Source organism: Brenneria salicis ATCC 15712 = DSM 30166 (genome assembly GCF_003315515.1).
GTDB classification, from domain to species: domain Bacteria; phylum Pseudomonadota; class Gammaproteobacteria; order Enterobacterales; family Enterobacteriaceae; genus Brenneria; species Brenneria salicis.
Window position 1 is genome coordinate 1 of sequence record NZ_QNRY01000033.1, and the last position, 44,940, is coordinate 44,940.

Below are 44,940 nucleotides of genomic sequence, written 5' to 3' on the forward strand. Positions count from 1 at the left end.
TTTTATGGATGGTTTTCTGCATCCGACGTCGTTCGGTACGGGGTATTGGTGCTATGATCGGCATCGCTCAGTCCGGTTGGTGATTTGTGATTTTTAGCGATTGATCAGATCGCTCAACTCGGACTGAGTTCCCTCAAAGTGATCTACTATTTGGAACAGCTATTTAGAGTGATTTAATGGTATTGATCCGATCAAGCAACGGCGGCTGCGCATCTTTATCAATCAGAACATCAATAACAGCAGGAGTGCCTTTCATGATGGCTGCACGTAATGAGGTTTCCAACTCGTCCGCCTGTGTGACCCTGACGCCATCTGCGCCCAACGCCGTGGCAAACAACGAAAAATCAACTTGGGGAATAACGCAGTCCAGCGGCGGGCGGTCTAACAGTCTCAATCCTTGCCGACACATATTGTATTCGCCATCGTTCATTATCAGCCAAATAGCCGGTAACTGATAACGAACAGCAGTGCTGATTTCATTATTCATCAGCATGGAACCATCGCCTATGATACCAAGAGTTGTTTTTCCTGACGCGCTCAGGCCCACGATCCCGCAAGCATAATGGGCCATAGTGCCTAGCGCGGTACCAACCCGGTAGCGGTTTGGTTTTTGAAAGTGTAAATATCTGTTGGTCCAAACAAAGGTATTTCCTGCGTCTGCGGCGATCAAACAGTCATGTTCTTCAATTGCTATCTTTTGAATAATCGCCATTATCTGCTGCGGGTGAACGACGCCCTCCTTAGACGATATCGGATCGTATTTTTCGGGTTCCTTTCCATTGCGGAGAATTGGCGTGTTATGATGAATAGCGATTTTTTTTACTTTATCATATACGCCTTGCAGGAAATGAGAAATTTCCGCATCAATAATAACGGCGTTGGGGGGAAGGTTTTTTTTGATATCCTCATTTCCCAGACCAATATAATAAACATCAACATTGGTCATCTGATTTTGAATATATGAAGAGCTTAATTCTCCCAGTTTTGAACCCAATATAATAATCGTCTTCAATGATGGATTGCTGAGCATATTTCCGATTTTTGAGCCATCGGAGCCTAATCCAGTGCTGCCGATATAAAGCGCATGATTTTCAGGGAAAATCCCTTTTCCCCTCGGTGTAGACATTACCGGTGTATTTGTTTCAACAGCAAGGCGGGTTAATATCTCCGCGGCATGAAGACAACCAAATCCATTCCAGAGAATAGCACCTCCTCCCGCCAGCGCATCCGCTATTTTCTGTTGTTGATTCTCAGCGTTATTGTTCTTTTCGTAAGATGCCGAAGCAGGTGTAATGCGTGCTATATTTATTCTATTATTTTCTTTTAAAATTTCTTTTTGAATATTGGTTGGTATAAAAATACCCAGCACATGACCATAAGAAGTAGTGACATTATTGATGGCGGCGATTGCTTCAATTAACTTTTCTTGTTTGTCAACAAAGATAACACTATCAAAAAAACCGCTGATGCCATCGCCAGCAAGGTCTTTGATATCTTGACGGGTAGTTTGTTGTAATCCCCATTTACCATTGTGTTCATCAACGGTGGTTGCTGAAATGAAAATCACTTTTCCACCATCTAACTTTGCCGTCCGCAATCCCGTCAAGGCATTGGTAATACCTGGCCCGGAGGTGGAAAAAGCGATTGCCGGGATATTTTTATATAAACTATACTCTGAGGCTGAAAAAACCGCTCCGCTTTCATGTCTGCAATGGATAACCTTGAGTGGTGACTCTGATAGTGCTTCCCACAAAGGAACAATAAACCCTCCTGAGACACCAAAAGCAACTTCAATACCTGCTTTTTTTAAACTATCGACTAATGCTTTTATAACCGTCAGTTGTTCTTCTTTGCTCATATGATTTTCCTCGCTAAAAATTCAATAGAGAGAGTTGTATTACTTTTTAGTTATTTGCGGGATGTAAATATTAATTTCAGATATATATTGTAATGTGTTTTTTTTAAAAAATCTAAAAGTATTGATTCTTTTGTAAAAGTTAATGTTTTTATTGATTTTTTAATTTAATTAAAATAGATTTCGTTAATAACTTATAGTTATTATTTTTGTGATCATAATATTCGTTATCAATTTAATCATCGATTATCGATGCTCTATGTCATAATTCTTTCTGATATTTTACTTTGTTTTTGAAATTCAATTTCAAATTCGCCAGTTCTCAGATGGAGTATTTTAAGGTAATGCATTGTTTCTAATGGCCAATAATATTATTTTTTTGCAGCCTTGTTATTAATTGTTTTATGTAAATATATATGTTGAAGCGAATTTCCATTGCATGCATCGCGTTGCTCATATTTAAATTTCCCCATATATTAAAATAACCTTCATATCTTGTGTATACCATGTCGTTAGGAAAGAGTTTATAACTAAAAAACCGCCCACCGAAAATATTCCACCTTGCCAACTTCCCCAAGCTAAATAACGCTATGGATATAATACAGCCCGTCAACCATGCCGAAGTAGTACATAAAGAAAACGGTGGTCAGAACCCCACTTCAATGTTCAGCGAAAGATAAGCGTCAGGCTCACTTGCCTCGCTGTGCTGGCTATCGTTTTGCCGAAAGCGCGATGAGGGCATAAACCAGCCGAAAATGGACTCCACTTCAATATTGTCGTCAGGTCGACAGCCAAACATTAACTCTACCGCTGAGCCAAGATGTTTGGTGGAAAGGCGATCGTATCGGGGGCTGAGTTCTGTGGAATCCTCGCCCAATGATGCCAGTTGATCTTGCCGGTAATCGTGATAGACCAAATCCAATGACGCTTCCGGCGCGAGGTTGATGCCAATGCCGCCCGTCAGGATATGGATGTTCGTCAGTTCAGGATTAAAGGTGCTGCCATAGATTTTATATTTAATGATCCCCCCGGAACGGGCTTCATTGGAATGCAATCCGGTTTGGCGATAGCCTTTATCAATGTTGTCGGCCTGATTACCATCGCCGCTGCCCCAGGCGTAGCCGAGCGTGATCCGCGGGCGTAGCGGCGTGCTATCAAAAATATAAGTGCCGCCCGCATCAACGGCATAGCCGCGTAAACGTTGGCTGGCTTCTCGCCCCTGCATGACGCCAAATTCAAACCAATGCTGTAACCCTTGTTTGGGGAACGCATGTGAGCGGATACCGGTATTGATTTGGCGATTGTTATCGGTGGTGATGTCGCGTTGTATCACGCTATAAAGGCCAAGACGCCAGTTATCGTCCAGATAATAGCGCGCCAGAATACCGCCGGTGTTTACCGGATCCTGTTTTGTTTTGCCGTCAAAAAGATCTTTCTGCCAATGATTAACGCGACCGGCGACGGCATCCACTTCAATATTTCCTTTGCTGAAGCGTGCATGAACGCCATCGAGATTTTCGTCAAACAGCCATTCGCGTTCATCGCGCATTAACCACCGGCCCAGACGTAACTCGGTATTCGGTATGATCTCATCGCTGATCTTCACATAAGCCTGATTCAGATTCAGGCTGGTGGTTTGCTGCTGCGCCTCGCGGGATTCGCGCTCAATTTTTTTTATCCATTCCAGTTCCGCCAGGCCGGAAAGCGGCGCATCTTTCATCATTTGTAAATGTAGTCGCAAAGCCGGTTCCAGTTCCGTGGCATTATCCTTTTTCTCCCCTTGCCTTAATTTTTTGTTGCGTTGGTGTTTTCCTTCCAGGATCAGACGAGGTTTTATGGTGACCCACTGTTTCCGTTCTTCCCGCTCTGCTTGGGTGGCCGCGCCAGACATAGCGGCCTGCGCGGTCAGTGGCAGCAGTGATAAAAAAGGAAAAATAAGACAATGACGTATCATAAATAATGCGATGATTGGCCTGATGAAGTACGAAGACGCGCTTCGCAGATATGCAACAATGCCTGCGTGGTCGGTGTTCGCTGGCTGAATTGAGTGCTTAGAAAGATGTGGCGGGCGAGAGATAGCGTGGTCAGCGCCTGAATTTCCGGCGCGGAGACGGTCGGCGAGTGGGCCAGAAAAGCCTGAATAAAAGCCGTTTCATGGACGCTCAATACCTGAATGTCGCCGAATTGACGCAATGCGAGTTCCTGAATATGCGCCAGGTAATTTCCCGCATCGATAGCAGGGCAGCCGATGCAGCATAGATCAAAATCGAGCAATACCACGTTATGCGGCGGCTTCGCATAAATCATGACCTGATCGGGATAAAAATCACGATGGATTGCGGTTGATGCCGAAGGGACGAGGGACGTCGCCAGCCGCTCGCACCCGTCCAGCACCTGCTTGATGCGCACCGCCCATTGAGGTCGCAAGATTGCCGCCTGGGTCAGGCATTGTCGCAGTACCGTCGCCTCATCGGATAAGGTCCACTGTTTATCCGATGATAATTCACGCAACGCCTGACTTCGGTGTAATGCCGCCAACGACGCGCCTACTTTCTCTCCCAATACCGGTAAATCATGGCTGGCCGGGCGCAGCAGTTCGGTGAGTAGCTGCGCGCTGACTTTACGCTGTAGCCATAAGTGTTCCGCTGCCATGATCGCCAACGGCTCCGGCACGGACACCGATGATGATGTGTCAAACCCGCTCTGCCATAAGGCGCGCTGTTTTGCAAAAGAGGCGTGATCCGCGCCTTTCGCCCGATATTTCCCCAAGACCGTCATCGGCGCGGTTTGCCCCGGCAACGCCCACTGATAGGCAATTAGCGCCCGCCGGCCGGGTTTGTGCCGGATAACCTCCGCGTTCAGCCATTGCGCGTCTTCAGGCAGCGACAGGGCCTGCCGCATAGGATTCGCGACATAGCTGGGATCCGTTAACGTCAGCAGCCGGTCGGCGGGGCGACGAATAGCCGATGTTTGCGCCTGTGCGATATAATGTGCCGCACGGCTTAACAGGGCTGCAATCTGTTCAGGCCAGCGGGGTGAGCGTTTGCGAAATGGTTCGGTCGCCAGACAGAGCAGCCTGGCTGCGACATACCAGGTTAAATGCGCTAAGGATTGTTGAATTTCAGGCGTTGCTTGCGCGGCGTAGCCCGATAAAAAGCAAGAAACGGCTTTATCCGCCTGAGCTTGTGTCACCGTTTGCTCAATCACCTGTAACTCAAGACGGGCCTGTAAAGTGGCGAGATCGAGCAGCGGCGAACCGCAGGCGGCATGATCCCAGTCTAAAAAGCACAGGCTCCGATCTGCGGCGTGAACGACCTGATCGAGCGAAAAATCGCCATGAATCAATGTCGTCGTGGATTCACATTGCGGCAATGCCTGAGCGATCCGTTGTGCTAACTGACGAAAAGGTGTTGCCTGCGCCGGAGAAATAAATGACAAGGTGTTCAGGACATTCTGCAAGGCCTGTATTTCATCCGTTATCGTGCGCCGGGCCTGCGGCGTTAATGCGGATTGATGTATTTTCGCCAGCGCCTCTCCCGTTGGGCCAAGTGCGTTCGGCTGCCATTGCGGGTGCTGCTCCGGGCAGAGGATGTCGCCCGCCTGCCACTGGGTAAGCAGCAATCGTTTTCCGGCATCATGGCCCAGTATGCGGGTATGCCCCATTGATGCGCTCAGCGTTGCGCCAGCCAGCATGCCGTCAAAAGCGCTGGGGTGACAGCAGCGTAATACCGCATAGTGTCCTTCCGGCGTGTCCAGCGCCGCGATAAAACGTCGCTCAGGTTTGTAGCGTAAAAGCCGCCAGGTGATCGCGGATGTTTGCGCGGGCGGTAACAGGCCGGACAACATATTGGTTGCCGATGATTGATAAAGTGGCCTGAGGTGGCTGATTACGGGATCATTCAGCGGGTGAAACAGTATCAGAGCGAACGCGGCGAGCGCGGTGGGCGCAAAGGGATCTTCCGTCTTCACCAGCTTTTGATAGCGCCGCCGCCGCCAGGTTTGCATAAAACGTTCCGTTGTCAGCGCATTGGCATAATAATGACAACACTCTCCCGCGGCGGAGACAAGCTCCAGCCCGGCCACGCAACTGGTTCGCGGTTTGTAACGTAAATAGGTAACGCTCAGGGCGCGCGTGTCGGCAAAACGTGGCAGACGGCGTAGCGTTCCCAACAGCGTTTCCGTGTCCAACAGCAATCTCAGACCGGGAAGCGCCGTATCGCTCTGCGTTATCGTGATGTCGGCATCCAGTAACATTACGCCATCCTTAATGATGATGTGCGGCCCATGCCTTGCAGATGCCATAATTCCGCATAGCGTCCGCGGCGGGCGAGTAATGCGTCATGGCTGCCTTGTTCAAGAACGCAGCCGTCCTCAACAAAGATGATTTTGTCCGTCAATGCCGCGAACGCGAGGTTATGGGTGATCAACAGGCTGATGCGATCCCGCATCAGTCGCACCAGCGCTTCAATCACCGCCTGTTCATTCTCACTGTCCAACCCGGTGCTGGGTTCGTCCAGAACCAGAATTGGGCTATTGCGGATCGCTGCGCGGGCAATGGAAAGACGTTTCTGCTGCCCCCCCGATAATGATTGGCCGCGTTCGCTTAAAATGGTGTCGTAACCCTGGGGCAGCGCGGTAATAAACTCATGGACGTTCGCCAGTTTCGCCGCGGCGATAATTTGCGCCTCAGTCACTTCGCCTGACGCGGCCAGCGCAATATTTTCACGAATAGAGATGCCGAACAGCAGGCTGTCCTGCGGTACAAAACCAATCTGCCGGCGCAGGCTCTCCAGCGTGTAATCCCGAATATTTCGTCCATTAATCATGATGCGCCCGTCATGAGGGTCATACAGCCGTAATAGCAGACGCGCAATGGTCGATTTCCCTACCCCGGAGACGCCGGTAATGGCGACGGATTCGCCCGCCAGTAATGAGAAAGTAATATGATCCAGTACCTGGTACTGCTGTTCGCCTTGTCCGTAGTGAAATCCCACCTGTTCAAAACGAATCTCATCGATCATGTTTTTCAGCGCAATCGCGTCGGGACGATTGCTGATATCGGGTTGCTGTTGAAAAAGGTCGACAATACGTTCCCCGGCGGCCAGCGCTTTGGATAAGCGGCCCGTATATTTTGCGTATTCCCGTATCGGCCGGAATGAATTCTTTAAATAAGAGAGGAAAATCACCAGTTCACCGACCGACATTTTGGCGTTCAGTACCGCCAGCGCGCCTTGCCACAACACCAGTGCGGCGGCGAACGCGATAATCAGATCCACGCTGCGTTCCAGACCGGCGGTTAAACGTTTGGAACGCACGTTTTGTTGCAGGCTGCTGGCGTCGTCGCGTTGGAGGCGTCGGATCGTTTCCGCTTCCAGAGAGAGCGCCTGTACGGTGCCGATAGCGCCCATGAATTCGGTGACCTTGGCCGCAAGAATACCCTCGCACTGACGTTGTCTGCGGCTGGTGTCATGGATTTTCTGGCCGGTGCGCCGGGTATGCCAGATGAGCCACGGCATCGGCAACATCGCGCACAGCGTCAGTTGCCAGTTGAGGTACAGCATGATGCCCAGCATTCCGCTCAGGATCAGGATATTCACCAGCATGGGCATCAGCGCGGTAATGGTGGTTTCACGCAGCATACTGATATCACTGGTTAAACGCATGGCGAGATCGCCCGTTTTCACCTTGTGATGAAAGGTCAGCGATAGACGCTGTAAATGTGCGAAAAGGTCACTGCGTACCGCGCTAAGTACGCGGCTTCCCGCCAGCGCCAACCCGGTTGTGCTGAGATAACTCATGGCGGCTTGCAGGGCGGCAATCAGGATCACACTGACAACGCTCATCAGTAACAGCGTTGATGTATCCCAGGAATCGAACCAGCGAGAACGGCTTTTGTCGGTGGATAAAATATGATCGATGACGAACGCCAATGGCCACGGCTCCAGCAAACGCATACCGGTTGACAACAGCATGGCCGCTAATGCGCCGCTGATGAGCGGATAATGAACCCGGATATAGGGCCAGAATTGACGCGAGACGGCGCGCCAGGCGCGCTGTTTCATGTTTGTCTCTCCGGTAAGACCAGATCGGCAAGGCGTAAAATTTGTTGTACAACCGCATCCCAACTCTGATTCTGTATGATGGATTGCCGCCCATTGGCACCTAGCTGACAACGCCAGCCGTAGTCGGCGACCAGGGTTTCCAGCGCCTGGCATAGCGCGCGAGGATTATCCGGCGCAACCAACAGACCGGTTTCCCCGGCAATCACAATCTGCTCCAGATGCCCGACCTGCGTGGTGATGACCGGTAATCCCGCCGCCATATATTCATAAATTTTGAGCGGAGAGAAATAGAAATCAGGCAGCGCGGGGTAGGGGGCGACGGCGATATCCATTTCCGCTAACCGGGCCGGAATATCCGCATGGGGCAATGCGCCGGTGAAATGAACCCTGACAGACAGCCCCAGCCGTTCAACCCTGTCGGACAGAGACCCATATTCCAGGCCGTCGCCGACGATCAACAGGCGCACCGGATTTCCCCGATGATGTAACAGTGCAAACGCGTCAATCAGCGTATCGACGCCATGCCAGGGTTTTAACGTCCCTAAAAAACCGATCACGGTGTCACGTTGTGAGTGATGTGTCTGGCGCTCCCGCCGGATGTTCATCGCCTGGCCGAAGCGCTGGGGATCAACGCCATTGGCGATGACATGAACTTTCTGCTGGGTTGACGGAAATTGCATTAAATAGGTTTTTATGCCGGGCGAAACCGCCACGATGCGATCAGCGTTGGTTAATACCGAGTGTAGAATGCGCAACGCCTGCGCCTCCAGCGGTAATGTCCGGTAGCGTTTTTGCTCGTCAATCAACGGCGCGTTGACTTCCAGTATTCCTTTGCATCCCGTCTGTCTGGCATAAGCCATCCCCGCGTCGCTCCACAGTGCGTAACGTTCATACACCGCATCGAAAGGTGGATAACTCGCCAAAGCCTGAAGCAGCGCGTCGTTCGCCGCCAGCGCCGCCTGAGCGCGTAGCTGGGCGGTGTCATCGGGCAACGCGGGCAAGCCGTGAAGAGGGATCGCCGCCAGATCCGCCGGCGGCTCCCCGCCGATGCGTTGTGCGAACAGGGTAATTTCCGCGCCTGCTTTCAGCAGACTGCGTAGTACTTCCTGGATGTGTATGGAGGCGCCTTTACAACCAAAAACAGGGATGCCCGGATCAGTACAGATATACGCGATTCGCATATGGCGATTCCTTTTGAGTCGCTATCAGTGAGCGTGTTTTACGCTGGCATGGAAAATGTCACGTAGCTGGCTGGCATTGCGGTTGATATCGTATTCAGCGCTGATCAGCGCCCGTGCGTTATGCGACAAACTGATGCGCTGCTCGTCATTTGCGAGCAGACTGGCGATCGCATCCGCTAATGCCTGTGGATCATGAGGCGGAATACACAATCCGGTTTTTTGGTTTATCACCACTTCAGGAATACCGGCAACGGTGGTTGAAATCACCGGCGTACCCAGCGCCATCGCTTCCAGTAAAACGGTAGGCAGACCATCGCGGTCGCCATCATCGCTGATCACGCTTGGAACGACCAACATCGCGGCCTGCTGCATCTCGGCAATGACTTCCGGCTGAGGTTTCGCGCCGGCCAGCGTCATATGATCATGCAGCTTTAAGGTGTCGATCTGCTGTTGCAGCGGGGCAAGCAAGTCGCCGTTGCCTATCAGGGTACAGTGAAAGTCCAGGCCGCGTTGTTTCAACAACGCCAACGCTTTAATCAGCACGTCGAACCCTTTTTTCCTGACTAATCGGCCTACCGCCAAAATTCTCCTGGTGTTCGCTACGGGAGGCGAATACGGGAATTGTTGCAGATCCACGCCGTTGTACAAACGCACCAGCCGATCGGCGCTGGCGCCATATTTTTCGCGTAAATAAGCGACGTTATAATCCGATACGGTAATGGCGCAAGCCGCATCGCGCAGCTTGATGTCCAGGTCGGTTGCCTCGTCATAGTGGTAGTAAATATCTTTGGCATGGGCGGTGAATGAATATGTCACGCCGCTGAATATCGCGGCTAAACGCGCAACCGTGGTGGCGAGCGTGCCGAAATGCGCATGCAGGTGTTGGATGCCGCGGGCGCGCACCGCCAACGCAAGTTTGATCGCTTGTGCGAACGAATGAGGAGATCCCCATTGCACCTCAATTAGCCGCTTGTCAAACTCAGGCAGTTGTTCGCGCGCGGTTTGCAGTAATTGCCAAAAGATTTCAGGATCGTACTGTCTGTCCTTATAACGTGTGACGGGGGCTTTTACGCGGGCAATACCGTCCTGAAAGTGGGGTTCACTCACCGGGCCCAAAGCAAAAATATCTACTTTCATCCCGGCGCGCTCATGCGCCAGGATCTCATTTACGACAAACGTTTCTGAAAATCGCGGGTAACGTTTCAATACGTAGCCGACATAGAGGGGTTGATTGGTTGAATGCATGTTACTGGCCATCATATTAAGCTTCCATTTTGGTGCGGAAAACGTCGGCGACCTGCATGGCCACCTGTTCTAATCCCTTAAAATTTAGTATGTCACGCGGGTTGGCGTAGTTCTGAGGTTGGGCCAGCCAGCGCTGAATAACCGCAGGGCTTAATGCTTCAGGCGCAAGACACGTCACCAGGTTGCGTTCAGCCAGTTTGGTTGCCCGTATCCACTGCTCCTGACGGGGGGCGACACGAGGAATGATCAGCGCCGTTTTCTCAAGCGCCAGTATTTCCATGACGGTGTTGTATCCGCCCATTGATACAATGCGTTCCGCCCGGCGCATCAATTCCAGCGGTTCCGGCACAAATGCCGCCATTGTCATGTCATCGCGTTGGTTAACCCATTGACGCAGTTGCTCTCGTTCTTCGGGCGGCATCATGGAGCCGGTAATCAGCATCCCGGTGCGTCCGGCGGGTAACCGGGCGTGGACGAATGCCTCCGCCAGCGCATAGCCGTCTTGCCCCCCTCCCAGCATGCACAACGCGTAGGGCGCGTCGATCGGGCAGGCGGCGGAAGTCGGGGTTATTCCCTGAAGCCGTTTGGCGGCATCCAGATAACCCATAAAGGTGACTTTCCGCGTCAGTTCCGCATCAAACCCATATTGCCGGGTGAGATCGTAAAAATCGGCATCGCCGTAAACCCACACCTGGGTGAAATAGTTGCGAATGGCGTCCATATTTCCCAGCTTTGCCCATTGGCGTTGCACGGCATCGGGATGATCGATGATATCCCGCAGGCCAAGCACCATTTCTGTCCCTTTGGCCGCCAGCACCGGCAAAATGGTATCGAGTTCCGACATCGCGCCGCGCGGCACATTATCCACCACCACCATATCGGGTTCGAATGCGCTCATGGCCGCATGAATTATGTCGGAACGCAGGCAGACCAGACGCTTGATATCTTTACCCAACGCCCTGGGCCGATAGTTTCCGTCAGGGGTTTTCAGGTAAGTCGGCAGCGTCACGATATCCGTTCCTTTTGGCAACGGAAATTGTGCGGCTTCACGTACGCCGGTAATTAACAGGATCTCGGCAGCGGGCAATAGGGTTAATACTGCCTGAGTCAGTAACATGTTTCTTCTTACGTGACCCAATCCCATTGTGTCATGCGAATAAAAAACCACCCTCGGATTACGATGTCGTTTTGCTTTCTGAGGCATAATATAGAATCCATATGGTGTTGAAGGTCATTATTCTTGAAAGCCTGAATACCCTCGTTTTCAAATCGCAGGCATATCAAGGGCTGAATGACAGGTATATTTTTCCGCGCTTCGTTTACGGTTACGTCATTTATTTTATTCAGTGTCAGGGAATTTATTTTTTAATACTTCTCTGGTGCTTAAAAGCTATCGGATGTATCCGATAAGCGCTCTTTTCCACACGCTATGAGTGGTTGTTAAATAGATTAAATAACCGGTTAGAATTTAAATCCATATTTGTCATAAAACAGAGGCGCTGTTCATGTTTTTACTAATTCATTCCATTTAGTAATTAAATTTAATTATAGCTTTGTAATTATTTTTTCAGAATTAATTGATATTAATATTTTCTATTTTCTGATTGGTTCGCCATGTTTATTCAACAGTAATACTTATATTTGGTAAGGGCTATTGGATGCGTCGCTATAATTAGAAGTCTATTTTTGGTAGGGGTCAAAAAATAATATTATTTTCCAATGTATTAGGATGAAATAAAAAGAGCCGATCATATCGGCCCGTTGAGACAGGCGGTTACGCCGTATGTGCCTGACTTAAATAAAGCCGTCGGCCCTGAGGGAGTCCAGCGTGACGCTGAATGCCTCATCCAGAATACCGACAACTTCGTCGATCACCTTTTGCGTCCAGATCAATGGCGGGGAAATAACAATAAGATGACCAATCGGACGGATAATCAAACCGCGTTTCTGGCATGAATCGGCGATGCGATAACCTGCTTTTGCCGCCGCGGGGAACAGGGCTTTGGTTTGGCGATTGGCGACGCTCTCGATTCCGACCATGAAGTGGCTGCCGCGGATATCGCCGACGATAGGATGGCGGGCAAGACGCCGCGTTAACGCTTCAATCAGGTACGGGCCAATTTCACGGACATGCTCACAAATCTTCTCGCGCTCGATAATCCCGATGTTGGCAAGCGCCGCCGCGCAACTGACCGGATGCCCTGAATAGGTATAACCGATACTCAACACCCCGCCTCTGGCTTGCGGCTGACTTATGACGGCATAGATCTTGTCGGAAATCAGAGTTGCCCCCAGAGGCGAGTAGCCTGATGTGAGGCCTTTGGCAATGTTGATGATGTCGGGTTTGACGCCGAACACGGCTTCCGATGCAAAGAAGTGTCCGAGACGGCCAAAAGCGGTGACGACCTCGTCCGAGATATAAAGCATGCCGTTCGCGTGGCAAACGTCCAGCATTCTTTTGTGGTAGCCGTCGGGAGCCACCAGAACGCCGCCGGCGCCCATGATCGGTTCGGCAATAAACGCCGCTATATTCTCCGCGCCAAGACGCTCGATCGTGGTCTGAAATTCCTGAACAAGGTGGTCGCAGTATTGCGCATCGCTCATTCCCTCTGGTTTACGATAGCAATTCGCTTCGCTGATATACACCACCAGGTCTTCCACGGTATCGAATCCCAGATTAATCCCTTCGGTTGCCGTCAGACTGGCGGACAGATACGTCGTGCCATGATAGGCGCTTTTGCGGGAAATGATTTTCTTTTTAGCCGGTTGCCCAAGCTGATTGAAATAGTAATGCACCAGCCGGATAGTGGTGTCATTGGCCGTCGAACCGCCGCAACTATAAAAAACATGATTGAGATCGCCGGGCGCCAGTTCAGCGAGTTTGGCTGCAAGCCGGGTCGCCGGAATATTGGTGAGATTATTGAACGATGAGTAGTACGCCATTTCTGTGGCTTGTTTGCTCATGGCCTCGCCGATTTCGCTGCGGCCATGACCGACATTGACGCACCATAAGCCACCTATGCCGTCGATAAAGCGATTGCCTTTATCGTCCTCGACAAAGGTGCCTTCACTTCTGGTCATTACATCGCTGCCTTTTTCTTTGAACTGACTGAAATCGGTAAACGGATGGATAAAATGCGCTTTGTCCAGCATGTGTAAGTTATTCGGTTCGGTGATGGGTAAGTTCGGTGACGACAGCGACATTGGATTTCTCCTTTAATTAGCCGGATAGCTCTCTGAACCGAGTCTACCGAAAGGCGCGGGAGAGGGCGTCCCTCTATGGTGGTATGGCTTGTCCGGCGTGATAACGGGATGAAAAATGCCGACAAATAACGTGAAAACGCCCCCTTTCAAGGCATTTTTGCCCCATTTAAAGGCATAACCCGATAACTTTGATTTTCAAAGTTCAGCCGGAAACCGGTTGGCCGAACACTTATCAGCAACCCGCATGCCAATAAAGCGGGTTATGCGCATTCAGGGTTTTCGATTATCGGGCGGTGGCGTGACGAACAAACTGCACAGTTGCAGTTCCGAATTGATGCCGAGTTTGGAATAGATATTCCTGCGGTGCACCTTCACCGTTTGATAGCTGATATCAAGATGACGCGCCAAGGCTTTTGTCCCTTTGCCGGAGATCATCAGATTGACGATCTCACGCTCTCTCCCCGTCAGAATGCTGTTGATTTTTTTATGGTTATCGTCGGGTTCGTAGTTGATGACCGCGGTGCCGTCACAATGTGAGCGGTAATACCGGGTGAGGATGCTTTTTACCACGCTGTATATATTTTCCAGCGCGGCCAGTTCCTTGCTGGTTGCCGTCCGCTTGCGCCAATCCATCGATAGCACGATGGCATCGCCGTTTAGCATGGGAAACAACACGTCAATTTCATCCTTCAGATTGAGATGACGGTAATATTTCCTGTAATAGCTTGAGCCGGCCAGAGAGCAGGTCTGATGATTGATTTGGACGATTTGCGCGCCATCGCGCAATTTTTCCAGCAGCGGATCTTCGAGACAGGCAAAAGGAAAATATTTGTCGAGATAAACCGCCTGCTGGCTGGCGGGAATATTGTGCGCCAGCACAAGCGGGAAATCACAATTCGCCCGGTATAACTTGATAATATAGGTTTCGTGATCAATGACGCCGTTAAGCATCCCGGAAAGTCGCTGCGGCAGGCTGGCGTCATCCGCATTTTCAAAGAGATCGGCAATATTTTCATGCCAGCGCAGGATATCGGGATGCATCAAAATAGTTGCCAGTTCCAAGCTCACTCTCCCATCGATAATTTGCCTCTGATGCCGGAGTCAAGCAAATTTCATACCTATTTCCGACCACCGATGGATATTAGGGAAAGCGGCACGAACCGCAAGCGCGACCTGCTGTGTGTGAAACACACGCCTGTCGCGCTGGCTACTGGATTAAAAATGCTCGGAGAAGGCCACGGTGGGCGCTTTACGACGAAAGCCGCGGGTGAGCCAGAGCAAATAGAGAAAAGCGGCGCCGCACCAGGACAGACCAATAATCAGGGTATGGGCCGACAGACTGGTCCACAGCCACAGCGTCAGCCCCGTACCGACGGCGGGCAGCAGACCGTAACAGAGTAAATCCCGCGGGCGGCGGCGACCGTCTTGATACAGGTAGCTGCGGATCACCGCCATGTTGGTTGCCGAGAACGCCACCAGTGCGCCAAAGCTGATCATGGAAGCCAGCGTCGTCAGGTCGGTGACGGTAGCTAACAGGGAGATCAGCGACACTACCAGAATAGCCGTCACGGGCGTTTTGAAACGCGGCGACAGTTGGCCGAATATGCGCTCAGGCAGGATACCGTCGCGGCCCATGCAATAGATGATGCGGGAAACCGAGGTTTGCGAGGCCAGCGCTGAACCGGCGGCGCCGGCAACATAGGCTGCGGTGAACAGATTTGCCAGCAACGCGCCGCCGGCTTTGTACATGACTTCGTTGGCGGCGACCTCGGCATCCTTGAATACGCTGCCGGGGAAAACCCACTGGCTGACAGCCGCGAGCAAGGTGAACAGCAGTCCGGCGGCGATGGTGGTGATCACAATGGCGCGCGGAATATCCCGTTTGGGATTAGGCGTCTCTTCCGCCAGCGTCGAGACTGCATCAAAACCCAAAAACGACAGGCACAGGATGGCCGCGCCAGCCATGAGCGGCGGGAAGCCTGGCTGGGTGCCGTCGCCCAGAAACGGCGACATCACATTCAGTGACGGGACGCCGCTAAGATAGTTGACCGACATTGCGATGAATACCAGAACGAAGACAATCTGCGCCCCGACGATGATGTTGCTCAGACCCGCCACCGAACCGATGCCTATGGTATTGAACACGCTGACCAGCACGATAGCCGCCACCACGAAAACCCAGGCTGGCACTACCGTGAAGGCGATGTTCAGGAAAAGGCCGATAAGCAGATAGTTGATCATTGGCAGGAACAGATAATCCAACAGCAGAGCCCACCCGGTCAGAAAACCCGCGCTGGGGCCGAATGTCAGGCTGGTATAGGAGTAGGTCGATCCGGCCACCGGATATTTCCGCACCATGAAACCATACGAAACGTCGGTAAAGAGCATGGCGAACAGTGTCATCAGGTAAGCGCTGGCCGTGCGGCCGCCGGTAATTTCGGTGACCACGCCATAGGTCGTGAACATGGTCAGCGGCACCATGTACACCAACCCGAAAAAGATCAACGCGGGGAGTCCGAGCACCCGGTGCAGACGGGTATCCTGTGTGTGCCGCACTGCGCCTTGCGCAGGCGGCGTGTTGATGGATGCGTCATTCTGATAATTCTTGCTCATAGCGTTACTCCTCGTGAAAGTAGCGTAGTGTTCCAGGGTGGATGCGCGCTGGCGAAGAGGTCACTTTATATGCGCTAAGTCACATTTGGACATATACCGATAGGGGTAGCGAGAGGGGATTGTTTATTGATAGGTAGTTATCGAAATAGATAGTTATCGAAATAGGTAGTTATTGATAAGTGGTTATTGATAAGTCGCGCCTGTCGTCAAGAAAGGTATTACTTATTGATTCGATAATGACAACGGATTGGTGATGTCTGTCACGTTTCTGTACTTTACTCCCATGCCAACACACATGAGGAAAAAGTGATGTCAGTAATTAATACTCAGGTTAAACCATTTAAAAACATGGCCTTTAAAGATGGCCAATTCATCGAAGTGACTGAAAAAGATATCGAAGGCAAATGGAGCGTGTTTTTCTTCTATCCCGCCGACTTTACTTTCGTCTGCCCGACTGAACTGGGCGATGTTGCCGATTACTACGATGAGTTCCAGCAGCGTGGCGTGGAAATCTACTCTGTTTCCACCGACACCCATTTCACACACAAAGCCTGGCACAGCAGTTCTGAAACCATCGGCAAAATTAAATACACCATGATCGGCGACCCGACGGGCCAACTGACCCGCAACTTTGACAACCTGCGTGAAGCTGAAGGCCTGGCTGACCGTGGTACGTTCATCGTTGACCCGCAGGGCATCATTCAGGCTGTGGAAGTCACCGCTGAAGGCATTGGCCGCGATGCGTCAGACCTGCTGCGTAAAGTGAAAGCCGCACAGTACGTTGCTTCCCATCCGGGTGAAGTTTGCCCAGCCAAATGGAAAGAAGGCGAAGCGACGCTGGCTCCGTCTCTGGATCTGGTCGGTAAGATCTAAGTCAGACCCCGCTGAGAAATGTTTTTTATCGGGTGCCATGCACCCGATTTTTTGCACGGAGAATAACCAATGCTCGACAATACAATGAAAGTCCAGTTGAAAGCCTACCTGGAAAAATTAACTAAACCTGTTGAGTTAATTGCGACTCTGGATGACTCAGCGAAATCGTCTGACGTAAGAGAATTACTGACTGAAATCGCCGGATTATCCGAGCAGGTCAGTTTCTCTGAAAATAATGAACTGGCGGTACGCAAACCCTCTTTTCTGATTACTAATCCAGGATCGCAGAGTGGGCCGCGTTTTGCCGGCGCGCCGATGGGACACGAGTTTACCTCTCTGATCCTGGCGCTGTTGCAGGTTGGTGGGCATCCGTCAAAAGAAGCGCAAGAATTACTCGATCAAATCCGCAATCTTGATGGTCAGTTCCATTTCGAAACCTATTATTCGCTGTCTTGCCACAACTGTCCCGACGTGGTGCAGGCGCTGAATTTAATGGCTGTTCTGAATCCAAATATTACGCATACCGCCATTGACGGCGGCGTGTTTCAGGATGAGATCCAAAGTCGTAACGTCATGGGCGTGCCGACCGTGTTCCTTAATGGCGAACACTTTAGCCAGGGCCGCATGAGTCTTAACGAAATCGTGACCAAAATCGATACCGGCGCTGGCGCCAGACAGGTTGAAAAACTGAATCAACGCGAAGTCTACGATGTGTTGATCATCGGCAGCGGCCCGGCAGGGGCAGCGGCGGCGGTTTATTCGGCGCGTAAGGGTATTCGTACCGGTTTGGTGGGCGAGCGTTTCGGTGGTCAGGTTCTGGACACCGTGGACATTGAAAACTACATTTCCGTGCCGAAAACGGAAGGGGCAAAACTTGCTACCGCGTTGAAAAGCCATGTCGATGATTATGACGTTGACGTGATTGACGCGCAGAGCGCTGAAGCGTTGATTCCAGGCAGCGAACCGGGTGCGCCACACCAGGTGATAACCGTTTCCGGTGCTGTACTGAAATCCCGCAGCGTGATCATCGCCACCGGCGCACGCTGGAGGAACATGAATGTTCCCGGCGAAGAACAGTACCGTACCCGCGGGGTGACTTACTGCCCGCACTGTGACGGCCCGCTGTTTAAAGGCAAGTCGGTGGCGGTGATCGGCGGCGGTAACTCCGGTGTTGAGGCGGCCATCGACCTGGCTGGGGTGGTGAAACACGTTACCCTGCTGGAATTCGCGCCGGAATTGAAAGCGGATTCCGTATTACAGGATAAAGTGCGCAGCCTGCCGAATGTTGACATCATTCTTAATGCGCAGACTACGGAAGTGAAGGGCGACGGTCAGAAAGTCACTGGTCTGAGCTATAAAGATCGCGTCAGCGATACGCAGCATGAACTGGCGCTGGAAGGGATCTTCGTTCAGATTGGTCTGTTGCCCAACACCAGTTGGCTGGAAGGGACGGTAGCCCGCAACCGGATTGGCGAAATTGAAGTGGATGCCAAGTGCGAAACCAGCGTGAAAGGCGTATTCGCCGCCGGCGATTGTACCACCGTGCCGTACAAACAGATCGTTATCGCGACGGGTGAAGGTGCGAAAGCGTCCCTGAGCGCATTTGACTATCTGATCCGAACGCAGCCAGCAATGTGATCCAGATCACGCAAGCAGAATAGATTTCCCTAAAAATCTGATCATATTTTCAACCCATTGAGCTATGCTCAATGGGTTGTGTTTTTTCCGGTGGCTAAAAAGCATAAAAAATGCGGAACAAGGCTTGCCAAGGCGCGATAACGAATCCATAATGCCGCCTCTTTTACATATGGCTGCAGTTGATTGCAACGTGCTCATCTGGTTCCTGCCCGTCATTGTTTGCGTGGTTGGCTTTTCCGCCCGGTTATTACTTTCTTACGATTAATCCACGTAAAAAATCATAATTTTTTGAACAGACTTATCCACAGATAGCCTGTGAACGTTTTGTGCGTCATCTCATCTTGCTGACAAAACTGCATTCTCTATGCTATTGATATTTATGCATTAATTTTACTTATAAAACGTTATCATGATCACTTGCACTTTTTGTTACAGTTGATTGTCAAAGACTTTTTATATTTATGCACAGGCAGGGATAAAAATTGATGACATTAACGCGTAGGACTCAGGCGTCACGAGGCAAGCCTTTCTCCACAGCGCGAATCAGTCTGTTTTTGCGTGCGGATTGAACCTCAATTTCCTGTTCGGCGCGACGAGCCAACTGCTGCTTGATCGCCCAGTGGATATGTTCATCCAGCAGATCGCTTTCCCCCAGACGGCGCTGCAAGGCCAGTACGATATGATCCTCATAAGGCGCGTTGCCGAGCGCCACGGCAATGTTGCGTAACCAACGAACATGACCGATACGGCGTATCGCCGATCCTTCCGTTATGCGTAAAAATTTTTCTTCGCTCCAGGCAAACAATGCCGCCAGTTCCGGTGCGTGTAACGCCGCGCGTGGGCTGAAATCCGCTTCATCGGTTAGTTGTGAAAAACGGTTCCAGGGGCAAATCAACTGGCAATCATCACATCCATAAATGCGGTTTCCCATCAATGGACGGAATGCTTCCGGGATCGGGCCTTCGAGTTCAATCGTCAGATAAGAAATACAGCGCCGCGCATCCACGGTATAAGGCGCGACAATGGCGCCGGTGGGACAAGTCGTTATGCAGGCGACACAACGTCCGCACTGTTCTTCCTGTGGTTGATCAACAGGCAAGGGCAAATCGATAAGCAATTCACCGAGAAAAAACCAGGAACCCGATTCCCGGTTTAATATAAGTGAGTGTTTACCAACCCAACCAATACCGGCTTTGGCCGCCAGCGGACGTTCCATAATGGGCGCGGAATCGACGAATGGACGAAAATTCAGTTCCCCGCAGTAGCGCTGGATCTGTTCGCCAAGTTTCTTCAGACGCTGGCGCAGCAATTTATGATAATCACGGCCAAGGGCATAACGGCTGACATAGCCTAACCGGGGATTTTTCAACGTACTGGCGAATGCTGCTTTGGCGGGGAGGTAGTTCATGCGTACGCTGATAACCCGCAGCGTGCCTGGCAGCAGTTCGTGCGGACGTGCACGCAGCATGCCGTGGCGCGCCATCCATGCCATTTCGCCGTGGTATTGTTTATCCAGCCAGTCCTGCAATTTCGGTTCTTCATGAGATAAATCCGTGTCGCAGATACCAACCTGCTGGAATCCCAGCGCCTGGCCCCATTGTTTGATAAGTTGCGCTAATTCACTGAGATCGTAGGGGTATGACATGACTGACCATAAGAAGAATAAACACCGGGCTATTTTACCACATTCCCATTAACTGGCCGATGTTGTTGGCGCGCCGTCTAATTCTGGCGATTGCTTCATTTGCTTGCTAAGTTGGAACCATTCAATGGTACTTTCCGGGGGATGTGATGGCTGACCACCAACAGCGGGACGCAAAAGCTTTGCCGTGCGCGGTATTTGGCGCGGCATGGTTACGCGGTGAAGAAGCGAGGGCGGCCAGCGAGTCGGGCGTTTCATTAACCACGCTGATGCAACGGGCGGGCGAAGCGGCATTTCAGATCGCCTGCCGACAGTATCCCACAGCCCGTCACTGGCTTATTCTTGCCGGACACGGCAATAACGGCGGCGATGGTTATGTGGTCGCGTCGCTGGCGCTGGCCGCGGGAATAACGCCGTATGTGATGATCTGCTCCGGGCAACGTCCTTTACCTGAGGAAGCCCAGGCCGCACGTCAGGCATGGTTGGCTCAGGGCGGAGAAATCCATGAAGCGGAGGAATCATGGCCTGAAACGATTGACCTGATTATTGATGGGCTGCTGGGTACGGGGCTTTCCGCCGCGCCGCGTTCACCTTATGACACCTTGATTGCTCAGGCCAATGCTCACGCAGCGCCGATTGTTTCTCTGGATGTCCCTTCTGGATTAAATGCGGAAACAGGATGCTGTGCGGGCGAGGCTATCCGGGCGGCGCATACGGTGACGTTTATTGCGCTGAAACCGGGTTTGTTAACCGGGCAAGCTCGCGAACATATCGGCAAGCTACACTATAGTGCATTGGGTTTATCCGGTTGGCTGGCCGGACAACCCGCCCCAATCAGGCGGCTTAGCGCCGCATCGCTGGCGGCGTGGTTAACGCCGCGGCGGGCGACGGCACACAAAGGCGACAATGGTCGGTTGCTGATAGTCGGCGGCAATGATGGCACCGGGGGCGCGGTGTTGATGGCGGGAGAAGCCGCGCTGAGAAGTGGCGCAGGATTAGTGCGAGTACTTACTCACAAGCAATATTTGTCCGCATTGTTAGCGGCTCGTCCTGAACTGATGACGCAGGAATTAACCGCGGATTCATTGCGACAGGGACTGGAATGGGCGGATGTGGTGGTGATCGGCCCCGGTCTGGGACAGGACGATTGGGGGCGAAATGCGCTACGATTAGCAGAAAATTGTAACAAACCCATGTTATGGGATGCGGATGCGCTTAACCTGCTGGCAATCAATCCCTATAAACGGCAGAATCGCGTATTGACACCACACCCCGGCGAGGCGGCTCGGTTATTGAACTGTCACGTGTCTGAGATTGAAAGTGATCGCTTACTTGCAGGTCAAAAACTGGTAAAACGCTATGGCGGTATTGTGGTATTAAAAGGTGCGGGAACAGTGATTGCCAGCGATCAAGGGGCGCTTGCCATTGCCGATGTCGGCAACCCTGGCATGGCGACGGGCGGTATGGGCGATGTGCTGGCTGGGATCATTGGCGGTTTACTGGCGCAAAAATTATCGCTGTATGATGCCGCCTGCGCCGGTTGCGTCGTGCATGGCGCGGCTGCCGACTGGCTGGCGGAACAACGCGGAACCCGAGGTATGTTGGCAACCGACCTGATGCCTGTGTTGTCCCGGTATGTAAATCCTGAGCGGATACCCTTAGAAAAGACAGAATGAAAAAAATTGTATTACCTCTGCCCGATGAGGCGGCAACCATCGCGTTAGGCGCTGCGCTGGCTAAAGCTTGCGATAGCGCCACCGTTATTCATCTATATGGCGATTTAGGGGCGGGAAAAACCACGCTCAGCCGCGGCTTTTTGCAAGCGCTTGGTCATAAAGGGAATGTTAAAAGCCCGACCTATACGCTCGTCGAACCCTATGAACTTACGCCGCTGGCGGTCTATCATTTTGATCTCTATCGGCTTGCCGATCCAGAAGAGCTTGAATTCATGGGGATCCGCGATTATCTGCAACAGGATGCAATCTGTCTGATAGAGTGGCCGCAGCAGGGCGCGGGCGTTTTACCCGACGCCGATCTTGAACTGCATCTGCATTATCGGGAACAAGGCCGACAAGCTGACCTCTGCGCTGTATCGGCGCAGGGGGAGACGATTTTGCAACGACTGGCCCGGCAGACAGGGATAAATGCGCCATGATGAGCCGTATGATTAAGCTATTGTTGTGTGTATGGCTAACGTTCGCCGGATCGGTCTGGGCGGCCAACCTGTCTGATATTCAAGTGGATAATGCATCCGGTCAGGCAACGCTCAGCCTGAGTTTCAGCGGCCAGCCTATCTATGCGTTCTTCCCGCTCAGTAACCCAGCCAGGGTAGTGATTGATATTCGTCAGACCGCCGTTGTCCAGGGGTTGCCGCTGGATTTTAGCGGACAGAATCTGATTAAACGTATTCGCACCAGCAATGCGCAGGATGCGCAAAGCCTGCGCCTGGTGTTGGATCTGACGCAGCCAGCCAGAACCCGCGCCGTGACGCGCAAAACAGGTTCCGGTTATACCGTGGTCTTTACGGTGACGGGAGATAAACCGAAAACGGTAGCGAGAAACACACCGACGGCTTCCCCTCAGCCACGCCCGGCGGCGTCAGCGCCAGCGAAAAACCCGTTTGACAACAAGCCAACGGTGGTCGTCAATAGCAAGGCATCAGCCCGGAAGCCAGTCAGAACGCCGGCGAGGGCGATGGAGATCAATGAACGTGTGGTGGTGGCTATCGATGCCGGACACGGCGGGCAGGATCCGGGTGCGATAGGCCTGAACGGATTACGGGAAAAGAATGTCACCATCGCAATAGCCCGTAAGTTACAAACGCTGCTGAACAACGATCCCGCTTTCAAGCCGGTACTCACCCGTGACGGCGACTATTTTGTCTCGGTGATGGGACGTTCAGACGTGGCGCGCAAACATGGGGCCAATATTCTGATTTCTATTCATGCGGATGCCGCGCCGAATCGCAGCGCCAAAGGCGCTTCGGTATGGGTATTGTCGAACCGCCGGGCGAACAGCGAAATGGCCAACTGGCTCGAACAGCATGAGAAACAGTCTGAATTGCTAGGCGGGGCCGGGGATTTGCTGGCTAACAGCACCGCCGATCCTTATTTAAGTCAGGCGGTATTGGATTTGCAGTTTGGGCATTCGCAGCGGGTCGGTTATGACGTTGCAACTCAGATGCTCAGTGAGTTGCAACGCATCGGCGGATTGCATAAGCGCCGGCCTGAACATGCCAGTCTGGGCGTGTTGCGTTCGCCGGATATTCCGTCGTTACTGATTGAAACCGGATTTATCAGCAACGTAGAAGAAGAACGGTTGTTGGGCGACAGCGCCTATCAGGAGAAAATCGCCAGTGCGATTTATCAGGGATTGAGGCGTTATTTCCAAACGCACCCGCTGCAATCCGCCCCAAAGCAGGAAGGCCGCCCGGCGCAATCGGCGGCCAGTAAAAGCTCAACCAGCGTCGCTACGCCGGTTGAAAAAAGAAGCGGAAGTACTAACGGCGGGACAACTCGCCATACCGTCGTGCGCGGCGAAACGCTGTCTGCCATTGCCATGCGCTACGGCGTGAGCATGGCATCGATCCGCGAGTTGAATAAGTTGAATAAAGACATCGTTTGGGTCGGGCAGCGCCTGGTGATCCCGACGACAGGATCAAAGTCGCGGGTTTCAACGGCGAATACGAAAAAAGCAGCGCCGGTGAAACATAAAGTGGTGCGTGGTGATAGCTTGAGTGCGATCGCTTCCCGCTATGGCGTCAGCATGATAGCGATCCAGCAGGCCAATAATATGCGTTCAGGCGCCGTGCAACTGGGTCAGACGTTGATTATTCCGTCTGCATAAGACTGACTTACGCTGATTTTTTTATTCGGAAATGTTAGAGGGAAACGCCATGCCGATTCAGGTTCTGCCGCCGCAATTAGCCAATCAGATTGCTGCCGGGGAAGTGGTGGAGCGTCCCGCTTCCGTGGTTAAGGAATTGGTGGAAAACAGTCTGGATGCCGGCGCGACGCGTATTGATATCGAGATAGAACGCGGCGGCGCCAGATTGATACGTATCCGCGACAACGGCGGCGGCATCGGAAAGGATGAACTGACGCTGGCGCTGGCGCGTCACGCCACCAGCAAGATCGCCACGCTTGATGATTTGGAAGCCATTGTCAGCATGGGATTTCGCGGCGAAGCGCTGGCCAGCATCAGTTCGGTTTCCCGGTTGACGCTGACGTCGCGCACCGCGGAGCAGTCTGAGGCATGGCAGGCTTATGCGGAAGGCCGGGACATGGCGGTCACCGTCAAACCCGCGGCGCATCCGGTCGGCACCACGCTGGAAGTGCTGGATCTTTTCTACAACACGCCTGCGCGACGCAAATTCTTGCGCACGGAAAAAACCGAATTTACTCATATCGACGAGGTGGTGCGCCGGATTGCGCTGGCGCATTTTAATGTCGCCATCACGCTGCATCATAACGGTAAGCTGATCCGGCAATACCGTCCGGCCAGCGATCCTTCTCAACATGAGCGTCGGCTTGGCAGTATCTGCGGTAGTGCGTTTTTACAGCATGCGTTAACGGTATTCTGGCAGCATGACGATTTGACTATCCGTGGCTGGGTAGCCGATCCCGCCGGGGCGAAGCAATTATCAGAAATGCAGTATTGCTATGTTAACCGACGCATGATGCGCGATCGGTTAATCAACCATGCGATTCGGCAAGCATATCAGGATCAGCTTAACGACGATCAGCAACCCGCTTACGTTCTCTATCTGGAGATCGATCCTCATCAGGTGGATGTGAATGTGCATCCGGCCAAGCATGAAGTTCGCTTTCATCAGGCGCGGCTGGTGCATGATTTTATTTATCAGGCGGTGATGACGGTATTGCAGCAGGCATCCGCGCCTGCGCTTGCCGTCACCGAACCGGCGATCGCGCAGCAGATAGCGTGGCGACAGGAAAATCGCACCGCCGCCGGTGCAAACCTTTTTGCCCGGCCCACTTCCGCGCCGACTGAAAAGTCTGGCGAACAGTCGGGTAAGGCGCGGGAACCTCACTATCCGGCGGGTTCTTCGTATCAGAAGAAACAAGGCGAACTGTACCGCAAGCTTTTGCAAGCCGACGACGCCGACGCGCCTTCATCCCGCCAGGTTTCGTCAGCGCCGCCGCCGCGTGTTCAGAATGTGGCGTCAGCGACGGATTCAGCCGCGGCGCAAGCTGAAAAAACGCGCGCCGTTATTGAGTCGCCGCTGGCGAGCAACACCGCTGGTTTTGGGCGCGTGCTGACGGTGTATCCGCCTTGTTACGCGGTGCTGGAATATCGCAACGGGTTGGCGTTGCTGTCGTTGCCGGTGGCCGCCTGTTATCTGAAAGCGGCGCAGTTGACGCCGCCTGAAGATGGTCTACGGCCACAACCGCTTCTGATCCCGCAACGTCTGACGCTGAACAAGTCCGAACTTAACGTACTGGCGAGGCATCGGGCGTTATTGACGAGATTTGGCATCGACGTGCTGGTCGAGGCGCAGCGCGCCACGCTAAGAGCCGTACCTTTACCATTACGCCAACAAAATTTACAAAACTTGATCTCTGAGCTGTTAGGCTATCTGGCCGATTATCAGACGGTCGAGCCGCAAGCGCTGGCCGGATGGCTGGCGGGCCGGTTACAGAGCGAACAGGCGGTTTGGGGGCATTCTCAGGCGATACAACTCCTGATGGATGTCGAGCGGCTTTGTCCTCAGTTGGTTAAGGCGCCGCCGCCCGAACTTTTACATATGATGGACATCGCAGCCGTCATCAAGGCGCTGGAACATGAGTGATTTTGCAAACACCACGCTGCCGCCCGCCATTTTTATCATGGGGCCGACGGCATCGGGTAAAACGGCGCTGGCGATGGCATTGCGGCAATATTTACCCGTAGAGTTGATTAGCGTTGATTCAGCCCTCATCTATAAAGGCATGGATATCGGCACCGCGAAACCGAGCGCGGAGGAACTGGCTCAGGCGCCGCATCGCCTGATCGATATCCTCGATCCGGCGGAGTCCTATTCGGCGGCGGATTTCCGGCGCGATGCATTGCGGGAAATGGCGCAAATCAGCGCGTCCGGGCGAATTCCCCTGTTAGTCGGGGGTACAATGCTTTACTTTAAAGCGTTACTGGAAGGGCTTTCTCCTCTGCCTGGCGCCAATGCGACGGTACGTCAACGCATTGAAGCGCAGGCCAGGGAAAAGGGCTGGGAAGCCATGCACCACCAGTTACGTGAGATAGATCCGGTTGCTGCGGCTCGGATTCATCCAAATGATCCGCAAAGACTTTCGCGGGCACTGGAAGTTTTTTTCGTTTCAGGTAACACTTTAACTGAACTGACAAAAATGTCTGGTGAAGCGTTGCCGTATCAGGTTCATCAGTTTGCTATCGCCCCGGCGACTCGCGAGTTGTTGCATCAGCGTATTGAACTGCGTTTTCATCAGATGTTGGCGGCAGGTTTTGAAACGGAGGCCCGGGCGCTTTTTGCTCGTAGCGATTTGCATACGGAATTGCCTTCCATTCGTTGTGTTGGTTATCGCCAGATGTGGTCGTATTTATCCGGTGAAGTTGATTACGATGAAATGGTTTATCGGGGAGTCTGCGCGACAAGGCAACTTGCCAAGCGTCAGATGACCTGGTTGCGTGGTTGGGATGATGTCTGCTGGTTAGATAGCGAAAACCCAAAAGAAGCACTGGACAAGGTAATACAGGTTGTTAGTGCATAGGTTGAGTGATTGTGTACAATTGGCGAGTCTCAGCGCACAAATTTTTGACATCATTATTTTAGAACCATAGGGTTCTTTGTTACAAACAACAAACAAATAAGGAAAATATAGAATGGCTAAGGGGCAATCCTTGCAAGATCCGTTCCTGAACGCATTGCGTCGCGAACGTGTTCCGGTTTCGATTTATTTGGTGAATGGCATCAAGTTGCAAGGTCAGATTGAGTCTTTTGATCAGTTTGTCATTTTGTTGAAAAACACGGTGAGCCAGATGGTGTATAAACACGCCATTTCTACTGTTGTTCCATCCCGTCCGGTGTCTCACCATAGCAATAATCCAGGCACCAGCAACTATCATGGCAGCAACCCGGCTGGTCAGCAGCAACAGCCCCAGGAAAGTGATGACGCTGAATAAAGCGTATTTTCAATTCACCATGGCGGGGGCGCTGAACGTATCGTCAGTTTCCCTCGCCTTGGTGTTTTTTCTTCGTTTGAGAGGCTACTCGCTTGTTTGACCGTTATGAAGCCGGTGAACGGGCCATACTAGTTCATATTTACTTCTCGCAAGATAAAGATACGGAAGATCTGCTGGAGTTTGAATCGTTGGTGTCTTCCGCAGGTATTGAGTCGTTACAGGTGATTACCGGCAGCCGTAAGGCGCCGCATCCCAAGTATTTTGTCGGCGAAGGCAAAGCTGAAGAAATTGCTCAGGTCGTAAAAGAAACAAATGCGTTTGTGGTGCTGTTTGATCATGCCCTGACGCCGGCGCAGGAACGTAATCTTGAGCGTTTATGCGAGTGCCGGGTTATTGACCGCACCGGATTGATTCTGGATATTTTCGCCCAGCGCGCGCGGACTCACGAAGGTAAATTACAGGTGGAGTTGGCGCAGTTGCGTCACCTGGCTACGCGTCTGGTTCGCGGCTGGACGCACCTTGAGCGTCAAAAAGGTGGTATCGGTTTACGTGGACCGGGTGAAACCCAGCTTGAAACGGACCGTCGTCTGCTACGTAATCGCATCAGCCAGATTTTATCCCGTCTTGAACGGGTGGAAAAACAACGTGAACAGGGACGGCGGGCGCGAATGCGGGCCGACGTGCCGACAGTTTCACTGGTCGGTTATACCAACGCGGGTAAATCAACGTTGTTTAATAGGATGACATCGGCGGACGTGTATGCCGCCGATCAGTTATTTGCCACACTGGACCCAACATTGCGCCGTATTGAGGTGGATGATGTCGGGGATACGGTGCTGGCGGATACCGTAGGTTTTATCCGTCAGCTACCGCATGATTTGGTGGCGGCGTTTAAGGCTACATTACAGGAAACGCGTCAGGCTTCCCTGTTACTGCATATCGTTGATGCCGCCGACCCTCGTCTTGACGAGAATATCGAAGCGGTGGATAACGTATTGGCAGTGATTGAAGCGGATGAAATTCCTTCGCTGTTAGTAATGAACAAGATTGATATGCTGGAGGATTTTACGCCACGTATTGATCGTAATGAAGAAAATTTGCCGGTCAGAGTCTGGCTTTCAGCACAGACCGGCGAAGGTATTCCGTTGCTATTTCAAGCGTTGACCGAACGGCTATCCGGGGAAATTGCGCAATATACGTTGTCTCTTCCCCCGCAGGTTGGACGCTTGCGCAGTCGTTTTTACCAGCTTCAGGCAATAGAGAAAGAATGGATTGAAGAGGATGGGCAAATCGGTCTGGTTATCCGCATGCCGATTGCCGACTGGCGTCGCCTCTGTAAACAAGAGCAGAAACTGACGGATTATATTGCCTGACTGACATAACGGTCTGAACGGCGAAGAAATAGTCTGGCGGACTCTGGGACATTGAACCTGAAGAACATCTATCATAAAGAATGGAGCTAAAACATGGCGTGGAATCAGCCCGGTAATAACGGACAGGACCGCGACCCGTGGGGGAGCAGCAATAATAATAGCGGCAACTCTGGCGGTAATAACAATAAAGGTGGTCGAGATCAGGGACCACCGGATCTGGACGATATCTTCCGTAAGCTGAGTAAAAAGCTCAGCGAACTGGGAGGCGGAAGAAGTTCAGGTTCCAACGGCGGTACGTCCGGTGGTTCCGGCCTTGGCGGTCGGGTTATCGGTATTGTGGCGGTTGCCGCTGTCGTCATCTGGGCGGCCAGTGGCTTCTATACCATTAAAGAAGCCGAACGCGGCGTAGTGACGCGTTTTGGTAAATTCAGCCATCAGGTGGAGCCTGGTCTGAACTGGAAACCCACATTCATTGATTCTGTCAGAGCGGTGAATGTCGAGTCAGTGAGGGAACTGGCGACGGCAGGCGTGATGTTGACCTCGGACGAAAACGTTGTGCGGGTGGAGATGAACGTTCAGTATCGCGTCACGGAACCGGAGCGCTACCTGTTTAGCGTGACCAACGCCGATGACAGCTTGCGTCAGGCCACCGACAGCGCTTTGCGCGGCGTTATCGGTAAATACACTATGGACAAGATCCTGACCGAGGGTCGTACCATCGTTCGTACGGATACCCAGCGCGTACTTGAAGAAACCGTGCGTCCGTACAACATGGGGATAACCCTGCTGGACGTCAACTTCCAGGCGGCGCGTCCGCCGGAAGAAGTAAAAGCGGCGTTTGACGATGCGATTGCCGCCCGTGAAAACGAACAGCAATACATTCGTGAAGCTGAAGCGTATGCCAATGAAGTTCAGCCGCGAGCCAACGGTCAGGCGCAGCGTATTCTGGAAGAGGCGCGTGCTTATAAAACACGTACCGTTCTGGAAGCGCAGGGCGAGGTTGCCCGTTTCGCCAGAGTACTGCCGGAGTATAAAGCGGCGCCGGAAATTACTCGCGAGCGTCTGTATATCGAAACCATGGAGCGTGTCCTGAGCCATACCCGTAAGGTGCTGGTCAACGACAAAGGCGGCAATCTGATGGTGTTGCCGTTGGATCAAATGCTGCGCGGCCAGAATAGCGGCGATAATACCCAGAGCAACAACAGCAATGCCAACCCGTTGCGTTTGCCGGCCACATCGGGTAACAGCAGTGTGAACTCCAATCAGACACGAAGCAGCAACAGTGGAAATATCATGGATCAACGCAGAGCGAATGCGCAGCGTGATGACATCACTCGAGTAGGGAGAGAATAATCAATGCGTAAGCCCTTACTATTTATTCTGATCCTGGTACTGATGGTGGTCTATGCGTCACTGTTCGTGGTGCAGGAAGGTCAGCGCGGTATTGTGATGCGTTTTGGCAAAGTGTTGCGTGATGATGAGAATAAACCTCTGATTTATGTACCGGGATTGCAGTTTAAAATTCCGTTCATCGATTCTGTGAAAATGCTGGATGCGCGTATCCAGACCATGGAGAATCAGGCCGATCGCTTCATTACCAAAGAACAGAAAGACCTGATCATTGATTCCTATATCAAATGGCGGATCAGCGATTTTAGCCGTTACTATCTGGCGACAGGCGGCGGAGATATCTCTCAGGCCGAAGTGCTGCTCAAACGTAAATTCAGTGACCGCCTACGTTCCGAAATTGGTCGCCTGGATTTGAAAGGCATCGTCACCGATTCCCGTGGTCAGTTGATGACCGATGTACGCGATGCATTGAACACTGGGACTGGCGAAACCACTGAAGCGGATAACGCCATTGCTTCAGCAGCGGCCCGTGTTGAGCAGGAAACGACTGGCAACCAGCCGCATGTCAACCCGAACAGCATGGCGGCGTTGGGGATTGAGGTGATTGATGTGCGCATCAAGCAGATCAACCTGCCGACGGAAGTGTCTGATGCCATTTATCAGCGTATGCGCGCAGAACGTGAAGCGGTTGCGCGTCGCCACCGTTCTCAAGGTCAGGAGGAAGCGGAAAAGCTGAAAGCAACCGCCGACTATGAAGTAACGCGCACGCTGGCTGAAGCTGAACGTCAAGGACGGATTACCCGTGGTGAAGGGGATGCGGAAGCCGCGAAACTGTTTGCCAACGCATTCAGTGAAGATCCTGATTTCTACTCCTTCGTTCGTAGTCTTCGCGCCTATGAAAGTAGCTTTAGTTCTAATCAGGATGTGATGGTACTGAGTCCGGATAGTGATTTCTTCCGCTATATGAAATCGCCGGAAACGACGATCAGCCGTTAATCGTTATCCTGAGTAAAATCTGCCTAAAGCCCGTGTTTACGGGCTTTTTTTACGGCGGATTTTCCATGCCCGCACCGGGTTTTTGGGAGTTTTTATGAATGAAACCGTATGGATGGCCCTGGGGCTGGTGTTGATTATTGAAGGGCTGGGGCCTCTGCTGTTGCCCCGTCTCTGGCGGCGTATGATTTTGGCAATGGCGCAGTTGCCGGATAATACACTACGGCGTTTCGGCGGAGGGATAGTGGTAGCCGGTTGTGTGATCTACTATATGTTGCGTAGCCGGATGGGAGGCTAAAATTCCTCTAAAAAATGTGCGCAAACGTGTGCTAAAAGTACTGAAAGCGAGCAAATGAGATGTTAGAATCCTTTTTTAAGCAACCTGGTGATTCTTGAGATGGGTAAGAACGTCGTCGTACTGGGCACCCAATGGGGTGACGAAGGTAAAGGCAAGGTCGTCGACCTGCTGACTGAACGGGCTAAATATGTTGTGCGCTACCAAGGTGGCCACAATGCTGGTCATACTCTGGTTATTAACGGTGAAAAAACCGTTCTTCATTTAATTCCCTCTGGCATCCTGCGTGAAAATGTTGTCAGCATCATCGGTAACGGTGTTGTGCTGGCGCCTGACGCGTTCATGAAAGAGATGACGGAACTTGAAGCGCGTGGCGTCCCGGTACGCGAGCGTTTATTGCTTTCTGAAGCTTGTCCGTTAATTCTTCCTTATCATGTTGCCTTGGATAACGCGCGTGAGAAAGCGCGCGGCGCCAACGCCATCGGCACGACTGGCCGTGGTATCGGGCCGGCTTATGAAGATAAAGTCGCCCGCCATGGATTGCGTGTGGGCGATCTTTTCAACAAAGAAACGTTTGCCGTTAAGTTGAAGGAGATCGTTGAGTACCATAACTTCCAACTGGTTAACTACTATAAAGTCGAAGCCGTCGACTACCAGAAAGTGCTGGATGAGGTACTGGCGATTGCTGACATCCTGACCGCCATGGTGGTTGATGTTTCCGACCTGTTGTATAAAGCCCATCTGCGTGGCGATTTTGTCATGTTTGAAGGCGCGCAAGGGACGCTGCTGGATATTGACCACGGGACTTATCCGTATGTGACCTCTTCCAATACCACCGCGGGTGGTGTGGCGACCGGTTCCGGTCTGGGCCCGCGTTACGTCGATTACGTTCTGGGTATTGTGAAAGCCTATTCCACTCGCGTAGGCGCGGGTCCGTTCCCTACCGAATTGTTTGATGATGTCGGCGAATACCTTACGCAGAAAGGTAATGAATTCGGCGCCACTACTGGCCGTCGCCGTCGTACCGGCTGGCTGGACGCCGTAGCGGTTCGCCGGGCTGTACAGATTAACTCGCTGTCAGGTTTTTGTATGACCAAACTGGACGTGCTGGATGGTCTGAAAGAAGTCAAAATCTGTGTGGGATACCGCATGCCTGATGGCCGGGAAGTGGATACTACCCCGCTGGCGGCGGAAGGTTGGGAAGGCATTGAGCCGATCTACGAAACCTTGCCTGGCTGGTCTGAAAGCACCTTTGGCGTTCAGGAACACAGCAAACTGCCACAGGCCGCGCGCAACTACATTAAACGTGTGGAAGAAGTGACAGGGGTTCCGGTTGATATTATCTCTACCGGCCCGGATCGTAGCGAAACGATTATCCTGCGCGATCCATTCGACGCTTGATCCTTGTGTTGTAAATGTGTTTAAAACGATAGATATAAAGAAGAAAGGACGGGATTTCCCGTCCTTTTGATTGATAATTATCTATTCATCTGCGGCGCTTTCCGCTTGTTCCTTATGCTGCAAGGCATCCAGCAGTTTATTATGGATGTTGTTGAAGCCGCCGTTACTCATCACCAGAATGTGATCGCCTGGCTGGGCGGTTTTCACAATCATTTCAACCAGAGTATCAACGTCCGCGCTCCAGTGCGCCGGTTGGACGCACGCCTCTGTGACTTCGGCAACCTGCCAGGGAATATGGGCGGGCTGGAATAAAAAGACTTCATCAGCGCGGCCCAGCGAGGGCGCCAGTTCATTTTTACACATGCCCATTTTCATGGTGTTCGAACGCGGTTCAAGCACCGCCAGAATGCGGGCTGTGCCGCCGACCTTGCTGCGTAACGCGGCGAGCGTCGCGAGAATGGCGGTAGGATGGTGGGCGAAATCATCGTAGACGGTCACGCCATGCGCCGTGCCTCGTAATTCAAGGCGACGACGTGCGTTGATAAATTTCCCAAGCGCACGACAGGCATCAGCCGGCAGGACGCCCACATGGTGGGACGCGGCGACGGCCATCAGCCCATTGTGCATGTTGTGCTCGCCGACTAATTCCCAGTGGACTTCACCAACCTGTTCGCCATTAAGATAAATCTGATACTGGCTGGCGTCGGCGGTCATTTTTTTCGCATTCCACACACCGTCCTCGCCTACCAGTTCCTGCTCGCTCCAGCATCCCATAGCCATGACCTGCTTGAGGTGAACATCATTGGCGGGCAGGATGATTTTGCCGCTGCCGGGCACTAGACGCACCAGATGGTGGAACTGTTTTTGAATGGCTTTCAGATCGTCGAAGATATCGGCGTGATCGAATTCGAGATTATTGAGAACCAGTGTCCGCGGGCTGTAGTGGACGAATTTGGAACGTTTATCAAAGAAGGCGCAGTCATACTCATCCGCTTCGATAACCATAAACGGGCTGTCGCCCAGACGGGCGGAAACGCTAAAATTCCCCGGTACGCCGCCGATGACAAAACTGGGCTTATAGCCGCAATCTTCCAGAATCCAAGTCACCATGCCTGCCGTGGTTGTTTTACCGTGCGTCCCCGCCACGGCAATCACCCAACGGTCGCGTAACACATAATCGTGCAGCCATTGCGGACCGGACACATAGGATAATCCTTGTTCCAGAACGGCCTCAACGCAGGGATTTCCGCGCGTCATCGCATTACCCACGATAACCAGATCGGGAGCAGGGTCGAGTTGCGCGGGATCATACCCCTGAATCAGCGTGATCCCTTGCTCTTCCAGTAAGGTACTCATGGGCGGATAAACGTTCGCATCTGAGCCTGTTACCTGATGCCCTAATGCGCGGGCCAACAGCGCCAGGCCGCCCATAAAGGTGCCGCAGATACCTAAAATATGAATACGCATGCATTTTCCATCGTCAAGTGAGTCTGCGTCACATTCTAACGCCATGAATCCGGCATAAGAAATGGATTTGACTAGGTACTCGGTTTCTCTTTGGGCTACACTGCATGCGCAAACGTTGGCGGTGTATAAATGGAACCGCTTTTCATTCGTAGATTCGGGATAGTGTTATGAAAACGTTAGGCGAATTTATCGTCGAAAAACAGCACGATTTCTCTCATGCGACCGGTGAACTTACCGCGCTGCTGTCAGCGATTAAGCTGGGCGCCAAGATTATCCATCGCGACATTAATAAAGCGGGTTTGGTTGATATTCTGGGAACCAGCGGCATTTCCAATATTCAGGGCGAAGTACAGATGAAACTCGATCTGTATGCCAATGAAAAATTGAAAGCGGCTTTAAAAGCGCGTGGCGAAGTAGCCGGTATTGCTTCCGAAGAAGAAGACAATATCGTTATCTTTGACGGTGACCGGGCCGAGAACGCCAAGTATGTGGTATTGATGGATCCGCTGGACGGTTCATCGAATATTGATGTTAATGTTTCCGTCGGCACCATTTTCTCCATTTATCGTCGTATTGCTCCCCTGGGTCAGCCGGTGACGGAAGAGGATTTCCTGCAAGCCGGTAACAAGCAGGTGGCGGCGGGCTATATCGTTTATGGTTCATCCACCATGCTGGTCTACACCACCGGTCACGGCGTCCATGCTTTTACGTATGATCCGTCGCTCGGCGTGTTCTGTCTGTCGCATGAAAAGGTTTGCTTCCCGGAAAAAGGGAATATGTATTCCATTAACGAAGGGAACTACATCAAGTTTCCGAGCGGCGTGAAGAAATACATTAAATATTGTCAGGAGCAGGACGAGGCAACACAACGTCCTTACACTTCACGTTACATCGGTTCACTGGTGGCGGATTTCCATCGTAACCTGCTCAAAGGCGGCATTTACCTTTATCCCAGCACCGCCAGCTATCCGCAAGGCAAGTTGCGTTTGCTCTATGAATGTAACCCGATGGCGTTTTTGGCGGAGCAGGCTGGCGGCAAAGCCAGTGATGGCAAGAACCGTATTCTGGACATCACGCCGGAGAAATTGCACCAGCGTTCGCCTTTCTTTGTTGGTACAGAAGCCATGGTGAATGATGTGGAGCGTTTTATCCGTGAGTTCCCGGATGCGTAAGCGCTGCTTTTTCACCGGGTGTTGCTGGTTTATTCTTCAGTGTGCCTGTGCCGCCAGGCGCACTGAACATACTTTTTCCCCATTTTACGATGTTTGCGCGGCAAACCAACTTTCCAGAATAATGACGGCTGATGCCGCGTCCACACTGCCTTTATCCAGCGCCCGAAAGCCACCTCGCTCAAACAGTTCAGCCCGTGCTTCTACCGTGCTCAAGCGCTCATCGTGCAGCGCTATCTGGACGCCAAAACGACCATGCAGACGATTGGCGAATTTTCTTGCCCGTGCGGTCAGCGGCTGTTCCGTGCCATCCATATTGAGCGGTAAGCCGACCACCACCAGGTCGGGCCGCCATTCCGCCAACAATTTTTCCACCTGCTGCCAGTCCGGTATTCCTTCCTGGGCTTTAAACGCGGTGAGGGGACGCGCGGTGCGCGTGATGTCCTGACCGATCGCCACGCCAATACTTTTGGTTCCGAAATCAAAAGCGAGAATCGTTCGGCTTGCCATCAGGCATGACCTGCTTCAGTGGAGATATTATGGATATCTATCCCCAGTTTTTTCCCCGCTAAGCGCCAGCGTTCGGCAATCGGCGTGCGGAACAGGATCTCTTTATCTGCCGGTGTGGTCAGCCAGGCGTTTTCCAGCAGTTCATTTTCGAGTTGGCCGCTGTCCCAGGCGGAATAACCCAGTGCGACCAGCGTATTTTGAGGCTGCCTGGCGGTTCCCAACGTTTCCAGCACATCTTTGGATGTGGTGATCATCGTATCTTCGGAAATACCGATACTGGAAGCAAAACCAGCGCATGGCGTGTGGAGGATAAATCCGCGATCGTCCGCTAACGGTCCGCCGGCGAAAACCGGTTTATCCAAACGGATGGCAGGCTCGCGTGGCGTAGGATCTATTTTCAGCTTTTTCAGCACATTTTCCACAGTAAACTGCTCCATGGGTTTATTGATGATCAACCCCATGGCGCCTTCTTCATTATGTTCGCAAATATAGACCACCGAACGTTTAAAGACCGTGTCCTGTAGTGCTGGCATAGCGATGAGAAAGTGATGCTGTAAATTCATTATGTGATTTTATCGATCCCTGTCGGCGTTTAGGAACGGCTCGCCATAAAAGACGAGCCGATTATTTATGCTTTTCCGGTTCGGCAAAACCGGTTAACAGTGGCGTGCGGCCAGGCGTGTTTCAATGGCATCCATCAGCATGCCCGTAATAGAGACATCCGGGTAGGCGGCTTCAATTTCACGCACACAGGTCGGGCTGGTGACGTTAATTTCCGTCAGTCGATCGCCAATAATATCCAGACCAACAAAAATCAGCCCTTTTTGCTTCAGCGTCGGTGCGACGTCACGCGCTATTTTCCAGTCGCTTTCGCTGAGCGGGCGAGCTTCGCCACGTCCGCCTGCCGCCAGATTGCCTCGGGTTTCGCCGCTTTTTGGAATACGCGCCAGACAATAAGGGACAGGTTCGCCATCAACCACCAGAACGCGTTTATCACCGTCTTTAATCGCCGGCAGATAATTTTGCGCCATGCAATAACGGCTGGCATGTTCGGTCAGGGTTTCAACAATAACCGAAACATTGGCATCATCCTGTTTCAGCCTGAAAATAGAAGCGCCGCCCATGCCATCCAGCGGTTTCAGAATAACGTCGCCGTGTTTCTGGTGGAACTGACGCAGTTTGTCCGCGCTGCGGGTAACCAGGGTATCCGGTGTCAGATGCGGGAACCAGGCGGTGAACAGCTTTTCGTTACAATCGCGCAAGCTCTGCGGTTTGTTAACGATCAACGTGCCTTTCTCTTCCGCACGTTCCAGAATGTAGGTGGCGTAAATGAATTCCGTATCGAAAGGCGGATCTTTACGCATCAGCACCACATCCAACTCTTCCAGCGCGATATCCTGCTCGCCGGAGAAATCATACCAGCCATCGTAATCATACTGGACGTTAAGACGACGCGTGGTTGCCCGAGCAACGCCCGCATGCAGATAAAGGTCATTCATCTCCATGTAATGCAGTTCCCAACCACGACGCTGTGCTTCCAGCAGCATGGCAAAGCTGGTGTCTTTCTTGATATTGATGGCGTCGATAGGGTCCATCACAATACCGAGTTTGATCATTATTTTCTCCTTTACCCCAGATCGCCGAAACGTACCTGTAAGGCTGTAATCGCGGTGAGTGCTGTTGTTTCTGTTCGCAACACTCGTGGCCCCAGCAGGATGTCGGTAAATCCGTATTCTGCGGTCATTGAAATTTCATTGGAGGAGAGACCTCCTTCCGGGCCAATCAGCAGTCGAACCTGACTGACCGGCAGCGGCAATGTATTGATGCTCTGTGTTGCTCGCGGATGCAGATTGAGTTTTAACGCGGCATCCTGTTCCGCACACCATGCTTCCAGTGTCATGGCGGAACGAATGGTTGGCAAGCGGTTACGACCACATTGTTTACAGGCGGCAATCGCGATTTTTTGCCATTGGCCGACTTTCTTCTCAAGACGCTCGGTATCGAGTTTTACCCCACAGCGTTCAGAGAACAAGGGAGTAATGATATTCACGCCAAGTTCGATGGATTTCTGAATAGTGAACTCCATTTTTTCGCCGCGCGACATGACTTGTCCAAGATGCAGGTGCAATGGCGACTCTTTGTCTTCCAACTTACCTGCGGTGAAACGTACTCGCACATTTTTTTTCCCAGCCTGTATGATTTCCGCGTCAAACACCTGATTACTGCCGTCGAACAATTCCAGTGGTTGGCCGGTATTCATTCGCAGCACGCGGCCTACATGGTTGGCGGCATCTTCGCTCAATTCGATTTCACCTCCAGCGCCGGGAAGGATTTCCGGATGAAAAATGCGCGGTATTCGCATGCTGATGTTCTAACCTTATGCGTAGTGAATTCGGGGTGGACAGCCTGCTATCCATGATAAACTAACCACCGTCATCTTGACGGTGGTTGTGCTGATTAACCGTTATAGTAGGTAGCTGGACAGTTACTGGCAAGCCTGTTGAACGTAAGGGTTGTGATTCCCTTGTTTCGCGGCAATCCGCTGGTCGCGCGTGCATTCCCACGGGGTGACGGGATATTGCTGGTTCCAGGCTTCGAATAGCTGGGTTTGCTGACGGGATAAACGCAACTGGTAGCGGTCGCGCATGTAGAAGTAGGCGCGGGCAATCGCGCCACGGGCGCGGGCCGGGGGCTCAGCCAGATTATTTTTGAAATCGACCTTCATCTCGCATTGACCGTATTGCTCGCCGCCGCCGTTCCACTGTCCGTACATGGCATTCCCACGATCGCCATTCACTTCGCCGATGGCGGGTTGCAGGTTATGCAGATCGGTTTCCATTTCGCGGTACACCGGATCCTTAGTGCAATTTTTTCTGCCGCCATCCTGCCAGCACTGGCGTTGATGGCCGAACTGCCAGGCGGGTACGACATGTTCCCATTCGATGCGATTAGCCCGCAACGCGTTTTTTCTGACCTGATAGCCGCAGGATTTGAGATCTGGCGTCCCTTTCTTGCCTTGCCATGTAATGTCGCAGCCACAGTAAAATGTTTTCGCGCCCTGATTGACTTCTACCGCAGCTGCTTTCGCCTGCGTGAAGTTATTTATGTTTTGGCTGAAGGCGGCGGCGGAAAAGAAGCCGATCCCAACCGCGGCGGTAGCGAGAATTTTACGTAGCATATTCCAAATAATCCACAAGCAACAAAGCTGGCAGACTACCGGATGTCGCGACGGCAGGCAAATGCAAAAATTGGTTTTTAATGCTGAGAGTTTTATTTTAAATGGAATTTATTACGTTGAATCGTAAGATTTTTCCACAATAACGACAGCGATATTCTGTTTCGCCGCGCTGAACCCGGTTATGGCGCCGCACGGTTAACTCATGGTGTCGACAATCACACTGATAAGAGAACGTTTGACCTTGCATGGACTGGACCGCAAAGCGGTGCGTGCGTCTTGCCGGAACCTGTAGCACATGTTCCATCATCCAGCGCCATTCCTTGCCGTGCGGAGGAACTTTTCCGAAACGGGCAAAGACCAACAGATGAGCGAGTTCATGAGGCACCACCTCATCAATGAAAGCCTGCTGGTTTTCTTGTAACAACAGGGGGTTCAACCGAATTTCCCAGTGCTGAAGCCAGGCGCTGCCCGCCGTTGTGCCACGTTGTTGGTAACTGACCGTCGGTTCCGGGTACTGGGTGTTCAGGACGACATTAGCCTGCTGTAACTTAGCGCGCAGGCAACGCATGACTGCCTGATGATGAGCGATGGGAATTCGTGGTGTGTTCATGGCAGGGAGCATAAATCGAGCGGCAGGGGGATGCAATAGATGGGCGGGCAGGAAAGATGCGGAAAGACATAATGAAGAACGGCGAATTTTTATTCGCCGTTCTTCATGCGCCGTGTTGGGCAGGTTATTGCGTCAACCGGGGATTATAAACCTGCGGCTTCACGTAACTGTGCGGCCTTATCGGTTTTTTCCCAGGGGAAATGTTCGCGGCCAAAGTGTCCGTAAGCCGCGGTTTCCTGATAAATCGGGTGCAACAGATCCAACATCTGAATCAATCCGTAAGGACGCAGGTCGAAAAATTCACGCACCAGTAGGGTAAGCTGCTCGGTGGCGATCTTCTCTGTACCAAACGTTTCGATCATGATCGACGTCGGCTCAGCCACGCCGATCGCATAGGAAACCTGGATCTCGCAACGATCCGCCAGACCTGCGGCCACGATGTTCTTGGCGACATAACGCGCAGCATAAGCGGCGGAACGGTCAACTTTCGACGGATCTTTACCGGAGAACGCGCCGCCGCCGTGACGCGCCGCGCCGCCGTAGGTGTCGACAATGATTTTACGACCGGTCAGACCGCAGTCACCCATTGGGCCGCCAATAACAAAGCGACCGGTCGGGTTGATGAAGAATTTAGTGCCGGCAGACAACCATTCCGCAGGCAGAACCGGCTTAATGATTTCTTCCATCACCGCTTCGTGCAGGTTTTTCTGAGAGATGTCTTCAGCATGCTGGGTGGACAGAACCACGGCATCAATACCGGCGATTTTGCCCTCGTCATACAGGAAGGTGACCTGGCTTTTCGCATCGGGACGCAACCACGGCAGCGTTCCGTTTTTGCGCACTTCCGCCTGACGTTGAACCAGGCGGTGAGCGTAAGTAATCGGCGCTGGCATCAGCACATCGGTTTCATTGGTCGCATAACCAAACATCAGGCCCTGATCGCCAGCGCCTTGTTCAAGCGGATCGCGGCGGTCAACGCCCTGATTGATATCGGGAGACTGTTTGCCGATGGCGCTCAGCACGGCGCAAGAGTTGGCATCAAAGCCCATCTCGGAATTCACATAACCGATATCGCGCACGGTTCGACGCGTGATCTCTTCAATATCAACCCAGGCGCTGGTGGTAATTTCACCACCCACTAACACCATGCCGGTCTTTACGTAAGTCTCACAAGCGACGCGGGCTTTAGGATCTTGCTGTAGAATGGCGTCAAGAACCGCATCGGAAATCTGGTCAGCAATTTTGTCAGGATGTCCCTCAGAGACGGACTCAGACGTAAAAAGGTGTTTAGCCATGAGTTTCTTTACCTTCAAATCAAAGCCGTTAAGCAGTATATCGGTTAATCGGTATAGATGGATTAACATCTGGATGGCTATCATTCTAGGTCACCTTCCGGCTTGAGTGCCAGTAGTTTTTCACGCGGACTTGCTATCTGTTTTTCGGCATCAGTATTATTTTCTTTTATCAGAGGCTGTCAGGGACATTTTCATTTTGCTTTTCCGGCGTCATATCTGTATAAACGGCGAGCGGTTTGTTACCCGTTATGTAATAGTCAACTGTTTCATAAGATAGCTGACCGCATAGTTTGCGGCGCGCGTGGAGGTGATAGGATTAATGATCCGTTGTTTACTGAGTGTGTTGCGCCCGCAACGCTTTTTTTCTGACGCGATAGTGTCGGCTGCTCAACCCTTCTTTTTATTTGCCCGAAGTTGCCTGTCTTTAAATTCGACACAGGATTCCAGGGCCGGTTAATCCGCGACGTTTCCCTGGTTCAGATGTTTTTTTCCTGTGGTTTTACCACGCGTTTTTCTGACCCGTCCCACGGAGTCCGACAACGTGTTTTACACTAATAAGCGTAATAAAACGGCGGCAAACTGTTTTCTGACCGGTTTTTTGCCGATGTTTTCACTGCCGATGCGGCATGTTGCAGGCATGCTTCTGCGGGCTACCAATAATGCAGGTACGGATGTGATTTGCAGTATAAAAAAAGAAGAGGTTCGTTATGTCTGACGACATGATTCAACACGGCTCGTCAGCGACGGGTAAACATGAAAATTTGCGCTCAATGCAGGAGGTTGCCATGAATGACCGGAATGCCAGCGAAATGCTTCGTACTTACAATATTGCCTGGTGGGGTAATAATTACTACGATGTCAACGAGTTAGGGCATATCAGCGTTTGTCCTGATCCCGATGTGCCGCAGGCGCGTGTCGATCTGGCCAAATTGGTCAAAACATTGCAGGAGGAGAACCATCAACGTCTTCCCGCGCTGTTCTGCTTCCCGCAAATCCTTCAGCATCGTCTGCGCTCCATTAATGCCGCATTTAAACGGGCGCGCGACTCTTTTGGTTACCAAGGGGGTTACTTCCTGGTTTATCCCATCAAGGTAAACCAGCATCGACGCGTGATTGAATCTCTGGTCAGTTCGGGAGAACCGCTGGGGCTGGAAGCGGGCTCCAAGGCCGAACTCATGGCCGTATTGGGTCACGCGGGCATGACGCGTACGGTTATTGTCTGCAATGGTTATAAAGATCGTGAATACATTCGTCTGGCGCTGATCGGCGAAAAGCTTGGCCACAAGGTGTATCTGGTCATTGAAAAGATGTCCGAAATAGAGATGGTGCTGGAAGAAGCGGAGCGTCTGAATGTGATCCCGCGTCTTGGCGTGCGTGCGCGTCTGGCTTCGCAAGGTTCAGGCAAATGGCAGTCCAGCGGCGGCGAGAAATCCAAATTTGGTCTGGCGGCGGTTCAGGTTCTGCAACTGGTTGAAACGCTGCGTGCCGCAGGACGGTTGGAAAGCCTGCAATTGCTGCATTTCCATCTGGGTTCGCAACTGGCGAACATTCGCGATATTGCGACCGGTGTGCGTGAGTCAGCCCGCTTCTATGTTGAGTTGCACAAGTTGGGCGTCAATATTCAGTGCTTTGACGTAGGCGGCGGGCTGGGCGTGGATTACGAAGGAACCCGTTCCCAGTCGGATTGCTCCGTCAACTATGGCCTGAATGAATATGCCAACAATGTGATTTGGGGTATCGGCGACGCCTGTAATGAACATGGATTACCGCATCCGACCGTGATTACGGAATCGGGCCGGGCGGTGACGGCTCACCATACCGTGTTGGTGTCCAACATTATCGGTGTTGAGCGTAACGAATTCAGTGAACCGACAGAACCTGACGAAAACGCGCCACGCGCATTGGAAAGCCTGTGGTCAACCTGGCAGGAAATTAAACAACCGGGGAAACGGCGTTCACTGCGTGAGTGGTTACATGACAGCCAGATGGATTTGCACGATGTGCATACTCAGTATACTCACGGCATGCTGGACTTAACCCAGCGGGCGAAAGCGGAACAGCTTTATCTCAGTATCTGCCAGAAGATTCAGCAGCAGTTGGATCCCAGTAACCGCGCTCACCGTCCGGTGATTGATGAATTGCAGGAGCGTATGGCGGATAAACTGTATGTGAACTTTTCATTGTTCCAGTCTATGCCGGATGCATGGGGGATCGATCAGTTGTTCCCGGTCATGCCGCTGGAAGGACTGGATAAACTGCCGGAGCGTCGCGCGGTTCTGCTGGATATTACCTGTGATTCCGATGGTTCCATCGATCACTATATTGATGGCGACGGTATCGCGACAACCATGCCGATGCCGCCTTATGATCCAGAAAACCCGCCGTTGTTGGGCTTTTTCATGGTCGGGGCTTATCAGGAAATTCTGGGGAATATGCATAATCTGTTTGGCGATACCGCGACCGTCGACATTTTTGTGTTCCCGGATGGCTCCGTCGAGATTGAAGAGTCTGATGAGGGGAATACGGTTGCTGACATGCTGGAATATGTGCAGTTGGATCCTGAAGTGCTGATGGCCCGTTTCCGCGATCAGGTTAAGGAAACCGATCTGGACATGGAACTGCAAGCACAGTTCCTGCGAGAGTTTGAAACCGGTCTTTATGGCTATACGTATCTGGAAGATGAATAAGCCGTTGGCGTGAAAACGGCGTACCGCTAACGGAAAGAGAGTTGACCTACCAGGGGGTGTGGCGACACATCCCTTTCTTCCAATGTGCTGTCCCTGAAAAGGATTTTAGCGATAAGCAGCAACGAATTTTTGTCCTGAACGCCATATTTATTCAGTAATCTTGATTTACTGTTCAATACGGATTTTTTATTTAATCCAATCATATAGGCTATCGATTCCGCTGTGCAGCCAGCGCTCCAATACTTAAAAACCACATACTCGGATTTAGATAGCCTGACAGGGCAGAATAGGCGCTTGTCATGTTGATGCACCACACCCAAGAATTTATAAAAATAATCTATCGATGTCGCTTTAGAAACAAGAATGGTTTTTTCATCAATACATACCGGAAAATGAAGAGGTGAATTATTGATGATAAGAAACGCTGAAGCCACATTATAAAAATGCGTTCTTATTGATTCATAGTATTCCTCGAACCCTTCACTGCTGCCGTCAATGATGAAAATGCATTTTTTCTTTCCTTGTTGCAGAGTGAACCTATTAACGGGCCTAACGGTTAGCATCGGCATGCTGGACAGAATCTCCCGTAAGCCCACAGTCGTAAAGTTACATTTACTGTAAATTCTCACATCCATGGCTTTTAACACATATGCGTTTATTTTGAAGAAAGAACATAAACTAACAACAGTTGTTTATGTTGTTCAATGTTACCCAGTTATTAAGAACGAGTAGCGCGTAAGTTTTTATAAAATAGATATCTGGAGATGATAGTTGGCACAGCAATAGGCTAAATCCATATCCATATGATAATATTGGAAAATATTTTTCTAGCTGAAGTCATAGTATGCTTGATTTGTTGAACCATTTCTATCTTTAAAATACATCGGTCTGGTATTTTAAATACAGACATTAAAAAAAATGAAATTTCATCAAAAAAAACTATTGAATCCACGATATCAATTCCATAAAGCTATCAACTAAATAGCTGTTCCAAATAGTAGATCACTTTGAGGGAACTCAGTCCGAGTTGAGCGATCTGATCAATCGCTAAAAATCACAAATCACCAACCGGACTGAGCGATGCCGATCATAGCACCAATACCCCGTACCGAACGACGTCGGATGCAGAAAACCATCCATAAAA

Annotated in this window: 35 protein-coding genes; 15 read left to right on the plus strand and 20 right to left on the minus strand. The window is 51.8% G+C overall.

Features of this window, described 5'->3' with window-relative positions; all coding sequences use genetic code 11:
• Positions 1–163: 163 nt before the first annotated feature.
• The 10 genes from DES54_RS13320 to DES54_RS13370 form a co-directional block, all read right to left on the minus strand.
• Positions 164–1,858 carry a thiamine pyrophosphate-binding protein gene (locus DES54_RS13320; protein ID WP_113868167.1) on the minus strand — a complete coding sequence of 565 codons (1,695 nt, stop codon included), beginning with the start codon at positions 1,856–1,858 and terminating at the stop codon, positions 164–166.
• Between the two features lie 643 nt (positions 1,859–2,501).
• On the minus strand, positions 2,502–3,746 hold the full coding sequence (locus DES54_RS13325) for an alginate export family protein (RefSeq protein ID WP_169050407.1): 1,245 nt from the start codon (positions 3,744–3,746) through the stop codon (positions 2,502–2,504).
• Positions 3,747–3,805: 59 nt separating this feature from the next.
• The gene (locus DES54_RS13330) at positions 3,806–6,109 is read right to left on the minus strand and encodes an aminoglycoside phosphotransferase family protein (protein ID WP_169050408.1); all 2,304 of its coding nucleotides are present in this window, start codon (positions 6,107–6,109) and stop codon (positions 3,806–3,808) included.
• Complete coding sequence (locus DES54_RS13335) at positions 6,109–7,917, minus strand: ABC transporter ATP-binding protein (protein WP_113868174.1); 1,809 nt, start codon at positions 7,915–7,917, stop codon at positions 6,109–6,111. The genes DES54_RS13330 and DES54_RS13335 overlap by 1 nt, the downstream gene beginning before the upstream one ends.
• Positions 7,914–9,098, minus strand: coding sequence for a glycosyltransferase family 4 protein (locus tag DES54_RS13340; RefSeq protein ID WP_113868177.1), 1,185 nt, complete (start codon positions 9,096–9,098; stop codon positions 7,914–7,916). The genes DES54_RS13335 and DES54_RS13340 overlap by 4 nt, the downstream gene beginning before the upstream one ends.
• 24 nt (positions 9,099–9,122) lie before the next feature.
• On the minus strand, positions 9,123–10,358 hold the full coding sequence (locus tag DES54_RS13345) for a glycosyltransferase family 4 protein (protein WP_240635014.1): 1,236 nt from the start codon (positions 10,356–10,358) through the stop codon (positions 9,123–9,125).
• Position 10,359: 1 nt separating this feature from the next.
• Positions 10,360–11,460 carry a glycosyltransferase family protein gene (locus tag DES54_RS13350; RefSeq protein WP_205680223.1) on the minus strand — a complete coding sequence of 367 codons (1,101 nt, stop codon included), beginning with the start codon at positions 11,458–11,460 and terminating at the stop codon, positions 10,360–10,362.
• Positions 11,461–12,137: 677 nt separating this feature from the next.
• A complete protein-coding gene (locus tag DES54_RS13360) occupies positions 12,138–13,547 on the minus strand; it encodes an aminotransferase (protein WP_113868180.1) in 1,410 nt (469 codons plus the stop codon).
• Positions 13,548–13,817: 270 nt separating this feature from the next.
• Positions 13,818–14,609, minus strand: coding sequence for a response regulator transcription factor (locus DES54_RS13365; protein ID WP_147247302.1), 792 nt, complete (start codon positions 14,607–14,609; stop codon positions 13,818–13,820).
• Positions 14,610–14,762: 153 nt separating this feature from the next.
• Positions 14,763–16,160 (minus strand): APC family permease, encoded by a 1,398-nt coding sequence (locus tag DES54_RS13370; RefSeq protein ID WP_113868184.1) that lies wholly within the window; start codon positions 16,158–16,160, stop codon positions 14,763–14,765.
• Positions 16,161–16,469: 309 nt separating this feature from the next.
• Here DES54_RS13370 and ahpC point away from each other — a divergent pair, with 309 nt between their 5' ends.
• A complete protein-coding gene (gene ahpC, locus DES54_RS13375; RefSeq protein WP_113868186.1) occupies positions 16,470–17,033 on the plus strand; it encodes an alkyl hydroperoxide reductase subunit C in 564 nt (187 codons plus the stop codon).
• A 69-nt stretch (positions 17,034–17,102) separates the two neighbouring features.
• On the plus strand, positions 17,103–18,671 hold the full coding sequence (gene ahpF, locus DES54_RS13380) for an alkyl hydroperoxide reductase subunit F (RefSeq protein ID WP_113868188.1): 1,569 nt from the start codon (positions 17,103–17,105) through the stop codon (positions 18,669–18,671).
• A 505-nt stretch (positions 18,672–19,176) separates the two neighbouring features.
• Here the strand turns inward: ahpF and queG are convergent.
• On the minus strand, positions 19,177–20,316 hold the full coding sequence (gene queG, locus DES54_RS13385) for a tRNA epoxyqueuosine(34) reductase QueG (RefSeq protein ID WP_113868190.1): 1,140 nt from the start codon (positions 20,314–20,316) through the stop codon (positions 19,177–19,179).
• 146 nt (positions 20,317–20,462) lie between these two features.
• On the opposite strand from queG, the gene nnr reads away from it, so the two are divergent.
• The 11 genes from nnr (at position 20,463) to DES54_RS13440 (ending at position 32,880) form a co-directional block, all read left to right on the plus strand.
• On the plus strand, positions 20,463–21,989 hold the full coding sequence (gene nnr, locus DES54_RS13390; protein WP_113868192.1) for a bifunctional ADP-dependent NAD(P)H-hydrate dehydratase/NAD(P)H-hydrate epimerase: 1,527 nt from the start codon (positions 20,463–20,465) through the stop codon (positions 21,987–21,989).
• Positions 21,986–22,468, plus strand: coding sequence for a tRNA (adenosine(37)-N6)-threonylcarbamoyltransferase complex ATPase subunit type 1 TsaE (gene tsaE, locus DES54_RS13395; protein ID WP_113868193.1), 483 nt, complete (start codon positions 21,986–21,988; stop codon positions 22,466–22,468). Before nnr ends, tsaE begins: the two co-directional genes overlap by 4 nt.
• Entirely contained in the window at positions 22,465–24,159 is a 1,695-nt protein-coding gene (gene amiB, locus DES54_RS13400) for an N-acetylmuramoyl-L-alanine amidase AmiB (protein WP_113868195.1), read from the plus strand. The genes tsaE and amiB overlap by 4 nt, the downstream gene beginning before the upstream one ends.
• A gap of 49 nt (positions 24,160–24,208) precedes the next feature.
• Positions 24,209–26,122, plus strand: coding sequence for a DNA mismatch repair endonuclease MutL (gene mutL / locus DES54_RS13405; protein WP_113868197.1), 1,914 nt, complete (start codon positions 24,209–24,211; stop codon positions 26,120–26,122).
• The gene (gene miaA / locus DES54_RS13410; RefSeq protein WP_113868199.1) at positions 26,115–27,056 is read left to right on the plus strand and encodes a tRNA (adenosine(37)-N6)-dimethylallyltransferase MiaA; all 942 of its coding nucleotides are present in this window, start codon (positions 26,115–26,117) and stop codon (positions 27,054–27,056) included. Before mutL ends, miaA begins: the two co-directional genes overlap by 8 nt.
• Before the next feature lie 112 nt (positions 27,057–27,168).
• A complete protein-coding gene (gene hfq / locus DES54_RS13415; protein ID WP_113868200.1) occupies positions 27,169–27,468 on the plus strand; it encodes an RNA chaperone Hfq in 300 nt (99 codons plus the stop codon).
• Between the two features lie 92 nt (positions 27,469–27,560).
• A complete protein-coding gene (hflX, locus tag DES54_RS13420) occupies positions 27,561–28,841 on the plus strand; it encodes a ribosome rescue GTPase HflX (RefSeq protein WP_113868202.1) in 1,281 nt (426 codons plus the stop codon).
• A 93-nt stretch (positions 28,842–28,934) separates the two neighbouring features.
• Entirely contained in the window at positions 28,935–30,194 is a 1,260-nt protein-coding gene (gene hflK / locus DES54_RS13425) for an FtsH protease activity modulator HflK (protein WP_113868204.1), read from the plus strand.
• A gap of 3 nt (positions 30,195–30,197) precedes the next feature.
• Entirely contained in the window at positions 30,198–31,187 is a 990-nt protein-coding gene (gene hflC, locus DES54_RS13430; protein WP_113868206.1) for a protease modulator HflC, read from the plus strand.
• Positions 31,188–31,281: 94 nt separating this feature from the next.
• A complete protein-coding gene (locus DES54_RS13435; RefSeq protein ID WP_113868208.1) occupies positions 31,282–31,482 on the plus strand; it encodes a DUF2065 domain-containing protein in 201 nt (66 codons plus the stop codon).
• Positions 31,483–31,581: 99 nt separating this feature from the next.
• Positions 31,582–32,880: an adenylosuccinate synthase gene (locus DES54_RS13440; protein WP_113868209.1), complete on the plus strand. Its 1,299-nt coding sequence runs from the start codon at positions 31,582–31,584 to the stop codon at positions 32,878–32,880.
• An 81-nt stretch (positions 32,881–32,961) separates the two neighbouring features.
• On the opposite strand, the gene mpl is transcribed toward DES54_RS13440, so the two are convergent.
• A complete protein-coding gene (gene mpl / locus DES54_RS13445) occupies positions 32,962–34,347 on the minus strand; it encodes a UDP-N-acetylmuramate:L-alanyl-gamma-D-glutamyl-meso-diaminopimelate ligase (protein ID WP_113868211.1) in 1,386 nt (461 codons plus the stop codon).
• Positions 34,348–34,514: 167 nt separating this feature from the next.
• Here mpl and fbp point away from each other — a divergent pair, with 167 nt between their 5' ends.
• On the plus strand, positions 34,515–35,519 hold the full coding sequence (gene fbp, locus DES54_RS13450; RefSeq protein WP_113868213.1) for a class 1 fructose-bisphosphatase: 1,005 nt from the start codon (positions 34,515–34,517) through the stop codon (positions 35,517–35,519).
• A gap of 84 nt (positions 35,520–35,603) precedes the next feature.
• On the opposite strand, the gene ruvX is transcribed toward fbp, so the two are convergent.
• From ruvX to metK, 7 genes are all read right to left on the minus strand, one after another.
• Positions 35,604–36,026: a Holliday junction resolvase RuvX gene (gene ruvX, locus DES54_RS13455; protein WP_113868215.1), complete on the minus strand. Its 423-nt coding sequence runs from the start codon at positions 36,024–36,026 to the stop codon at positions 35,604–35,606.
• The gene (locus DES54_RS13460) at positions 36,026–36,589 is read right to left on the minus strand and encodes a YqgE/AlgH family protein (RefSeq protein ID WP_113868217.1); all 564 of its coding nucleotides are present in this window, start codon (positions 36,587–36,589) and stop codon (positions 36,026–36,028) included. Before DES54_RS13460 ends, ruvX begins: the two co-directional genes overlap by 1 nt.
• A gap of 93 nt (positions 36,590–36,682) precedes the next feature.
• Entirely contained in the window at positions 36,683–37,642 is a 960-nt protein-coding gene (gene gshB, locus DES54_RS13465; RefSeq protein WP_113868219.1) for a glutathione synthase, read from the minus strand.
• An 11-nt stretch (positions 37,643–37,653) separates the two neighbouring features.
• The gene (gene rsmE / locus DES54_RS13470) at positions 37,654–38,388 is read right to left on the minus strand and encodes a 16S rRNA (uracil(1498)-N(3))-methyltransferase (RefSeq protein ID WP_113868221.1); all 735 of its coding nucleotides are present in this window, start codon (positions 38,386–38,388) and stop codon (positions 37,654–37,656) included.
• A gap of 123 nt (positions 38,389–38,511) precedes the next feature.
• The gene (endA, locus tag DES54_RS13475) at positions 38,512–39,204 is read right to left on the minus strand and encodes a deoxyribonuclease I (protein WP_113868223.1); all 693 of its coding nucleotides are present in this window, start codon (positions 39,202–39,204) and stop codon (positions 38,512–38,514) included.
• Between the two features lie 97 nt (positions 39,205–39,301).
• Positions 39,302–39,814, minus strand: coding sequence for a SprT family zinc-dependent metalloprotease (locus DES54_RS13480; RefSeq protein WP_113868231.1), 513 nt, complete (start codon positions 39,812–39,814; stop codon positions 39,302–39,304).
• 143 nt (positions 39,815–39,957) lie between these two features.
• Entirely contained in the window at positions 39,958–41,109 is a 1,152-nt protein-coding gene (metK, locus tag DES54_RS13485; protein WP_113868233.1) for a methionine adenosyltransferase, read from the minus strand.
• A gap of 707 nt (positions 41,110–41,816) precedes the next feature.
• On the opposite strand from metK, the gene speA reads away from it, so the two are divergent.
• Positions 41,817–43,796, plus strand: coding sequence for a biosynthetic arginine decarboxylase (speA, locus tag DES54_RS13490; protein ID WP_113868225.1), 1,980 nt, complete (start codon positions 41,817–41,819; stop codon positions 43,794–43,796).
• A 26-nt stretch (positions 43,797–43,822) separates the two neighbouring features.
• Here speA and DES54_RS13495 read toward each other — a convergent pair whose 3' ends face one another.
• Positions 43,823–44,359 (minus strand): helix-turn-helix transcriptional regulator, encoded by a 537-nt coding sequence (locus DES54_RS13495; protein WP_113868235.1) that lies wholly within the window; start codon positions 44,357–44,359, stop codon positions 43,823–43,825.
• Positions 44,360–44,940 lie beyond the last annotated feature (581 nt).

What these genes read in the sequence shown, in the direction of transcription:
- amiB (WP_113868195.1), top strand. Translation starts at nt 22,465, where the DNA reads ATGATGAGCCGTATGATTAAGCTATTGTTGTGTGTATGGCTAACGTTC.
- rsmE (WP_113868221.1), bottom strand. Translation starts at nt 38,388, where the DNA reads ATGCGAATACCGCGCATTTTTCATCCGGAAATCCTTCCCGGCGCTGGA.
- DES54_RS13345 (WP_240635014.1), bottom strand. Translation starts at nt 10,358, where the DNA reads ATGATGGCCAGTAACATGCATTCAACCAATCAACCCCTCTATGTCGGC.
- metK (WP_113868233.1), bottom strand. Translation starts at nt 41,109, where the DNA reads ATGGCTAAACACCTTTTTACGTCTGAGTCCGTCTCTGAGGGACATCCT.
- miaA (WP_113868199.1), top strand. Translation starts at nt 26,115, where the DNA reads ATGAGTGATTTTGCAAACACCACGCTGCCGCCCGCCATTTTTATCATG.
- hflC (WP_113868206.1), top strand. Translation starts at nt 30,198, where the DNA reads ATGCGTAAGCCCTTACTATTTATTCTGATCCTGGTACTGATGGTGGTC.
- speA (WP_113868225.1), top strand. Translation starts at nt 41,817, where the DNA reads ATGTCTGACGACATGATTCAACACGGCTCGTCAGCGACGGGTAAACAT.
- DES54_RS13340 (WP_113868177.1), bottom strand. Translation starts at nt 9,098, where the DNA reads ATGCGAATCGCGTATATCTGTACTGATCCGGGCATCCCTGTTTTTGGT.
- nnr (WP_113868192.1), top strand. Translation starts at nt 20,463, where the DNA reads ATGGCTGACCACCAACAGCGGGACGCAAAAGCTTTGCCGTGCGCGGTA.
- DES54_RS13495 (WP_113868235.1), bottom strand. Translation starts at nt 44,359, where the DNA reads ATGCTAACCGTTAGGCCCGTTAATAGGTTCACTCTGCAACAAGGAAAG.
- DES54_RS13460 (WP_113868217.1), bottom strand. Translation starts at nt 36,589, where the DNA reads ATGAATTTACAGCATCACTTTCTCATCGCTATGCCAGCACTACAGGAC.
- ahpC (WP_113868186.1), top strand. Translation starts at nt 16,470, where the DNA reads ATGTCAGTAATTAATACTCAGGTTAAACCATTTAAAAACATGGCCTTT.
- queG (WP_113868190.1), bottom strand. Translation starts at nt 20,316, where the DNA reads ATGTCATACCCCTACGATCTCAGTGAATTAGCGCAACTTATCAAACAA.
- mpl (WP_113868211.1), bottom strand. Translation starts at nt 34,347, where the DNA reads ATGCGTATTCATATTTTAGGTATCTGCGGCACCTTTATGGGCGGCCTG.
- mutL (WP_113868197.1), top strand. Translation starts at nt 24,209, where the DNA reads ATGCCGATTCAGGTTCTGCCGCCGCAATTAGCCAATCAGATTGCTGCC.
- DES54_RS13320 (WP_113868167.1), bottom strand. Translation starts at nt 1,858, where the DNA reads ATGAGCAAAGAAGAACAACTGACGGTTATAAAAGCATTAGTCGATAGT.
- DES54_RS13440 (WP_113868209.1), top strand. Translation starts at nt 31,582, where the DNA reads ATGGGTAAGAACGTCGTCGTACTGGGCACCCAATGGGGTGACGAAGGT.
- endA (WP_113868223.1), bottom strand. Translation starts at nt 39,204, where the DNA reads ATGCTACGTAAAATTCTCGCTACCGCCGCGGTTGGGATCGGCTTCTTT.
- DES54_RS13360 (WP_113868180.1), bottom strand. Translation starts at nt 13,547, where the DNA reads ATGTCGCTGTCGTCACCGAACTTACCCATCACCGAACCGAATAACTTA.
- hfq (WP_113868200.1), top strand. Translation starts at nt 27,169, where the DNA reads ATGGCTAAGGGGCAATCCTTGCAAGATCCGTTCCTGAACGCATTGCGT.
- tsaE (WP_113868193.1), top strand. Translation starts at nt 21,986, where the DNA reads ATGAAAAAAATTGTATTACCTCTGCCCGATGAGGCGGCAACCATCGCG.
- fbp (WP_113868213.1), top strand. Translation starts at nt 34,515, where the DNA reads ATGAAAACGTTAGGCGAATTTATCGTCGAAAAACAGCACGATTTCTCT.
- DES54_RS13370 (WP_113868184.1), bottom strand. Translation starts at nt 16,160, where the DNA reads ATGAGCAAGAATTATCAGAATGACGCATCCATCAACACGCCGCCTGCG.
- DES54_RS13480 (WP_113868231.1), bottom strand. Translation starts at nt 39,814, where the DNA reads ATGAACACACCACGAATTCCCATCGCTCATCATCAGGCAGTCATGCGT.
- hflK (WP_113868204.1), top strand. Translation starts at nt 28,935, where the DNA reads ATGGCGTGGAATCAGCCCGGTAATAACGGACAGGACCGCGACCCGTGG.
- ahpF (WP_113868188.1), top strand. Translation starts at nt 17,103, where the DNA reads ATGCTCGACAATACAATGAAAGTCCAGTTGAAAGCCTACCTGGAAAAA.
- DES54_RS13325 (WP_169050407.1), bottom strand. Translation starts at nt 3,746, where the DNA reads ATGTCTGGCGCGGCCACCCAAGCAGAGCGGGAAGAACGGAAACAGTGG.
- DES54_RS13330 (WP_169050408.1), bottom strand. Translation starts at nt 6,109, where the DNA reads ATGTTACTGGATGCCGACATCACGATAACGCAGAGCGATACGGCGCTT.
- gshB (WP_113868219.1), bottom strand. Translation starts at nt 37,642, where the DNA reads ATGATCAAACTCGGTATTGTGATGGACCCTATCGACGCCATCAATATC.
- ruvX (WP_113868215.1), bottom strand. Translation starts at nt 36,026, where the DNA reads ATGGCAAGCCGAACGATTCTCGCTTTTGATTTCGGAACCAAAAGTATT.
- DES54_RS13335 (WP_113868174.1), bottom strand. Translation starts at nt 7,917, where the DNA reads ATGAAACAGCGCGCCTGGCGCGCCGTCTCGCGTCAATTCTGGCCCTAT.
- DES54_RS13350 (WP_205680223.1), bottom strand. Translation starts at nt 11,460, where the DNA reads ATGTTACTGACTCAGGCAGTATTAACCCTATTGCCCGCTGCCGAGATC.
- DES54_RS13435 (WP_113868208.1), top strand. Translation starts at nt 31,282, where the DNA reads ATGAATGAAACCGTATGGATGGCCCTGGGGCTGGTGTTGATTATTGAA.